Genomic DNA, 56,652 nt, shown 5'->3' on the forward strand with positions numbered 1-56,652 from the left:
GACGTCCGTACTCACCTAAGGAAAGTTTCTAAAATGATTTTTCTTCATTTTTTCTGTTGATTCGCTTGCCATAATTTTCCATAGAGGAGATAGTCAACTTCGCGGAGCTCTTTCAGGTTCTGACAACCGAGCGCACATAGGAGCAATCTGAGATCTTCTTTCCAGCCTTGGACAAGGGCGATTGCTTCTTCAATGCTCTTAGTCTCTACCATCTCAAGAAAAACGCGGGAAAGTCCTACGCCACGCGCTCCGAGGACCAAGGCCTTGACCATATCAAGAGGATGACGGATACCCCCACTTGCGAGGATCTCAACCTGATCTATCTGATCCTGTAACTGTAAGAGACACTGCGCAGTTGACTGTCCCCAGTCATCCAGATAAGCACGATTGCCACCACGACGATTCTCAATATAGGCAAAACTAGTACCACCACGACCAGAAATATCGACGGTTTTGATCCCAGCATCTAGCGCTGCCTGAACTGTTTTGGGATCCATACCAAAGCCAACTTCCTTCAGGACTACCGGCACAGGAAAGCCCTGCCCATAACTCTTGAGATGGTCTTTCCAAGTGTGGAAAATCCGCTCCCCTTCAGGCATGAGCAACTCTTGCATCAGATTCACATGGACTTGAAGAAAGAGGGGGTGTAGCTCTTCCACTGTTCGCAAGCCCAAATCTGGCTCTTTATCGATGCCAATGTTGGTTGCTAAAAGAAGATGAGGATGGTCTTTTTTGACCGCATACGATTGATCATTTGGATCCTTCAGCCCAGCGCTGTAAGAGCCCGTCACAAAGAGAATCCCACAGGCTTCGGCTACTGCTGCCAACTTTTGATTGATCTCTTTAGCCCGTTTACTCCCGCCTGTCATGGCATTGATATAAAAAGGGACCTCCCAATCACGCCCTGCGAAATGGGTTGTCAAATCAATCTCCGCTAGATCCACAAGGGGGAGGGATCGGTGAATCAGCTCGATCTCATCAAAGCTATTATAGGAGGAGCTTTGCTCCAAGGCATAGCGAATATGCTGGTCTTTTCGATTTTCGCTCACGAATCTCCCATCCTTTCTTGGTAAATGACTTCAATATTCTTTTCCTTCCAGCGCTCTATCAAGGTCTGAGTCTCAACTGGGTCAAAACTAAGGGCGATTCCACAGTCGCCTCCTCCAGCACCACTGGATTTGGCACAGACAGAAAGGCCCTCTGTCGCTTCTTGCAGCTCTTTTAGAGCTGGGGTATAGATCAAAGGGTTCAAAGACTTTAGGTTCTTATCGGCACGTTTGATACTGACCTCAATTTCCTTTTGGTTCCCTTCACGGAGACCTTTTTCAAGATTCTTCACTGCACTCTGGCTTTCCTGAAGAAAATCTTCCTTAATCGCTCCCTTGACCTGACGGATCAAATCACTTGAAATCGCTGGTTCCTTGGTCCAACCAACCAGAAAATCATAAGCGATGGCTGGCTGGATCGAGCAGATCTGGTAGTCCCAATCCAGGTCTAAAACTTGTGACAGGGGCTGAGAAGTCAAGACTTCATGCAACCAAGCCCGATCAAAGGATTGGTAATAAATCAAGTCCTCGTAGGCAATACAAGCCAAATCGCCCATGGAACCATTGTCCCCTCTTTGCACCAAGACCACTGCTGCTAGTCGAAAGAGCAGGTCCGGATGTAGGTCTAGTTCATACAGAGCGGCCACGGCCTTGATCACGAGCAAGACCACACTTCCGCTGGAACCAATCCCATACTTTTTCCTCTCTTCGCCCAACGTCCCTCTTAGGTGAAGATCAAACGGTTTAGGGGCTATCCCCTGATCTTTCAGCCACTTTTCCATGAGCTGAATGGTCTCTTGAATCAAGGCGTAGTCCTTATTTGGGGTCAAATCCACCTGGTAACCAAAGAGATCTGAGACTAGCTGATAGCTTCTAGATTCTTGGATAGTAGCTGACAGATAAATGGGAATAAACTGAATCACGGCTCCATAGCCAGGCGTTAGCACTGCGTATTCTCCAGCTAGATAGAGCTTGCCTCCAGTCTGTACCTGATACTTAGTCTTCATCTTGAGGGTCCTTTGTCTTAGATACGATGGTCCGATAGCGGGCATCAAATAAAGGTACCAGCTGATCCAAGTCTTCTTCTAAACAGAGAACCTTAACATTCGGCCCTGCATCCATAGTAAAGTAACAAGCATGGCCTGCAGCGCGAAGCTCACGGACAAAGTCCATAGCTTTATGGCTTTCTTCTGTCAAGTAGCTAAAAGCTGGAGTGGCTGTTCTAGTCGTCGCATGCATAGCAAGGGCATTGCGCTCTGTCAGATGACCGACCCGTTCAAAATCATTGGCAACTAGATAGCCCAGCATGTCCTTATAATCTTGTCGAGACTCTTCGATCCATTCTTTGAAATTAGTCGAAGTCTCCATGCAGCGTTTCATCCCTTCGCGGCTGGAAACAGGCTTTTGCTTGTCATTGAGGACCAGCATGATCATCGCGAGTTTTAGGTCTGTTTGGACCTTATAAATTTCTCCACTTTCTTTGTCCCAGGCTGCTAAAGGGCCAAAGAAAGACCGCGAAGAAGAGCCCGAAGCAAACTTGGCTTTTTGAGCTAATTCCTCCTGGGTCAAGCCCAAATCATAGTACCGATTACAAGCCTTGACGAGAGCAGAGAGCCCGCTCGAGCTAGAGGACAAGCCTGCGGCGGTTGGCATGTTGTTGCTGGTATCCACCCGAACAAATCCTGCTTCATCTGCTGGCTTCAAGCCATCAATCACAGCTCCAATTTTGGCTTGCTCAGCTGGATTTTGGAATTCCCCATCGATGTAAAATTCATGCGCAGTCGCATCTGCTGGCAAGGGAGAGAGACTGGTCTCTGTATACATATTCTCTAAGGTCAACGAAATCGAACTGGTCGAAGGGACCATCTGTTTGGCATCTTCTTTTCCCCAGTATTTGATAATCGCGATATTGGCATAGGACTTAGCCTTTACAGGTTTTCGATCCATGTATGGTGCGCTCCTTCTTTTTCTAATGCATGGGCAATGGTTTCTGCTTCACGAGAATCCTTGACGAGGGCAATCACACAGCCTCCAAGACCGCCCCCACTCATTTTAGCCCCTAAGGCCCCATTTTCAAGGGCAACGGCGACCAGGTGATCTGCTTCTTTACAGCTGACACCAACGGCTCTCAAGTGGTCATGACAAGCTGTAAGAGCCTGCCCAAGGCCAATGAGATCTTTTTCTTTCAGAGCCGCTTCTACCTGCTGGGTCAACTGACCAATCTCATGGAAATGGGACAAAACTTCCTGCCCTTTAGCTTCAACCTTTTGAATCGCCTCACGGGTATTGCCGTGAATCCCCGTATCCGCAATCACCAAACTCGCTTTTATACCCAGCTCCAGCGGGTAAAAGCCGACATTCCGGATGAATTTAATGGCTTGATCGCTCAGACAAGTCTTGGCATCCAGACCGCTTGGATTCATATGGGCAATGGTTTCTGCTCGATTGACCAGGATTTCTAAGGTCTCATCGTCCAGCTCCTCTTGATAATAGTCAAAAACTGCACGAATAGCTGCGATACTGACCGCCGCAGAGGACCCCATCCCCCGTTTTTCCGGTACCATAGACTGAATCCGACAGCGAATCCGGGCCTCACGAATCCCGAGGTGCTCAAGAGACGCAAAAACCGCCATGGACAATGTGTCATCTTCAAACAAAATCCATGGACTGTCTGCCGGGATGATCTGGCAGATCACTTCGATATGATGGAGTGGCAGGGCAATAGCCGGATAACCATAAACCACCGCATGCTCTCCAATTAAGATAATTTTACTATGCGCCTTTCCGACGCCTATCTCTTTATGCATATTCATCTCGCTCTACTAAGGTCATTACTATTTTAATATAAATCAGCCAAAAAAGCGATGCTTTTGAAGGAAATCCAACCTAAGACGGAGTCCAAAAATGAATCACCCAGAAGAGCTCCTTCTTATGGACAGACAAGAAAAGGCCGGGATCCGTCATCCCAGCCATCCATTTCTATTTTTCACATTCTTGTTTGATCAAGTCCATCAAAGAGTTGCGGTCTAAGATCCATTGGGCCCGTTCGTCCTTCTCATAGGTCCGGTTAGACAAAAAGATCACAGCTTCCTGCCTCTTTCGATTGTACATGATGAAGGTTCCAGTATAGCCCGTATGATCCAACCAGTCACCCTCTAGATTCCATCCGAGAGCGCGGGTCTTGCCCTCTTCACGCGCAAAATTCTGAGACAAGTCACGCGCAAAATCATCCTTCAGATAATGCTCTAAGAAGCGCTCTAGATCAGCAACAGTTGAAAAAAGTCCAGCACTTCCCGCATGACAGCCCAATACTCTCGCTTTGGGATCATGAACACTTCCAGAAGCAAGGCCACGGACCGTTGGCACCGCCTTTTCGACCGGTCCAAACCGTGTCTCTGTCATCTTCCAAGGTGTAAAGATCAGCTCTTCAAATAAACGATCCAAGGGCTGGTGAAACCTGTCTTCTAACCAAAAGCCCAGCAGAAGAAAATTGACGTCGGTGTAATGAAAACTCTTGTCTTCTTTCAACTGCAAATTTTCAAGAGCTGTTTTCAACTGTCTCGCATCCAATTGATCCCGGTTGGGGATAAAAGGATCCAGCCCAGAAGTATGGGTCAAGAGTTCCCGGATGGTCGTCTTCTCATGAGCAAAACGCGGGTAAAACTCTTTAAAGGGACGATCGAGCGGAAGCTCCCCTTTCGCATACAAAAAAGCACAGATGGTAGCGACTCCGACGACCTTACTGACACTGGCCAAATCATAGACCAGGTCAGCCACTACTGACTCTCCTTTTTCAGGATCCGCTAGTCCCAGATAGTGCTCACTCCACTGACCCTTGCGGTAAAGCGCAAGAGAGGCACCTGGATAGATGCCTTCTTGGATTTGTTCGGTAATTTTTTCGATGATTGCATTCACGCTCATCACTCCATTCTTATTCTTCATAAGAAATATGGACCTGATCTTGATTGGCTTCAAACCAGAGTTCAATCTGGCTTGGATCCTTGGCAATCAAGAAAGTTCCCTTACGGTGCACAAAATCGACAGTTTCTCCCAAGCGTTCTTTCACGACTTCCACATCAAAAGATGCCAATTCGACCTTGATCATGCTCAAATCCCAAGTCACCTTGTTCTCCACTTGGAGATCTTCTCCTTGAGCTTCCTGCAAATGGATAAAGTGGGCCAAAGCTGGCAAGTTGCTATAGAACTTCTCAGCCTCAGCAAAATCGGCCACATTGACCTCAAGAAAGTCCACATCAAAGCTGGTCAAACCTTTGAAATCTTCTGGCACGTCAACAAGAGGCGCTTTCTCCAACGGTTCTAGGCTTTCAAGATTTTCTTCAGCATGCACGAAAATGGTATCTCCTTGAGGAGACACAACTTCAAAGGCGCGACCATTAGCTCCTTGGTAAAGGGCGCTTGTTTCTGGCTGGCGGGCCAACAAATAATCAATTTCTTGAGCTTGTGCCACTTTCACCACGATGCGACCCAATTTCTTTGGACCTTCGACCTTACGCGAACGCATACTCGGTGACTCTTCTAAGACAATTTTCTCTACTTTTGAGGCATCTCCTAAAGATAGGAGAGCTCCTTCTTCCACTAATACTTTCATTCCCAATGTCTCTTCATAAAAGCGTTGATTGACATTTCGGTTATTCACTTTCAAGACTGGGATCACTCTTACGATCTGATTTGCTGTCATACTTTCCTCCAAGCACTTTTTATTGTAAAAGATTTTCTGGCTTTTTACAAGAAATCTTGTGCAAAAAAGACAGATTTTTCAAAAATAAAAATCTGTCTTTCTTTTTTTAGTATACTGTTCGTGTATGGACCCGCCCGTTTGGAGCTTCAAATTCGTATTCTAAGTAATCCTGATAGGTCCCTGGTGCAATCACTCCACGCACATCTAATACAGCCGTTCCTGCCTGTCCCACAATGGAATCTGCTAACAGGCAGCAATTAGTAGACAGAACAAAGTAAGATTTAAAACGCGAAGAAGTAAATTTATATAGCTCAGCCCCTAAATCATATTTCAATTTGTAAGCGTAGGTCGGCTGACCGTCTTCCAGTAACCTCCTAGGTGGATCCCAAGGTTCTAACAACTGATCAATTTCAGCTAGACGCTTCTCTACTGCCTGATTCTCTTCTTCGGTAAGGGATAGGCTGTAGCCAAACAGCGTCTTTTGACTCTCTTTTTTACATAGTTCGATGTATGGTTCCTTATCCACTTTAAACAGTACGCCATCCCCAATCGTCCCAAATAGACGCTCTGAAAAGGGATCGTAACTTCCGTAAGAAATGACCTTCCCCTGATAACAAATATCTACATGCCCAATCGCTCCAAATAAGTTGCTGTCAGAAGTATGAACCAAAATTTCTAATTCCCTTGCCTCTTCTTCTTTTTTCACCAATCGATAAGGGCCTGTGTGTCCCGCCGAGCTCCCTTTTTGAAGAAACTGGTTAAACCGTTTTAACTCCTTAGCAGGGATAAAGGCTGCAAAGATAACCGGTAGGCTAATACGAAAGCGACGTTTTAACTCTTGGCCTTGTTGGTCTTTGTCAAATAAAATACCATCTCGAATATTAGAAATCCCCAACAAGACCAGATAAGCCCCCAAGAGGATAAATTGGAAGTGCCCATCTGAACCAGGTTCCAAGACAGTTGCTAGACCAAGCCCACCGTTTAAAAGCGCATCCCATAAATAGAGCCAGCCTCCTTTTACCCGATTGGCCTTATAAAGCCAAAATGTGATCCCATAGACAATGGCACTCCCCAACTGATATGCCCCTAAACAAATCACAACTAAGTTTACGGGCAGACTACTCAGTCGATTCAACCAGATCAACGCAAGTGAAAGAAAAATAAACCAAATAGAGTGGCTATAGGAAATAGACTTGCTACGTAACAAAAAGCGAAGAAGAAAGCTTCCTAGTCCATCAACTAAAAAGTAAATGGCTAATAGATCCAAGGAAAATTTGGTGAAACCAACGCCGTTTCGAAAAATGAGAATCCCAAAAATGACGGCAAGAACCCCAAACAATAAGGTCCGTCTTCTTGCAACTTGTTCAAAAGATATTTTTTTCAATATTCCTTCTCCTTATAGACGAAAGGTCTTTAGACAAATACTATTTTATCAAGTATAATATAAGAAGTAAAGAAAAAAGAAACTGATAAAAGGAGCAGTCTATGAAATACAATCAATATAGCTATCTATCTGTTGACCAAAAAGACATTCTTAAGGAACTAAAAGAAATTGGGTTTGACCTTCCCACCCACCTCCCAGAAAAAGAACTGTTTGAATGGTTTGTCCGCAAGGTTTACTTCACCTATAAAGATACAGATTATCCCCTCTCTAACCTAGTGGTGGATTCTAAAACAGACTTTTTAACGTATATCCAATCTGACTGCGAATGGTCTCCGAACATTTTTTACACAGTAGCCCTCCAATTACTCGGTTTCCGCTATTTTATTGATTTTGAAGATACGGATAGCTTCTTGAAAGAAGTCCAATTTCCGATTGAGTATGGAAACTTGGTAGAAAACCTCTATCACCTTCTCAATACTCGAACAGTAAAAGGAAATTTACTCATCGATCAGTTGGTCAGCGATGGCTTGATTCCTGAAGATAACCAGTATCACTATTTTAACGGCAAGAGCCTCGCAACCTTTACGAGCCATGATGCCATCCGCGAGGTCGTCTATGTGGAAAGTCGGGTCGATACCGACAAAGATGGTCTGCCAGACTTGGTCAAGGTCAGCATTATCCGTCCTCGCTATGAAGGCAAGATTCCAGCTGTTATGACCGCAAGTCCTTATCACCAAGGGACCAACGATAAGGCCAGCGACAAGGCCCTCTACAATATGAATGTCGACCTCGAGGTCAAAGAACCTCATACCATTCAAGTAGAAGTACCTCAATTAGAATTGGTGGATCCTGTCGGTTCAGCTGAGCTAGTCGATGAAGCTGAAGAAACTCTCACCCATATCAATTCCAGCTATACCCTCAACGACTACCTCCTTCCACGCGGCTACGCTAATCTCTACGTATCTGGAGTGGGGACAAAAGATTCGCAAGGCTTGATGACCAATGGAAATTACCAACAAATCGAAGCCTACAAGAACGTTATCGACTGGCTCAATGGCCGTTGCCGGGCCTTTACAGATCACACACGCAAACGCCAAGTCAAAGCTGATTGGTCTAATGGAAAGGTCGCAACCACCGGGATCTCTTACCTTGGAACCATGTCTAACGGCCTTGCGACCACAGGTGTGGACGGTCTTGAAGTCATCATTGCAGAGGCTGGGATCTCTTCTTGGTACAACTACTACCGCGAAAACGGCCTCGTGACAAGTCCTGGTGGCTATCCAGGTGAAGATTTCGATTCCCTTGCCGAATTGACCTACTCGCGCAACCTTCTAGGTGGAGACTATTTGCACCATAATGCAGCCCACCAAGCCGATCTAGACATCGTGAAAAAAGAGCTGGACCGCGCTTCTGGAGACTACAATCAATTCTGGCACGACCGCAATTATCTCTTACATGCTGATCAGGTGAAGGCTGAGGTGGTCTTCACTCATGGTTCGCAAGACTGGAACGTCAAACCGCTTCACGTCTTTAATATGTTCCAGGCTCTTCCAACAAGCATCAAGAAACACCTCTTCTATCACAATGGTGCCCATGTCTATCTCAACAACTGGCAATCCATTGACTTCCGCGAAAGCATGAACGCCCTCCTCTCTAAAAAATTGCTGGGCTACGATTCAAGCTATGAATTGCCTACTGTCATCTGGCAGGACAATACAGGAGAACAAAGTTGGACTTCCTTGGATGATTTTGGCAACCAAACAAATCAGCGGACCTTCTCCCTGGGAGACGACGAAAAAGTCATCCAAAACCGCTACGAGACAAAAGATTACGAGCGCTATGGCAAGGCTTATCCGACCTTCTTAACGGACCTCTACCAGGATAAGGCGCAACAGGTGACCATTGATCTTCCAATCGAAGAAGACCTACACCTCAATGGGAAAGCTCGCCTTCACCTGCGACTTTACTCCAGCACCAATAAAGGCCTGCTTTCAGCCCAACTCTTAGAGCTTGGAAGCAAGAAATACCTCCAACCCTATCCTGCTGTCTTGTCGGTCCGTACGCTGGATAACGGTCGCTATCATATGCTAGACAATTTGACTGAGTTGCCTTTCAAAGAAGCTGGCCAACGAGTCATTTCTAAAGGTTATCTCAACCTCCAAAATCGTCATGACCTCTTAGAGGTTGAGGCTGTGACGCCAGGCGAGTGGATGGAATTTGACTTTGATCTTCAACCAACCATCTACAAGCTCGAAAAAGGAGCGACCCTTCGCCTGGTCCTTTACACAACGGACTTTGAAATCACTGTGCGCGATCAAACCGATTACCAACTGACCATTGATTTAGCACAATCCAGCCTCCATCTTCCTGAAATGACAGAGACCCGCTAATCGTGGTCTCAAGGCTTGCCCTTACTCGGCTTCATTTGACAGCTTAGCCTACTTATGTTACTATCTAATAGAGTATTTCATAGAAAAAGATATTAGAGGAAGTTATGGCGATTGAAAAAACTGTCAGCGAAATTGCTGAAATTTTAGGAGTCAGCCGCCAGGCGGTCAATAACCGTGTCAAAGCGCTGGCTCCAGAAGATACACAAAAGAACGAAAAAGGGGTTACCGTTGTAACCCGTAGTGGCTTGATCAAGCTCGAAGAAATCTACAAAAAAACTATTTTTGAAGATGAGCCCGTCAGCGATGATGTGAAACAACGCGAATTGATGGAAATTTTGGTGGATGAAAAAAATGCTGAAATCGTCCGTCTCTACGAGCAACTCAAAGCTAAAGACGAGCAACTTGCTAAGAAAGATGAACAGTTGCGCGTAAAAGACGTTCAAATTGCTGAAAAAGACAAGCAATTGGACCAACAACAACAATTGACTTTACAAGCAATGAATGACCGCGATACCTTGAAACTTGAACTCGAACAAGCCAACGAAAAAGTTCAAGAGCAAGAAAGCAAAGGTTTCTGGGCACGCGTTTTCCGTCGATAATCCGGGGCTGGATCCTACCAGTCCCTTTTCTTTTCTACCACAGGAGATTTCCCATGAAAGCATTAGAAGATTATATCGCCTTTGATCTCGAATTTAACCAATACGAAGGGGCCTATCAGATCATCCAGGTATCTGCCGTACGTTTTACGAACGGTAAAGAAGTCGATCACTACGACTCCTACGTTTACACCGATAAGCCCCTAAAAAGCTTTATTAACGGCCTGTCTGGCATTACCCAGGACAAGATCCAAAATGCCCCTCAACTCGAGCAGGTCCTCAGCGAATTCAAGGCCTTTGTAGGAGACCGGCCCTTGATCGGATACAATGCCAAAAAGAGCGACCTACCCATCCTACTTGAAAATGACTTGGATCTAGAAGACCAGTACGCTGTCGATGTCTTTGACGAGGCTTTCGAACGTCGTCCATCTGACCTCCACGGCATTAAAAATCTCCAACTCCACACCGTTGCAGAATTTTTGGGAGTCGCAGGAAAATCACACGATAGCTTAGAGGACGCCCGCATGACAGCTCTTGTCTACGAACAATTCCTCGAATTTGATCAAGGCCGCACCCTCCTTGAAGAGCAAGAGAGCTTCTCCACCAACCCCTTCGGAGGCTTGGACTTATCTGGATTTTTTGATGAATAAAAAGAGAGTGGGACAGAAATCGGTCATTCGTTAGAATTCGATTTTGTCGTCCCACCTCCGCACAGTTGAGTAGGGCTGTATAAGCTGATGAAATCAGCGTATTAGAGCCCACTCAACCACTGCGTCTTGCTCTACAATCCAAAAACAATTAAGGGGCTAGGACTTCTGTCCCAGCCTCTTTTGAGTTAATGAAAACTTCCTTAGCTTAAAATGGTAATTTCCCTGCGAAAGCACCGAGTTTTTTCTTGGTTGCCGCATCAATTTCTTCAATGGCAGCATTGATGGCTTGCACCGTCATATCAGAAAGAGTTTCTGTATCTTCTGGATCGACCACTGCAGCATTGAAATCGATGGAAACAACCTTCTTATCACCTGTAAGAGTTGCAACAACCAAGTCTTGAGCAGATCTCCCTACAAATTGAGTTGCGGCTAATTCTGCTTGGCTTTGCTCCATTTGCTTTTGCAATTTTTGAGCTTGCTTCATCATATTTTGCATATTCATCATAAAATTTTCTAGATTCCTTTCGTATCAAGGGTTTAGACCCTGTTGCTTAATTTTTACTGCCCACTTCTGCCCATTTTTTTAAAAATCGTCAAATGCGTTAGCGACTTCTTTTTGTTGTGATGGGAACAAATGTGAGTAGATATTTATTGTTGTATTGATAGAACTATGTCCTAGTCGTTTCATCAGAGTGAAAAAGATATAATCCTTTCCTTCTCCTCTCCTCAATCCCTGATTTATCAAAAAAGCTACATGTGAATGCCTAAAATCATGGTTTCGAATCAATTTGAAGTCTTCTGGCAATCGTTTCTTGAATGCTGCTCTAAAGTTAGAGACATTCGGAGCAGTCATAGGCTCCCCTGAAAATTGGAAAATCTGCAAATCATCTGTTGAATCAGTTAGCTTAGACAGTCTCTGACTTTGTACTGACTTCCAGGTTTTCAACTCATCCACAAAAGCTTTATGGATATAGATTTCTCTATTTGATTGAGTCGTCTTTACAGATCCAATATGTATTTTCCCATTGCGATAATAGGCTGACTTACGGATCTTAATATATCCCTCGTCAAGAAAAACATCTCTCCAAGTTAAGGCAAGTGCCTCCCCCATACGAATTCCCGTAAACATGAGTACACGATACAGAAGTTTAAAAGGATACTCACTTTCTTCAAAATAAGATTTAAACTCCTTGAATTGTTCAGGAGTATAATAAGACATTTCTTTATGCTTTTCTGGAAGTTTCCGAATGGCATCACATGGATTATCCTGTCTATATCCTTTCGAAATAGCAATATCAAACAACTTATGAACAAAAATCATTTGTTGGTTAATATGCATTGGTGTAAGTGTCCCACCTTTTACACTTGGCTGTTCAATTAGCCAATCTCGATATTTTTTTACATCTTGAATGGTAACTGAAGACATATCAGCGTATTCAAAGAATCGCGATACATATTGGGTATAGTATGAGTTCTGGGTATCTACTGTACCTTTTTTATTTCCACGAAGCTCATCTTCTTCTTTTAACATTACATAAAGAGAGGAAATGGTAAGTTTTTGTGTATTCTGTATCTGATTTAACTTATGGATACGGTAATAAGCCGCATATTCCTCTGCTTCTTTTTTTGTTAAAAAATTAGATTTACGATGTCGTGTACGTTTGCCAGTTAAGGAACTTTTACCATCACTAATATCAACTAGCCACAGTCCATCATCCTGTTTAATTACCGCCATGCTATTTTTCTCCTTCAGTCATGACAGCGTTTTGAAGGTTCCCCTCAATTATATCATTTTTTAATTGTATTTGAAAACCAAGAATGGATTCAACTGTGATAATTGGTACACGTCCAATGCGTTTGTTCTTATACCATTCAAATCCTTCTTGTACAAGCTGGCTCTTAGCTTTTCGTATTAATTTACTAGCTTGAGTTTCAGAATATCCAATCAATTCCATTAAATCATTTTTATCTACAACTTGAATCATCTATATCTATTCCTTTCTAATGTCCAATGACATAGGTAAATTGTTTGGCAGTTTCCGCATCAAATGTCCGGTAACTAATGATCCCCAATCCTTTAACATTACACTCTGAGACAAGAATTGAACCATCTGATTTGACCTGTTCCACAAATGAAACATGTCCGTATATTGGATCAGCTCCAGCTTGGCCAGGGCTAAATGATAGTGCAGAGTGTTCTGTTGGTGTATGGGTTGTTATGAATCCTGGCTTATTCATCCATTGTCCGCCATTTCCCATAAATGGATCAAAGTTGACTCCGACTTGTTTTCCACGGTTGAAGACATACCAGGTACATTGTCCCCAAGGATAGGTACTAGTGATATATCCTGTGGTGTCAATAGCTGTTGTCAGACTATAACCCACCGGTATATCATTTGAAGTGACTCCTCCACCATCTCTAGTTTTTCCTGTAGTTTGTTCAGGAGCTTTTGGTGTTCCTCCATGTTCATCAATGAAGGCATCCAGTTTTTGCATGGTTTCTGCACGTCTTTTTCCCGATCCTGTAGTATCTGTAAAATAGACTCCACCATCAGTTGCTGGATTGAGTGTTCCATTCGCAAACTTTTTAGCCTTGTCATCTTGAATTTTGAAGGTTTGGTTTTTATTTCCAATGATGGTTTGTTGGGTTAATCCGACAACAGCAAGCTCATCATTAAAGTTATTGGCATATTCTGGATTGGAGTCATAGGCCCCAAAACCAAACATATTGGCTCCAGGATTAGTGGCTACTCCAGCAGTTCCAAGGGAACTTTCATTCAGTGCGATCGCAACAATTCCACGGACATCAAGATTAGATTTAGCTTCCCATTCGAGAAGCTTTTTTCCATTAATTCGGTTCTTATCATAGGAGATTCCTAACGTATCTAAAAAGCCGTCTAATTGCTCTGCCGTGATACCGAAGCGATGAACAAGTAAGTTGTGAGTATAGGGATCTCCATCAGACCAGTGATCCGCATAAGTCACTCCATTTTGGGATTGTGGTGAGCCATTTGTTCCTCCACCTCCGACAGCCCCCATAAGAATAATGATAATGAGGACTGGTAGAAAGAGAGGAATGAGACCAGCTAATAGAAACCATTTTAGTTTTTTCATCGAATCTCCTTTCTAGTTAATGTCTTATATAAGCAGTGAATAGGACAGTCCCAAAACGCCATTTTGCATCTAGAACGACTGAATAGGACTTAGTTTGTAGGATGATTTGGTCTCTTTCTTGTTCCGAGACTGGAAACAAAAGAAGAAAATCGACTGAGCGTTTTCCTTCTTGGTAGGCTTGATAAAGAGTTTCTTCAAGAATTCTTGAAAAAGCAGTTCTTGAGCGTATCTTGGTATTCATATCATTCTCCTCTAAGTTGTTTTAAGCGTTCTGTTAATCGGTCTCTTCGTTCTATATTGGCTCTTAATTTATCATCTCGTGTCATGGTTTTTCTATAAGCACGAGTGAAAGCATTCGATCCTTGAGCTTTGTACATGGCTTGAGGATCTTTATATTCCTCTAATTTGTGCTCAATACTATTAATGCGGAGCTGTTTAAATGGAGAAATCCATTCTTCTTTAAGAGTTTGGAATTCCTCGTTTGAACTTGGTGTTGGCTCCGCTGTGATTGGGGATTCCATTGAAGGAGTTGGTGTTTTTTCTTCAACTGGTTTAATCCCTTCTAGCGTTGGCTTTGTTTTCGGAATGTTTGGTTCAGGAGCATCTGGACTTACTGGCGTCTCAAGTGTTTCTGTTGGGAGGACTTCATCAGGTTGGTGCTCTGATTCCTTATTAGTAAAGAAAGAACCAACATTTTGGAAGTGACTCTTGGCGTTCATCATCATCCCAGCTCCAAAACCAGCACCTGCTAAGGCAAAGTTTCCAAGGTGTTGAGCAGATGAAAGGCTTCTCGATGGTACTTGCGAAGCCACCTCTCTGGTCTTTGTGACCCCTTTTTCAACTTTATTTCCAATATCATTCGCAACCATTCGTGCTTTAGAGCCAAGAATGAATTGAATCAGTTCAGCTTTGTATTTCCATAGAAGGAAGTATACGAGTCCTTTTGATACAACTGAAATGAGTAGTTTAAAGACAAGGCCGAAGATAATCAAGGATGGAAGTGTTTTAAGGATGCCATCAAAGCCTGTAATAACGATATTTTCAATCATTTTCTCAATGTAGAAGACTAATAGAGTTAATAGACTTGTGATAGCTGGAAAAAGCAGCCCACCAAACATGACTTTCAAGACTCCAAAAATCAGATCCTGCATTCTTGGTACAAAGGACATCAATAGCACAATCGGAAAGAGCAGGATCATCATCAAGACGAGTGTTTGCGCGATGACGTTTAACATTTGAATCAAAATAACTGGTATCGCTAATACAAAGGCTTCACAAATTTTGAAGATAACATAAAACATGCGAGTAAAGATGAAATCTGGCATAGCTGAAACCCAACGGTTCTTTTCACCATCATCATTGGCTCCATTTCCTAGTTCATCCAGATATTTATTGCGATCTTTCGATTTAACTGCTTTAAAGTTTCCATTCTTATCGCCTGTTCCTAATACCTTACTATCGTCAAAAGTCTCTTGTTTCCCATCTTGGCTATTCTTATATTTCCCATTTTCTTGACCTGTATTGACAAAGACATAGGCTTTATAAGAGGTTTCTGCAATATAGCTATCTGCCATGGAATCGCCAATTTTAATAGATTTATTATTGCCATACTCCACCTTAATATTCGTGATATTTTTGGTAACATCTTGAGAGACATGGTTGATAGTATCAAGTAGATACAGACCACCTGATGTTCCAGCGATTGTGCCAAAATAACCAAAGCCAAGGATGAGAACTAGAAAGACATGAAGGAGAGTTCTTGAAAAAGCTCCCTTAGAAAAGAAAAACTGATAAAAGAGATAAAACGCTAGGATCAGAAGCAACATTGAAACGAGTGATTGTTTTGCGACTCCGCCAGAACTTGAACCAATGAATCCTTTCCAGATATTCATCGCTCCATTAAATACATAGTTCTTGTAGTTGGAGTAGAGATCAATCTTTTCAAGAATTCGAATCAGCAAAGAAAAGAAGCCCACCACCGCATTTAGAATGAAAAAGAAGAAGTTGACGAAAAGCTCATTAATCAGAACCCAAGCCCCGTTAAAGGAGGCAAACCCAGTAGGTTCCATATAGGACTTGAGAGAGAAGATATCGACTCCCCTTAATTTGTCAAAAGCTTCTTGCATGGATTCACCTCCTAACTAGCGTATTTATTTTCAAGGCTTGATGATACTGTAGCTTTCATTGGTTTTAGAAGCATATCAATATCTTCAAAGATGTTGTGTACGGAAATCATATTGAGATTGCCATACACGTCATAGTATAGGCATTGACCAGAGATCATATTGTCAATCCATTCGAGATTGCTTTCAGTGACTTCGAGATTGACATGTTTTAAGATATCTTCTCGTTCAGACTTTTCATAGAAAGCAAAGATAGTCCCAAATCCCGTTGTATCATCGTCATTTTCTGCATCATGTACAGATTGAGTAATCAGTGCCAAGGTATTGTTTTTGGAGCGTCCAATCCGACGCATATTTTTGATAACGGCTTTTCCTTCTGCGGACTTCATAAGAATCCATGCTTCATCAAAGAACTCAATGGTATCTTCATTTTCATTTCGTTCTCCAAAGTGGGTACAGAAGGCACCAAGCGCAAACATGAGAGCAATAGAGTTGCGTTCATGATCTGAAATTTTTGTGGAATCATCCTTTGGTAGTTTGAGGTTATTGACCTCTAGAATGGTCACTCGTGATTCATAGTTAAGTCCTTGAGTGGTTCCATCTGAAAAGGCTAGTTCCAAGATAGAGTTTGTGACAATTGAAGTCAGATAACGACCAACCGAAGCAATTTCAGAGGAAGTAGAGTCTCTCAGAACTTTTAGGACGTGTTTAAATCCGACCTTCTCACCAGCGACTCGTTTTTCTACAATCGCATTAATAGCTTCTGTGATCGCTGTTTTCTGATCCATCGTGACATCATCTACGGCTTGTAGTAGAAACTCAAGCATGTTTTTTGCGACCTCTACAGCTTGTTCTTTATCTAGAACGACAATAGGATCTAAAACTCCGTGGTTTGATGGTAGTGAGCTGTCTAGTGTTACAAAGTTAAAGTTCTCAATCTGTTTCTTGCGTTCGGGATAGAGAAGTGCAAATTCAGGTGAGTTGATCACTTCTTGGTAGTGATTTCTAAGTTCACGTTTAGGGTCGATATAAAGGGTTTTAACATTTTGTAAAGCCACACTTAAAAAGATGATCTGAGCGAGGAAAGATTTTCCTTGACCTGTCGCACCCGTGATGATGATATGCGGGTTCTTGGTAATCTTTCCAGCTATATCTTCTTTATTTCCCACTGTCGCATTGTAGAGGACAATGTTCTTTGAGGAATCAATAGCTTTAGCGATATTGTCCCAACGACCTGTCCAATTATCTACTCGGCCAATATACCAACCAATACGGTTCCCAGAAGAGGTATTGGTGAAGGGCATGAGCTCTGAAAATCCACGAGCTGTGACCATATGTGTCCAGGTGCGAGTTTTCTTTTGGAGGTTTTCTCCATAGAGCAGAGCTTGAAAGAGATAGGGTCCGTCTTGAGAGGCCTCACTGATTTCGACTCCCATATCGTCAAAGTAATTCAAAACAACTTGTCGTCTTTGGCGTAGTTGGTTCACACTAGAAGCAGATACGATAAGATAGGCTCCATATTCTATGATATCTTCCTTATTTCCGACTTTCTTCATTAAGTCTTTTAGGGAGATGGAACCCATGATGATCTCGTCTTGTTGGACAGTATCGGTATTTTCTGCCTCTTCCATGATGTTTCTGTAACGTGTATTTGAACGTCCCATTCTCCCCTTGATTTTACCAGTATCAATGAATTCTGCTTTGATTCGTAGTTCAACGGGAAAGTTCAAACGTTGGATAAATTCACCTAGGTGAAAGCCGTTGAATTGAACAGGAAATTTACCTACAGGAAGAATTGTCACAAAAGAAGATCCATAAGGGCTTTCTAGCTTGAGGAAGCCACCTTTTAGGACTTTGATCAAGGTGTCCGTGATATTGAATTGAGCACGATTAGCGAGTACCTCTTTCTTGTAGTGAGGGATGTAGCGGAGGTATTGCATCCGCTGGTAATAAAAGAGTTCTTCATTGGATAACCGTTTTGCCCGAAGGACAGAGAAGGCTTGAAAAATAGTGAATTCATCACTTTTGTAGTCTTCATACCAAGTGGGACTTAATTCATATTCATAGCCAAGGCCTTTTGCGATTTTTTCAGTAAACTCATTAAAGCTCTCATAGGCCAAGTCTTTGACGGTAGCTCCATGATTTTGTTTGCGTAAGGTCACTCCAACGACCCAATCAAACTGATAAGGGATTTCCATTTCATCTGTTAGACGATCCACTGTATAAAGGAGCAGTTCTTCTCCTAGTTCACGACTATCATCTGCTAGAGCATCTGAAAAGTCCCGCATTTTCTCCTCTAAGAGATAGTCTTTAGGGATCAGAGATAGTTCAAAGAACTTGTTTTTCTGGAGCTTCTTCATCATTTGAGTAACCGTAATTTTGTGTTTGCCCTTTTTTTCATCATCCGTAATGGTGATAGGAGTGTTGGGAATACGATAATAAGCAACGACTGATTGATCTTTTTTGAGAGCTAGATTTTCATGTGTTTCCCTAATAGGGTAGGTTAAAGTAATACTCATAGGTCCTCCTTTTCTATAGATTTGTTTTTTCAAAGACAATTTCTTCTACAGGCTCTATCCGATCTTCATGATAGATCGCTTTTTTATTGATCTTAAAGTCCCAAAAGTAAATCAGGTAATCTCCAATAAAGACGTGCATCTTTTTACCGTGAGGCTCGTATTCAGTATAAAATTTGGCCAATTTGTAAGGAAGATACCAATAGAGCAAGAGAGAAATGGAGTGAGTGATTTTTGCGAGTGGCACAAAGATAAATCCTCCAAAGAGTAACATGGCCACAAAAATGATGATAAAAACAATGAAAAAGGACAACTGCATCGGTGTCGCAAAGTACCATAGTCGAGTGCCCTTTTTTGTCTTAATTTCTTGGATCCAATAAGGAGCATTTAGGCCCTTACTGTAGTCATAAAGTCTTTCTTCATTCATACTTAAAGCCCTGATTCAATACCGAAGAGTCGAAGGAACCAGCCGACTGCTTTTAGGATATCTTGTCCTTTCGCAATCGAAACAATAACGGCATAGAAACCAACGACAGAGAAGAGTTGAAGCCAAGAACTGTTTCGCCAAGCTTTGATCGCTAAGAGCACGGCAATGGCTGTTAGGATCCAAATTCCGTCGCCCTGGAGGAAGGTTCGTAGATTGTCTGTATTCATAGAGTTCTCCTATTCTTTATCATTTGCATAATTCAGTGGAATGGTGTGTTCTAGTTTTGTGACATAGTAGGTCTTTTCTTTTTTTGAGAGAGTAAAGGTGAAGTTTTCTGAATGAGTGGTCCCTCCAACCTCAAAAGTTGCTTGGACATATGCGATTAGATTCTGACCGTCTTTTTTTAGATAGGTATAATCAATTGTTTTGAAGGTGGTGTTGGCTATCATATCCACATCCTTAGCAATCAGATTAAGGTTATCTTGATTGGTAGTATAGTTGGTAAAGAAGACCTTGAGAAACTTTTCAACTTTCTTACGCTGACCATCTGAAAAGTGATCGTTAGCGGTTAGTTGGAGCTGATCGTCTTCGCTAAAGTGTCCAGCTTGTGAGGATTCAATGGCTGAAAACCAAGGAAGACCAGAGATATAGTATTTCCCATCTTTTTCATCAAATGGAATATTGAAACCCGTCACAATTTCTTTTTCTTCCGTGTTATTATCCCGACGAATCGTTTCCTTGTATTTGATCTTATAGGTCGCAATCTTCCCTTCTACAGTCACTAACTGAGAATAGAGAAGCTCACTAGGGTTTCGAACTTGACCTTGAGCTTTCACATCAGGAATGAAGTTGTAAAAGCTGTTTAAGTATTCGACTTGAGCTTGTTGCTTATCCCCTTCTTGTGGGAGGGTGAAGTAAGCATAGACATAATCATTCAGGTAATATTGGAGTTTGTAGTCGTATTTTCTACTAGACTCCGTTGGCTGTGCCTTTTGTTTTTGAGTAGCCTCAACTTGAGCTTGTAGTGTTCCTACTTTATTTGATAGTGTGATAGCACGAAAGGATCCCAAGAGACCAACCAAAAGGAGGAAAGAAATTCCTCCTATGACTGCAATATTGACGGTCTTTTTATTGGTGACTTTTAGTTTTGGTGGGCCTCCTTTTTTCTCCACCTTTTTAAAGTGTGAGAGATATTCCTTTGCTTGAAGAAAGTAGCGTTTGGCTTTATCCATAGATCCTCCTTTTTAGAGAGCAGCGAGTTCAATGAGCTTTGAGCCTTTTGCATAGAGGCGCTTATTGGCTTTTTCGATCTCGCCATTAATGTAATAGTAGCCTCGCAACTCAGTTTGAAGTTGTTCGATCAAGTCAGGTTTTAGGTCTTTGGCTTCTTCTTTTTTTAGGAGACTATTTAATTCTCCAGCTTTGGTCCAAGCCTCTCTGTGATCTTTCTTTTTAAGTAATTCTCCCAGTTCATTCGTGACTTGAGAGACTTTCTTTTCAAAAATAGTTTTAGTGGCCATTTCAATTTCCTTTCTAAATGTTTCTTGGTTTTCTTTGATGGTCTTTTGAATATAAGCAATGAGTGAGGGGCGCATTTTCTTATTTACGCTCAACACTTGACCATCTAAGGTAAAACAGGCATGTTCATAGTTATAGAACCCTCTACTATCTGGAAGATCTTCTGTACATCTGCCTGCACATTCGTAGTAGAAGTCTTTGCCCTTTCGTAAGAGGATATACATACTCCAGAATTCATGTTCTGGAAGAAGCAGAAAATCTGCTTGATAAATCTTCTTTAACATCTTAAGAAGCCTCAAGCAGATCATCGTAACCTAGAGCTTGGTAGATAAAATCTGAATCAAACCAGAGCCAGTCATTGATTTGTACTTCTGTCGGTGTATTCCCAGAGAAGATATCCTCACAAATGACGGTTAGAGTATCTACTCCACCACGTTCACGGACAGTGTTCAAGGTGGTTAGTCCACCAGACCAGGCTTTAAAGTTGTCTAGTGAATTGATTTGAACTTTGTATTCCATATAGTTTTTCCTTTCTAGTGTTCATAGTGTTTATTGGCTTTGAGAAGTCGTAACATGGCTTTTCCTCGATCAGTGATCTCTCCGCTATTCTGAATCATTTTCATGTATTCTGTTTGGAGGATCTTGTCTGCTTCAGTGACTAGTGCAAGGGAGTTCGCAACTTGATAGGTCAGCCAGCGAATCGTTCTCTCAATACTGTAAGGCTGTGGGTTGGTTGAGAGCTTTAAGGGTTCGACACCTCCAAAGAGCTGTTGCCATTTCTCATCAGGTTTATAGGCTCCAAAGCGAGTAACTCCATCATAGACTTGGATTTCTTTATTGACGATGCCTCTTGCGATTTCTCCGAGATCAACACCGTTAATGTATTCTTCCACAATGCCTTGAGCTTTCTGATCTGAAAAGCGGAGTTCATAGCGATTCCAGATACCAAAAATCTCCAAGGATTCGTCCAAGGAGATGTTTTCCATTCGAGCTATTTCATAGCGCTTTTCATAAAAGTTGAAGTAGAGTTGACTTTGACGACTTCCAAAATAAATGGACAAGCCGTGATTAGCCTCCATGTCTTCGTTGTCAGTGAAGGATCCACCACCCGTAATATTCCATTTCTTGATCGTGTCTAGGATAATCTCTTTGGAATAGAGTTTATCAATCAATTTAGGAATTTGAATTTGTTCGTCCTCGTGACCATAACCCTTATAAAGTTCATCCAGAGCAATATCGAGACGCTTCACCCGAACATCTTCATAGGAATAAAGAATATTTTGAAGAAAGATCTGCCAAGTGATTCCCTTGTCTTCTAGAAGCAATTCCAACTCACGGCATCCTTGACCGGATAGTTGAAGACAAGTTTGGTAATCATTGGTCACAGACTTATCAAAGAAATCAAAAATCCAGATGTTTCCTCGTTGCCATAAGTGGGTATAATTCATGAGACGGGTTTCTTGGTCTGTAAATTCGCTAAGGTGGCAGTGAAGAAAGTTTTCACAGAAAGCATCTAAATCTTTTAATCGAGGAAAGGTCAATCGTAGATAGTCGATTTGAGCCCGAAGACTGTTTTTATCGCAGTCTTGATAGTAACCGAGTCTTTCTTTTAGTTCTCTAAACTTATCAATCGTCAGTCCTCTTTCGCCTGTTTCATAAGAGCGGTAGGTTCTTGTAGGTAGATCAACAGCTTGTGCAAATGCTTTTTGACTAAGTCCTGTTTGTTTTCTGAAATTCTTAATATGAAAAGGACTAATTTTGTCCATTCATCGCAACACCTCTTTCTAACAAAGTGACACACTTTTTTGATGAAAGTGACACACTTCATAAAATTTGAAAACCCAACTCCCATAAGGAATGAGGAGGGGTGGACTTGGCGTATTTGCCAAATGTAACCCCCCTATTAGAAAACGGGGGTTGAAGTTTCATCATGGCCTAGAAACTTCGGGCTACGGTCTGCGCCTGACCTGCGGTCAGGCTTGCCCTTGCCCTTGTCCTAGCCCATGATGAACAATCGTCGCTTCAACTGCTTTTGGATAAGACCTGCGTCCTCCCTCTTCAAATTGAGCGAGGATTTCAAGAAGAAGTTTTTCTTGAAAAGGATCCACTAGAATAGCGGATACAGTCCGTTCAAAGATGATCCCTTGTTCTGTTAAGAGATAGATAATCTTGCGTAAGGTTGGCATTTTAAGATTTTGTTCGTCCGCAAATTCCTTGAGTGGTCGTTTGTTTGATTCGTTTTCTATAGCCTCCTCTTCCTCTATAGGATCAATTGTTTCAACCGTTGGTTTATATTCTTCAAATACTGAGAATTCTTCTCCTTCAAACTCCATGATAGGAATTTTAGAATAGGCATCATAGAAGGAAAAGCCTTGATCAAGCGGTACATAAGGAGAGAAAAACTCACCAGCCAGCTCACCGTTATTTGCGATATAGCCCCGTCCTTTGACCTTGACTCCATTAATTTCATCCAGCTTTTTAAACTCTTTGGTTTTATTGGCATCTCCAAACATCATGTCATATCCTGTTGATTCTAAATGACCGACGGAGAGACGCTTCATAAAGTTATCCCGAAGAGCCGTTTTGATAAATTCTCCATCGGGCCGTTGCATAGCAAAGATGATAAAGACTCCAGCTTGACGACCTTCTAGAACTAACTGTGAGAGATATTCCATGAGTTCTGACTGTTGGCTATAGTCACGGTCAATCTTTGCCATAAGAGCTGCCCACTCGTCTACAAGAATGAATTTCGGTTTCATATCATAATGAGTAAAATTCTTTCCAGCTTGAAATTTTGGCGAAGTAGACATCATTTCATAGCGTTTTTCCATGAACTCTACATTCTCTTTAAAACAGTTAATGATATCTTCCTTGCTAGTGTAAACCTGGCTATGGAAGACTGGAATTTTCTTTAATCCAGCTAGATCTGAATTCTTTGGATCACAGATATCGATAAAGCCGATTTTAGCAAGAGCGTAGATTATGGTCATGAGAACAACAGTTTTTCCTCCACCAGTTCCACCACCGATGAGAAGATGAGGTTCTTCAATATAATCCCAAGATACATCTTTCATGAGCTGGAGTTTGGATCCCTTGACTTTTACTTCATCAATGGAGATCCGACTATCAATCCGATTAATAGCAATTTCATATTTGATAAAACGGTTATCAAAGGTTTTATTACGAAAGTCCCCGTTAAACATGACTTCAAGAGTAGCTCCAAGGTTTAAGAAGCGATCTTGAAATTTATTGCCTTCTAGAATGAAACTCACTTCAATCTTATAGCGAGACTGTTTGATATACACTTGAGGTAAGGTGATTTTTTCAATGATCTTGTTTTCACGTCTGACCTTTTTAACTAGATACAGGTTATTCTCGAGCAAAAAGCGTGAAAGAATTCGAAGGCTGTTGAGCTTTTGAAAAAAGAGCATCTTCCTGTAGCAAACCCGATTAATAAACCAAGAGAGAAGCAAAGAAAAGAGAAGCCCAGCTCCTAGAAAATATCCTTGGGGTAAGGGATGAGATTTTAATTCTTCTAAATGTAAGTAGCTGTAGTAACTAATAGCCAACAAAAAAGGAAACCACCAGATAAACCATGTGATTCCCTTTAGTTTACGATGAAAAACTCGAACTCTTTTTCCCCGATAGGTAAAGAGTTTCATCCTGCATCACCTCCTAGTTTTCCTTCTTATTTTCTACGGGTTTGTTTTCTTTAATCGGTGCGCCTCCAGTTTTTTTCTTGATTTTAGAAGCAAAGAGCTTATAGATATCATTACGATTGACGTGGGTATGAGTGATAACAATATCTTCCAATTCAACCTCTTCTCGGTATTTAATACCTAGGTCTTCAATTTCAGACTCAGACATATCTGCGATAGTGAAAAAGAGGGTTTCATGCTGGACAGAAGAATGAATTCCTACAACAATTCCACGAATCTCACCTGTATTAACTTGTACAAATGATCCATCAGGATTTCGTTGTGAACGATCCACTTCAAAGATGATATCAGGACCTTCAATGCCTCGGAAAGACAGTTTTCCAAGGACAGCTGGGACATCTAGTCCATCTGTAATGACACGATAAGTCTTGTCAGCAATTTGTAGTTTTTCTCCGTAGTTTAATCCAATTTTAGCCATGTGATTTTCTCCTTTTATTTCTTATTTTTTGAGTACCAATTTTTCCGCAAAGACATTGAGATAAGGTGCAACAGTGTTGCCATTTAGAGCAGTGTCTGGGAAGAAGATTGGGTTAACTGCTTCTACTAGAGCATCTTCTGGAAAGACCGTTGTAGAGGCTGGTGTGATAACGTGAAAGGCTCCGTGCTCTGCGCTGTTTAGAATGTGACGTTGGTATTTGCCTTCTTTCCCAAAAATGAATTTAGGAGCATTTCCCAAACGTTCGTAGTAAGCAGGGCCAATAAATTCTGGTTTCATTTTAAGTGTTTCTGAGATCATAAGATTTTCCTTTCTGAGTGTAAAATAAAAAGAGTTAAGCTAGTTGCTTGACTCTTGAGTAATAGTGGGTAAATAGTTTTCGTTTAAACATGCGACTATAGAATTGAATATCCCCATGAGCATAGCCATTTCTACGAGCATCATCTGCGAGATGGTCTAAATCAATTTGAGCTTGAGCATAAAGTTTAGCCTGAAGTTTATCAGATTCACTAAACATGCCATAGGTAAATTCGTAATTATCATAGAGTCGTTTACATTGTAATGCGAAAAAAGTTTGTCATATTATTCTCCTTTATTGTAAAATGTAAAAAAGCTACTAAGTGAAAAAAGGAAAGAACTTAGTAGCTTGAGAGTAGGTCTATCTAATTAGATAGACAGCAGTAAAGAAAAGTTATTTGGTTGAAGGATCCCTCCTTCACGGTGGCAACGTTTAGCAAGGTGCTTTGCGTCAATTACCATCGCTTTCCCAGCCAATCTCTTTAGGTAGTCATGATCATACCCAAGGGATTCTCTTACGCCCTTTGGCGAAGCCAGTTCACTTTACTATTCGGAAAAGTGCGAAAGTCCGAAATGCGTGGAAGCCCACAAAAATGTTTTCTATCTTCACTTCAACCATAAAACGGACTTGACTTTTCTTTCCAAAACATTTACAATAAAGGTACGAAGTTTAGTGTAGTTTTGGCAATCAGTCCTCTGGTTGTCAGACGCACTTTTTATTTAATTATCAATGATCATAATGCCGATAGTTAGGTGTTATTATTTTTAAAGCCTATATAACCATCAGCTATATTTATATTATATAACCGTTGGTTATATTTGTCAAGGGGTTATTTAAAAAAAGTTAAAAATATTTTTAGAGGTCAAAAATGGAGTTTTCGGAACGCTTAAAAAAACTTAGGAAAGACGCTGGTTTGACTCAAGTTGATGTAGCAGAAAAATTAGGAATTTCGCAGCCAGCATATGCATCATGGGAACGGGGAGTCAAAAAACCTACCCAAGAAAATCTTGTTAAAATTGCACAAATTTTAAACGTATCAATTGATTATTTAGTTGGAAATTCAGAAGAAAAATTAGATGAATTAGATAATATTGAATTGCTTTTCCGTATGAACTCAAAAGGATTGACTGATGAGGAAAAAGAAATTTTTAAAAAAGAGTTGATTGTATTCATGAAAGAGCGAAAGAAAGCCTTTAAAAAAGGTGGCTTGCTTTAAATGAAGCTTCGACGATTTATGAGGTTTAAAATATGATAGATTTTTTTAAAAAATATCCTTTTAGACGTAAGACGTGGAAGAAAGACTTTCCACTATCTTATGAAGAACTTTGTTCTCTAAGAGATGGGATTTATTATGCTTTTGATCATTGGAACGATTATGGCTATAGAACATTGTATGCAATGATAGCAAAAATTGATGGTGATATTTACGATTGTGGTAGACTTAAAATATCATTCATTCCTTACCGGCATGAAGAGGAAATAGACTTACAATCGATTCTTGTTCAAGAAGAAGGATATAATCTAATTTCACTCGGAAATAAAGAGTATTATGAATTTTTAAATAATTTTCTATCCTTACCTGAAAAAGATGAGTATTTCAAAAAAATGGGGGATATTGCTTATGATTTAAATAGACTAGATGAGTCAATTAAGAATGATTCGATTTATCATCCTATAGAAGAATATTATTTATTGAAGAATTCTTTTTTACGGGATGTTTCTTTAAGTGAAATCAGAAATCAGTTGCATAGATTGAGTATAGGTGGAAAATATATCGATGAATATCAAATTAGTATTATCGATAAAAATGGCAACAATGTTTTAGAATTTAGAAAAAATCCACATTCATTAGAGTATTTTCCAGATACTTTATATGCAATTGTAGGGAATAATGGAGCTGGGAAAACCTATTTTATAAAAAATTTGATTGATCTTTATATTAAAAAAAATAGTGATTTATTTAATAATATTACTTCTAATATAAATCAATTTGAGTCAATTGTATTAATTTCATATAGTCCTTTTGATACTGGAATTATAAAGAAAGATAGCGAAAATTATAAATTCATTGGAATCGATTTCAATAAGACGACTAGTTTAGAGGATTATATTACTAAGGAAATAAAAACACTTTTTACGGAGGCAACAACTCCCAAAAATGAAAGTAGAACTAAAAAAATTATAGATAAATTTTCCTTTGATCCTTTGTTTATTCGAATTCTTCCATTGATTGAAAAAAGAGAATTATCAGAAGATATAATAAATGAATTAAGTTCTGGTCAGAAAATAGTTTTACTTAGTCTATTGAATTTGATTATCAAGGTCTTTGAAAAAACACTTGTAATTATTGATGAGCCTGAATTGTTCTTGCATCCTCCTCTTTTAAAAGCATATATTAGAGGAGTAGAAGAAATTGTTGAGGAAGGAAATGGTATTTGTTTATTAGCAACTCACTCTGCAATCGTACTTCAGGAAGTACCTAATACAAATATTAGGAAGTTAAAATATGATTTTGAAAGCCATGAGGGTAGTATAGTGAAACTATCAAGTAAAACTTATGGAGAGAGTATTAGCTTCATTAATGATACTATTTTTGGTACCGACTTAAGAAACACAGGGTTCTACAAAGTATTACAAGATAAAATAGGCGAAGAACAAATTTCAGATAATTTTGAAGCCGTTTTGGGTAGTGAAGCAAGAATTATATTACGGCTATCGAAGGAATTAAAAACAAATGAAGAAGATTGACGAACCGGATTTTAAAGTTTCTGATGTATGTGATACTGCAATCACTGATTCTTCAAATAAGGAAGATAAGAACATCAAGGATGTTTTCACACAAGTAGATTCAGCAGGGTGGAAAGCACAACTAGAGTTTCATGAGAGAATCTATCTTGACAATAGACATCAATTGTATACTATGGAAGAGATGGACGATGCATATGGTATAACTGTTAAACAAATGGAAGGTATATTCACATACTGCATGACTGGTAGTCGTACTTATAAGGATAGACTATATTCTCTGGCTCCAGATAGATGTCCTATTTGTGATAAGCGGTGGGGATTTAATGATAAAAATTTAGATCATGTTCTACCAAAATCTAAATTTCCTCAATTTGCTATAACTCCCCATAATCTTGTTACAACTTGCGATACTTGTAATAAGCGAAAACATGATGGACATGGCAAGGATGAATCGACAGGTGTTTTTAATGCGTATTTTCATGAAGTTTCTTTAGCAAAGTATATAAAATGTTATATATATGCCTCTAGAGGGGATATAGTGGTAAATGTTCATTTAATATCTTTTGATGAATCTGAAATACAAGATGAGAATCAATATCAAAGATTAAAGTATTGGTTTGAAAAATTATATGACCTAGACCAGATGTATAATATTAATGTCAGAAATAATATTTTAAAGTTAGTTGATGAATTTGCCAGGAGTGATATACCAGAAGGTTTAATTTCAGAAGAATTCCTACGTAAGGAATTTCAAACGAATTATGATGAATATAATAAATTTGATTTTTCAGATGGTTTGATATCAGATGAATTTTTGATTTTTATAATGTATGATTCTCTAGCAAATAAATCTCCAAATGAATTGATAGCCTTAATTAAGGAAAATATTCTTGCTAGAAAATCAGAGATAGCTTTGGCTAAGTGTGAGGATATATTTTAGAATTTTCAGTAGACAATCGTCTACTTTTTTATGCAACAAAACTAAACTATTTTGGTTTAGTTTTGTAAATTTTGCTTAAAGGAGGTACCATTCTTTGGATGAATTGTATACAAGAATAAGTAAGTCTACAAAACATGTGTTATACCAATACATTAAGGATCATGATATTTCATTACTAAATTATAATTTCAACTACTTCTTTCAATATTGTATTCAAAAATATCAAATTCAAGTAATTAGTCACCACTTCTCAAATCACAAGATTGAAGGATTAACTGTTATCGATGAATTAGGAATTAGTTTTTCCTATGAAAAGGATAATCCAATTGTAAAGCAAAATTTTACTCTGTGTCATGAATTGGGACATTTTATACTAGAGCATGACGGCAATTATTTTGCAGAATCTATTGATAATCAGGAAAACCTACTAGAGCGAGAAGCGAATATTTTCTCTGCTGTAGTATTAATGCCTGACATTGTTTTATTGTCAAAGATTTATTATAGTTGCGACACCTTTCAACATATTCAAAATAGTCTGGATGTTTCAAAACAGGCATTGTTCTTTCGACTTTTAGATCTTCTTAGAGAATATTATCCTGGAAAAGAAAGTACCATTAAGCAGGCTATTGATGCTTATATCGATGGACAGAATGCTCCATTGCTTCTTTTGTTTCACAGTATTAGAGAACGGATTATTAAAGAATTTCACAATTACCAAACTTCACTAATCAAGAAGATTGAACAATCTGTGAGTAAAATAGGCTTCGTTACTAGTCAAGAGTTTCCTGAACTTCTAAACCAAGAGAATTGGAAAACAATAAAGACTTACTGTGACAATTTAAGAGTATGGCTCATTTATGATCGAGGAAAATCAATAGCTTATGTTTGGGATAAAAATAAGTTAACAGACAAAGAGGCAAAACAAAAAGCTGAATTGAAATTACTATTAATGTGAGGTAAGTAATGTATCAACCAGAAAAACTAAAAGCTCGTAGGAAAGAATTGAAATTAACACAAAAGTATATATCTGATCAATTAGGTGTTAGCTACCAAGCTTATTCCGCATGGGAACGTGGAGTAAAAAAACCATCTAAAGAAAAAGTAAAGCAGTTGGAGCAGATTCTAAATGCTCCAAAAGGTTATTTTACAGAGCTTGAAATCGTCCGACTATATAATAGTTTATCAGATGAAGGGAAGGATCAAGCACTTGGTTATGTTAGAAACTTAGTTCAACAAGAACAATGCAAGAATGTTGTTTCGATGTCAGAAAAACTATACGAATACCATATTTACGAAAAAATGTCTGCTGGTATCGGTTCATCGGTTTATAACGATCAGAACTATGATACAGTCTATTATGATGAAGAACTAGCCCACGATTTCGCCTCATGGATTTCTGGTGACTCAATGGAACCCAAATATCAAAATGGTTCTGTGGCTCTCATTCGTGAAACAGGGTTTGATTATGATGGTGCAGTATATGCAGTAGTCTGTAATAATCAGACATACATTAAAAGAGTTTACCAGGAAGAACAGGGTTTACGATTAGTTTCTATCAATCCAAAATATCGAGATATTTTTCTTTCGTATGATGAAGATCCTAGAATTGTAGGGATTATTGTAGGGAATTTCTTACCTGTTGAACAGTGATATTGTTAATGTAAAATAATAATAGTGTATTATTTTTTTGTTTATGGAGATTGAAAATGGGAAAAGAAAATAATGAAATAAAAAAGGCATATGATGAATTACTGAAAACTAAAAATAAATGTGGGAAATATAGTAAAACATTGTTTCACATCCATACCCCAGTATCCCATGATTACAGATTATTTAAAGTTTGGAACGATTTATCAGAGAAAGAATGGAATAAACTATCTGTAGAAGATTATCTTTTAGAAGTAAAAAATAATAAGCTTTTTCCAGAGGAATATTTTAAAACAAAAGATGGTGATAGTATTATTTATAATAACTATCAAAAAAATGGTTTTGAAAATGAAAAAGAGCAAATATCATTTTTGGTAGTTGCTCAGAGTTTATATCGAGAAAATATTTCAACAATAGTGGTTTCTGATCATAATACAATTTCAGGAATTAAGAAAATGGAAAAAGCTATAAAAATTGTATCTGAATTGAATATCAATAAAGGTAAGGAATATATTGAGGTAATAAATGGGGTGGAAATTTCATGTGCTGATAGAATACATGTTCTTGTAGCTTTTCCAAATGAGAAAAGTGAAATTATCAAAAAATGGCTAGAAGAAAACCTTATGGGTATTAAAGAGGGTTCATATAAAGCTAGTTTAGATGTTATTGATACTTTTAATAAGGAAGAATTCATCACTTATATTGCTCATATAAATAGTTCGGATATATTTAAAGATGGAAAACTCTTTACTAATGCTTATAAGAAAAAATTATTTTCAAAAGAATATTTGAAGTATATTGGAGTTTCAAATAAGGACAGTATTTCAAATGTAAGAAACTACATTTCCAAAATAAATAAAGGCGTGAATCCATTTTTTATTCTGGATAATGATTCACATTATATTGAAAATCATTCTATTAATCCCATGTGGATAAAATTCAGTAAGAGAAGTTATAAACAATTGAAAGAATCTTTATCAGAGTATGATGTTACAGTAAAATTAGACAAACCAAATAAAAAAATAAAAAAAGTTATACGAGGTATATATTTACCTACGAATAAAGAGGCTTTTTTGTCAAGTAATAAGAAATTTAAAATTTTGTTTTCCGACTCATTAAATAGCATTATAGGAGGAAGAGGGACCGGGAAAAGTACTATTTTAGAATTAATTCAATTTGTTCTTTCACAAAAAGCTGACTCAAAACAGAAGTTAGAATTTTTATCTAAACATTCAAAAGTCTATTTATGGTATGAAATGTTTGAAAAACAATACATAATTGAGTTGAATCTTCCTAAACAAAAGGAGAATGAAAACATCTATGATTTATATCAAGTTAGAACAAAAAGTACTGATAAATATTGGTTTCATGAAAATAGAATAAAATCAATGATAATAGAAAATCATTTATTAATTTATGAAATTCTAGATGATGAAAAAATTATTAAAGTGCCAAAAAGAAAGAAAGAATCATTACTTAATGAAATGTTTGATAGTAGATATTCTGTTAACGAATTAGTTAATTCTGCGAGTAGTGGCAAAATAGATGATTTTCTACGTGGTACACTTTTCAAGGATAGAAAGAACAAAAAATATATCTTCTCCGAAAAAATTGATAAAATAGAAAAGATAATTCCAGCAATTGAATCTGCTGATGAGAAATTAAGTAAACAATATAATTTTATAAATTCAATTATTGATAATTTTAATAACCAACAAACGGGGAATTTACAAATTGTTTATAAGCAGGAACTTAAGTATCTTTTACCGGACCACTTTGAAACATGGTTTTTCCCACCAGGAAAAAATTTAAAAAGGCCTTTCAAAGGGTACATGCTGTCCTGTGAAGATATTATTGACTACTTATCATTTGTTTTTGATAAGATAGGATTTACAAATTTTGTAAAAATGATGAATGATAGGGAAATTCTTTATGAGAATCAACTAATTCAAATTGCAAATCAGGGGAACTCTAATTCAATTTATCCCGACTTGTCTTTAATAACGGTTGAAAAATCAAATGTACATGATGTTTTTGATGAAGTTTTCAACATTTGGGACAAAGTAGATCTATTTAGCATAGAAGACTACTTGAAGGATACATACAATAATTGTGAAAAGCTCTCTTTAGAATTCAATATTAACTCGAAGGTTACAGATAAAAATAAGAAAGCAATTTTTAAAGATGTTACTAACTTAAGTTTAGGTCAAAAAGTGGTTGCAATGCTTGATTTTATTCTTGCATATTCTGAATTAACTGATGATAATCGTCCATTGCTAATTGATCAACCAGAGGATAACTTAGATTCCAGATACATTTTTAATAATTTGGTCAAAATATTACGAGATGTAAAATCAAATCGTCAAATTATTATTGCAACACATAATGCTACAATTGTGACAAATGCATTGTCAGATTTAGTTATATTAATGAAATCTAATGGTGAACATGGGTGGATTGAAAACTCCGGATATCCAAGTGAAGATAAAATAAAAAAATATATTGTTGATTATCTTGAAGGTGGAATAGAATCTTTTAAACATAAAGTTAAAATATATAAAAGTATTATTTAATTAAAATAGTTGAACCATAGTTTTTTGATTTAAAGAAATTCTTTCTACAATAGTTGTTAATAAGAAGAATTATTTTCCTTTAAATTATAGTAATAAAAAGGGATATTTGCTATCCATTTCATCAATTTTATTGATATTTAAACATGCTAAAGTAAGCCCAACTTTATCTCTATTATATGACTTTACACAAAGAAAAGCCTTTAGAAGCTTGGGTTCTAAGGGCTTTGTCTTCAATCTCTTTTTTGGATAAAGAAAATAATAATGGTGCTAATTAGGATTAATACCTAAATAAGTTTTAATTTTCTTTTCAAGAAAATCAATATGTTGGTTAATTTCAGTTTGTTGCTTATGAAGTTCATCAAGTTGAAAAAATAGTAGTCTAAGTCGTTGAGGAATTGTGGAGTCTCCTTTATATCTTAGGTCAGCGTATTCTTGCATATTTTTAATAGACATTCCCGTCTTTTTTAATCTAATAATGAATTGAGTCCACGCTATATCAGAGTCATCATAGTATCTACGATTATTTTCTTCTCTATGTGAGTAAATCAATTTTTCTTGCTCATAGTATCGAAGTGTGGGAATAGAAAGTCCAGTTTTTTTAGCAAATTCTCCAATAGAATAGTGAGCCATAATATTTCCCCCTTTTTTTTAATATTTTAACATAATTTTAAAAAAATCGAAAAATTTTCAGTTTTCTCTTGACATAAAGTGCACTTTACTATGTAAAATACATAGCATCAAAGGAATTTGATATAAAGTACTCTAATTTATGAGTTGATTGAAAACAAAGGAAATTATGGAATCGCTTCTCTGTGTAGGTGGCGGAATGGGAGCAGCGACTCTTATAAAAAATGCAAATAGCAATCTGTAAAGGAGAAAATAGTATGGAACAAACGAAGAATTATACTTGTATTACTGGAGCCAGTGCTGGTATAGGAGCGGAGACTGCAAGACAATTTGCAAAATTAGGAACGAATCTTATTTTAATTGCTCGGCGTCAAGAACGACTAGAAAAATTGAAGCAAGAGATTTTGAACCATTATCCGGATTTAGATGTTGTTATTAAAGTTGTTGATTTATCGAAGTCCAGTAATGTTTTTGCTCTTTATGAAAGCTTGAAAAAATATCACATTACTACTCTAATAAATAATGCTGGTTTTGGAAATTATGATAAGGTTGAATCTCAAGATTTAGAAAAGATAATAACATTAATCCATCTAAACATTGAAGCTTTAACAATTCTATCAACTCTATATGTGAGAGATTATAAAGATTGTAAAGGCGCTCAATTGATTAACTTATCATCTAGAGGCGGATACATGATGGTTCCAAATGCAGTTACATACTGTGCAAGTAAATTTTATGTCAGTGCTTTTACAGAAGGCTTGGCATTGGAACTAGAGGCAAATCAACATCAATTAAAAGCTAAGGTTTTAGCTCCAGCTGCCACAAAAACGGAATTCGGTCAAGTTGCTACAGATTCTAAAGAATATGATTATGATAAGCATTTTGCTAAATATCACACAAGTGAAGAGATGGCACAATTTTTGATGGAATTATATCAAAGTGACAAAGTTGTTGGTTTAGTTGATGTTACAAATTTTGAATTTCATCTTAGCGGACCACTACTTAAACATTAATTATTTTAATAAATATAGATAATGTGGTATCGATTAATAGTTGCAGTCGTTTTATGATAAGAAGAAAGCTTCTGAAACGTTAGATTTCAGAAGCTTTTTGTCTTTAAGTTTTGAGTAAGTTATAATTTTCTGTGATATTTAGGATATTTAAAAATATAGAAGTATTTTTGTAGACTAATTTACAATTTTTCCAGTATTTTACCAAGTAGTTCTTCTAACTTTCCTAAATCTCCATAGACTGTCCCATCCATATAAAGATTGTAAACTTCATCATCTTGTTCCACGCGTATTTGTGCAGAGTATCCTTTTGATAATGCTAAGGAACGAATGACTTCTCGTTGAGTTCGTCCATTCCCTTCTCGAAAGGGATGGAAATAATTAAGATTATCAAGAATTTTTGCTAATTGTTTAATAATCTCATCTTTTGAATTAGCAGTTTGATAGTAGGTATGAATAATGCGGTTTATATATGCTTGGGCTGTACTGAAAGATTGTATTGACATAAAAGGATTCCCATTTTTTGAGATATTCACCTTGCGAAATTGTCCCGCCCAAGCATAGACATCTTGAAATAAATATTTATGAATGGCTAAAATATCACTAATGGAGTAGACTTCTATGGTTTTCAAGCGCAAGTCTGCAAGCCTTCTAGTAACGAATAAATGCTCATTCCGGTAGGCTTCTTCAATATTTGTAATATTTTGTTTGTTGATTAAGACTGTAGAATTTGGATAGGTATATTGGTGATTGGGGTCAATGTACTCATAGCCTTCGTATTGATTTTTAACCAATATTCAATTCCTTTCGTTTGTTGATAACATAAGTTTTTAAATCAATCACATCTTGAACAGTAGGTTCATAATTTTCAATCATTGATGACCCAATAGCATACCAGACGGTATCGAAATCTGAAAAGTTATCAAAGGGAATCCCTAAAATTGTTAATTCTTCTTTATTTACATCAAGAGTCATGGCACACTTCCTTGTATAACGTTATCTTTATTATACCATAAAATCGGTATTTTTACCTAAAGGGATAGAGAACCTATCTGGGATGGTCGTATCTATTTTTATCATTTAAAAAACATACTTTTTTTTAATACTAAATTTTATAATATAATAGATACAATGACTTTTAAAACACTTCTTCCCTATCCATAGGTGGATAGGGTTTTTCGTTGTTCATTACACGTTCTAAACATTCAATACTAGATCTTAGGTGAAACATTTCATGTTTCCTATATTTTTCATCCTGTGAGTTTAATAGTTCGTTTAGGTGACGTCTAATATGCCAAATGACTTTTCTAATATTCGCTTCTTTTAAATTATTCATGACTCCATTGTATAATAAAATATAATCCAATCTCTTTGATTAAACTAATTTGCATAAAATATAAACTATTCGGTTAAGAATAAGCTTAAAAATTTTTTGAAGTAATCTATTCAGCACAAAAAAACACCTATTCGGTAAAATAGGTGTGAATGATGTTATTTATATCCATATTGTTTTAGAGCCTTTTTATACGCTTCGCTACCTTTAAGATAGTAGTCATGCTTAACTCCACTAATATCAACAGAAAAGACCCCATCTTTAAATGAATATTCTTCTGTTCGACTTGCAATATTTTGTCCAGTTAATTCGATCGTATTCTTTTGTTTGTTAATGGTAAAGCCGTCGGCTTCTCCATGCTCAATGGAAGCATTATTTCCTTTAATAGTAAACGCTAACTCGTTTCTTTCACTTGAGATCCAATAATACTCACCATCTAAAGATTGGTAGTTGTTTTTAGAGCAAGCAATTAACGTAATTATTGATAATGAAAGTAGTAATATACCTATTAATTTTCTCATAATCTGTGCCTCCTTCTATAATTTTAATTATACCAAAATAATATTACAAGAGTATGTCAGTGTCTGTTATAACGGAAAAATGAAGAAATGTCTATTATAATAGCAAATAATAACTTTCGGGAAATCTGATGAATTCAAAAATGAAATTGATACAAATTTGGTTATTTTTAATAAATCTAAATACCCGTTTATAGTTCACTTGTTGTCCAGGTAAAACTAAAAGGATTTAGTCATGTGAAATACAGAACTAAATCCTTTGGATAGCCTATTTGTCTATCTTTTTGGGGTCAGTATAAAATCCTCCCCTAACAATAAATTATTATTTTACAACTTTTATTACAAATATTGTGTTTTTAATCATTAAATATAAGCCAACTATCTATTTTATCTTTCGGTTTTTCCCAACTTGCAATAACACGTATTCCTTTCATTTCTGTACTGGAAATACCTAATTTTCCTCCTTTTCCTAATAAATATAATGTATATTGCGAATCAGTATTTGCTTCATAAGAACCCTTGATAAATTTTTCATCTGTACTAACTTTCCAAGCATCTAATCTAGGAATACTAATTTTTATATCTGTTTTTTGAGCAGCTATATCCAATGATATTTCTCCTTCTTTAATTTCCCTTATGCTTACTTCTTTATTTTCTTTTAAATCTATTTCCCCTGACTTTGCTATGATTCCATCTTTAGATACTACAAAAACAATAGCTTTGTCTTGTTTTTCTTTGACTAGATCTTTTGGAAAATAAAATTTTTCTCCATTTGTTCTATTCAAAATACATTTTTTCCCCATCGCAATACCCACTGTATCTATTTTTTCTTTTGTTTCATTTTTTACTGTAAATGCAACATCAATATCATCACTATTTCTGTTCATGTAAAAGAATAAACCACAAATGCACAGTGCTATAACCGGTACTAATAAAGCAATCTTCCTTTTCATCTTAACACCTCCCTTATAGCTGACTTTTCAATAATATAATTCTTATGTGCTACTTTTTCAAAGTCCTTATCATGACTTACAACTACGATCGTCTTACCTTCATCATTTAATCTAATAAGTGTATCGATTACAATTTTTTTATTCTCATAATCAAGAGAACCTGTCGGTTCATCCGCCAACATAATTTCAAACGGTTTTATCATATTTCTTGCAAGGGCTACCCTTTGCTGTTCTCCACCTGAAAGTTCATAAACCTTCGATTTTAATTTGTCTGAAATGCCCATTTTATTCAAGGCAGCTTCTATAAGATTTTTCTTATTTTTTTCTTGATTGTATTTGGCAGCAAGCATCATATTTTCCTCAACCGTCATTTTTTCCACCAAAGCAAAATTTTGAAATAAATAAGCAATTTTTTCTCTGCGTAATAGCTCTCCTACTTTAGGATCTTTTATAGGATCTCGATTTGAAAAACAGGTTACACTACCACTATCATAATTTTCTAATGTCCCAATTATATTCAAAAGTGTTGTTTTTCCTCCTCCACTTTTCCCAAAGATACAAACAAAATCTCCTTTATAAATATCCAAACTAATATTTTCCAAAATACTGTGTTCCCCATATTTCTTAGAGACATTTCTTAAGGTTATTTGCAATTCCTTTTCTTTTTGCATTTAATACCCCTCCTTTAACCTAAGTACAATGCTTCTTTCACTTTTCTTTAGTTGTAAAATTTCTATGCCAAAACATATAAGGCTTCCACAAATACCTATTATTAAACTAATCAAAAGTTTAGACATACTCCAACCATCTCTTGGTATAAACAGTCCAACATCACTTATTACTCCTGTTACCATAATAACCATAAATAAAATAATAATACTTATGATATAACCAACGATATTTTCAATAATTTTCTTATGATGTATATCAAAAAATCCATATCCCAACAACCTAGAAACATCTATTCGTTGTCCATGATTATAAAAATATGTTTCTTTATCTATTTTTAATAACGTTGCTAAAATAACAATAGATAAGACAAGACCAATAACATATATACTTGCCTCCATCTTATATTCGTCTATTCTTGAAACTATATCATCGTAGACTGAGCTGATATAGAGTATAAACGGCTCAGATTCTGTTTCTTCAATTATGTCCTTCAAACTCTCGTATCCTCTACTAGGCTCTTTGACATATGGATGTAGCTGCCCATTTACTAAAGATGATAGTTTGATTCCATAATCTGGGAGTAATTCTTTCCCATTTACTGCTACCAAAACATAATTTTTCAAGTTTGCTTCATCAATTCTTTTGCCACTATCAAAAGAAAATACACTTTGATTATCTTTCAGCCTTACATATGTTTCTGTAATTGTACCTTGTTTTTTTATATTTTGAAAAATATGATCTTCATGAATTTTTTCTTTGTCAAATTCAGTAATTTTAACATCTTCTGGAACAAAAACAATCCACTCATTTTCATGTATTTTATATTGTTCTATTTTATTCGTATCTTTATCTAAGAGATTAGCAATATGTAAATAATTTTTATTTACATAGGCATAATTGCCTTGAAACGGTTGTTGATTTAGATACTCCTCATCATCATTCATTCCCTCTTTTCTAACGTTTGGGGCATTAAATAATATTGCTCCACTATCGTCCAAACTATTCCATAAATTATTCATCTTTGGAATAACAATCTCATGGAACTTATCATCATCTTTTTCATAACTCCAAGACCATGCACAAGCCATATTTGCATAATATTTTGAGCTTTCCCAAGTTGGAATGTATTGTTTCATACTCGAGTAATCAGCGAGTCCTAAAATACTTACAATTGCTAAATAAAGAACCATAACAATCGACCCTGTTTTTATAAGAAAAGAACTTCTATGATAACTTCTTCTATAACCTTTCAATAAGGTAATAACATTAATTCCTTTTAATTTGAGATAAATCAATATAAACTCTATTGATATTAGCCCCCCTATTATAAAAGCAACTAAAATAAGTATTGTTTTCATTGATATCATAAATCCTAAAATATCACTAGGAGCAACTAAATATTCTATAATTCCAATCGTCAGTACAAGTCCCACTATTGCTGGTATTGCAAGAATATTTAAAACCTTAGAAATAGCTAAAGTTAATTTGTCGTATCCTAGTAAAATTGATATCGATAATTCCTTTGAAAGCATCCCATTATAAATAATTAGACAAAAGACAGTAGCTACAAATATAATAAAAACCGTAAGCATATATAGATATGCTTGTTTCTGTGTGAATTCACTAGAAACAGTATAATCCGGATTAACCACGACCTCTGTTTTTAATTTTTCATTTTGATTTATTTCTTCAATAAACTTATTAATATTTACTTCCGTACCTCTTACATGATAATCCCCATTAACTTTTTCCTTGCTGACGTTTTCAAAAGGAATTAAGCTTATATCTTTTGACGTGAGTAAACTCATTGATTTTACATTCTCAAAATCATTCAATTTGTCTTTGCTATCAGCAATAGATATATCTCTAAAAGATTTCTTGAACCATTCAGAATCATTTAGATGAATGTAAATCTTTATTTTCTGTTTATCAAATCTACTATTCTTAGGAATATATTCTTCCTTTATGAAGCTTAAATCATTTTTATTGGCGATTTTCTGCAATTCAATTATTGTTTTATCAGCTATTTCTGGCTTTGTTACAATGTTTACAGTAGTATTAAACTCTTTTAAGAATATATTTAAAAACATACCGTCTGAATAGAAAAACTTTCCTATACCAATCACTATAATTAGTAAAATTGCCAGTATACCCACTGTTTTTTTCATTCTGCATCATCTCCAACTTTATAAAAATAACGAGTATGAGTAATGCCACAATACTAAAATAACAACGTGGCACCGCTCAAACTCGTTCAACTATTTTTATTTATTGTTATTTAACATCAGCCCAAGCTCTATTACCACTTGAAGCTTTTTCCCAAGAAGCTTCTGCTCTACTTCCAGCTCTTGTCCAACCCGAATAAGAGAATTGACCACCAGCGCCTTGTACTGTAGTTTTATGTGTTTTATTATTGTGATCGTATTTAGACCAAACATAGACACTACCTACACCATGTCTCCATTTTCCACCTAAAAAACTTTTCCATCCGCTATCATAACTGAACAACCTTGGCAGAGTATAATCTTCTTCAAATACTTCCACCTCATAACCAAGACCTTCAACATATGGTAAGTTTGTTTTTTCTGCTGCAAATGCTGGTACGAATGATACTAACATAAAACCTGTTAATAATACTAATGACAATGATTTTTTCATGATAAAATTCTCCTCTCTCAAATACTTAAACTTTTTGTAAAATTTTTCTTCCGAATAAAGTTTTCAAAAACTCTACTCAATCTCCGTTCCTATACCTATGAGAATTATTATAATTCATAAAACTCCACCTCCATTTTATATATTTATAATCACAGATGATGATTCAAATTAATAATTCCATTCAAATATAAAAGAGCTATCCTTATTTATATTATAGAATAGCTCTTTGCTTTATACTTAACGGTATCTTTAAATAATTCTTGCGTTTTCTTTGCGATTTAATTTAATATATATGGAAGTATTACTTTAGCACAAACTCTTTTATTCTCCTCTCCAATTTCAAAATTTCCACCCAAGTGTTTTACAATGTCACTTACAATTGTAAGTCCAAGTCCCGATCCATTATTGCTTATTCGTCTTGATAAATTTCCCCTATAAAACTTTGAAGTAACCATATTCCAATTCACATTTAAATTTGGAGAAACATCGTTTATAACACTTATTTTTAACATTCCATTAATTTCCTCAACCTTTATATTTATGCTTGTTCCTTTCACAGAATAATTAACTGCATTTGTAATCAGATTCTCCATTATTCTAAGTAAAAGTTGTGGTTCCGTTTTAATCTTACTGTTTTCCAAATTTAAAAACTCCAAAATTAAAAGATGATCTTTTATAGATAAACTTTTTTCTTCTTCCCACTGGCTAAAAAAAATTTTTATATCTACATCCGTTAAATTTAGTGGAATTTCATTTAAATTGAATTTTAAATATGAAAAAAAATCTTCACTTAAACGATTTAAATATTTTATGTTCTCATATATAACATCAACAAACTTATTTTTTTGTTCTTCAGAAAGATTTTTTTCGTCTTTTAATAGTGTTATATAACCTATCATATTCGCAAGAGGAGTTTTTATATCATGAGCTAAATACGTTAGCAGATCTGTTTTTTCTTTATATACCAGTTCATACTCCTTTTCAAGTTCTTTATTGTAATTATGAAGTTCTATAAACAAATCTCGTTCCTTTGATAATGACTCATGAAATGGTATTAAATCTTTATCTTCACTTTTAAGATAATTCAGTCCAGACTCAAAATATTGATTATATACATAAAACCTTTTTTCCTGTATTATAAATGTCCCTATCAATATAGCAACAGCCCCTAGTAAAAGTATTATATATTTACCTATTTCAAAATAAAAGGAAGCAAATTTATCTAATGGCAATTCTGGATCTACACTGTCAACAAAAGAATTATCCATTATTTTGTAAATAATGAAAAATAGGATTGTACTTAAAAATATCCATAGTATTTGATAAATAATACCTTCCACAAAAAAACGGTTTTTCTTACCCATTGATTTTATACCCCACTCCCCAAACAGTTAATATGACTGATTTTAACCCAATCTTTTCAAACTTACTTCTAATTCTTCTTACATGAACCATAACTGGATTAACTTCATTTTCTAGCACCTTATCACCCCATATTTTATAGTGTATATCATCCATATTATACACTTTACCAGGTTCTTCCATAAGCAACCACAAAATATCAAATTCTTTTGGTGTTAGTTCAATCTCTATATTACCATAGTAAACTTTATGTGTTTTAATGCTAATCTTTAAATTATTAACTTCTCTATCACAATTAATTGTATTTACAATATTTTTTGTAAATACATAATTTCTTCTAAAATGAGAATTAATTCTCGCAATCAATTCAGATGGTTCAAACGGTTTTACGATATAGTCATCTGCACCTATATTCAATCCTTGCACTCTATGAATAGGATCTTCTAAGGCAGTAAGCATAATGATTGGCATAGTGGACGTTTCTCTTATCTTTTTGCATATTTCAAATCCATTTATATCAGGAAGTAAAATATCCAATAATATCAAGTCATATTTATTTTTTTCAAATTCCTCTAACGCCTCTTTTCCAGTATGAAAAATGCTGATTTCCCAATTCTCTGATATTAAATACATCCTTATAAGCTCTGCTAAGTTAGTATCATCTTCTACAAGCATTATTTTCATTTCAGTCATTCATTTCCACCCTCCTTAAAACTACATACATCATTTGGAGTACATTCCAATGCATTACATATTTTTGCCAAATTTTTAAATGTGATTGGCTTATTTTTTCCCATCTGTGCCATGACATTAGTTGTAATCTGTGTAATAACAATAACTTCTGTTTTCTTTAATCCCTTTTTGGCGAGTTGTATCCACAAGGGTTTATAATTTAATGCTATGCCGTTTCCTCTTTTCTTTAGATATAATTTTTATGTGTATTATACCATAACCATTGGGTACACTCAATTTTTATTTGAGGATTAATTTTGTTCTGAAATTTTAATTATACCGTCATATATTCATTTTGATAATTAAATAGTAAATATTATATGATTAGTATCCATTTAGTCTGAACCATCTCTTCTGATAAAATTAACATATCTACTGTATTTGATAAATATATTCAATACATCAATCTACGTGATTATAAAATTCATTTTATGATCTCGTAGAAGTGCACCAACAACCAAAGGGCGCTAGCCTTCAAATTTTCCTCACAAAATGTGTCCAAAATATTGACAGAATTCCAATATCGAGCATTTTTTAGATCTATCCAATCCAACAGTCACGAAACTATTAAAATCGATGGAAAAAGAAAGATGGATACTTCGGAAATTCGACCAATCTGATTTGAGAAAAAAATTGATTGGATTAACAGAAAAATCATTTATGCTACTATCAACCGAAAATAAGTAATTCCAAGCAAGTTCGAATAAAAGCCTAGTCAATTTAAAATACCAAATAACACCCTATATATTAGTGTCTTTTTAGAGGCTACTAGATTATTTATTTATCAAAGTGATATCATTTAAAAAATACATAGCTTGTATAACTGTTACATATTATCTATATATTCTATCTACTTCTAGTCCACAAACATATAAAAAAGAGGCATTTAAGCCTCTTTTGTTCTCCTTCAAACACTCTGTCACTGTCCATTTACTGTCCAATATAATGTAATATTATTGAATATCGTTATTTTTTTTGAACTCTAAAGCCTTTAAAATCAAGATTTCTAATGATATCAAGACCTAAAGAATCTTAAATTAAGTCTTGCATATTCATCATAGTAATGACATTCCTTCCAACTTCTGAAATTTACAGTTCATTATACCATTTTTTAGACACTTGGAAAAGCTTTGGATAGTAATCATGAAAAGCTTCTTTCACTCTAGATTGATTTTTAAGCTTTCACTACAAAATGAAAGAGACCCTTCTTGAGCCTCTCTCAGAAAATAATAAAATGTATTAGGATAAAATCATCGAAGCCACAATTGGACTAATGAATACATACAAAATTCCTGTGATCCCTATTGCCAATCCTGCCATAGCACCGGCCACATGACCATACTTAAACGCTGTCCCTGTTCCTACTGCATGTCCAGTTCCTCCAAGGGCTAAACCAATAGCTACTGGATCTTTTATTTTTAACAGTTTCAATATCGTTGGACCCAAGACACTTGTTAATAATCCAGTTGCTACAACTACCACAAGAGTGATGGTCGTAATTCCTTGCATTTTTTCAGTAATCCCAACTGCCATTGCAGTCGTAACCGATTTTGGAAAGAGCGAAATGGCTAGAAAGTACTTCATTCCAAATGCTTTCGCGATCAAGGCTGTAAAAATCGTATTCACAATAACCGCTACTGTTGAGCCGATCAAAATACTCCGTGCATGATGCTTCATCAAATGGAAACTTTTATAGAGAGGAATCCCCAAGGCGACTGTCGATGGTCCAATCAACTGATTTAAAAGGGAACCACCGACATAGTAATCTTTATAAGAAATTCCTGTAATCATTAAGAATAAGATAACGATTACTGTAGCCACTAAAAGTGGCGTTGTTATTGGATGGGGATATCTGCGGAAAATTAACATCCCAATCAAATAAGCCCAAATAGATAAGACAATCCCAAATAAAGGATTACTCGCAAAATTAGCCATGCTTGCGTCCCCCTTCTGGATAATCACCTTCAAAACGATTTTTTATAAAACTAACCACGATTGCAATTAAAGCCACATTGATGACCAAGGCTCCAACTAGAATCAAAATAATCGGAAACAGATAAGGTGCAATCACATGAAACTTATCCATAATACCGACAGCAGGGGGAAGAAACAGAATCGTCATGTTTGCTAATAAAAAATTTCCTACCATATTGACGTGGCGCATGCGTAGTAACTTAAACTGTAATAATAAAAATAGGATCAACAGCCCGATCATACTTCCAGGAATTGGTAAGTGCAACCCATCCGAAATGATTTCACCAATTAATGAAATCGTGAATATAATCGTCAGTTGTACATATAATTTCATCTTCATCTCCCTTTTTATGGATCATTTCCAATAAGGATTCGTATCCTCGCTTCTGCTTACTTAGAAGTAAACATCCATTTATCCCTATCAGTTTACTCCTTTTCAGAAAATTTGCAAGCTTTTTTCTAAAAAAATAAAACAAATTACCAAAAATTGAAGCTACTATTTTGATTCATGACATCCATTTTATGATACAATGAAACCAAAAACGGTTAAGTTACCATGAAAGGATCTACATGACTCATTTTCACACCATTGTCATCGGTGGTGGCCCAGCAGGTATGATGGCGACCATTGCCAGCGCCTCTTATGGCCAACCTACACTACTGATCGAAAAAAATAAAAGGCTCGGTAAGAAACTTGCTGGTACCGGAGGAGGTCGCTGTAATGTCACGAACAACGGAACCTTAGACGATTTGATGGCCGGTATCCCTGGAAATGGGCGCTTCCTTTACAGTGTGTTTTCCCAATTTGATAATCATGATATCATCCAATTTTTCACCGATAATGGCGTCAAGCTAAAAGTCGAAGACCATGGCCGGGTCTTTCCTGCTAGTGATCAATCTCGCACCATTATTCAAGCTTTAGAGAATAAGATCCTTGAGCTAGGTGCTAGTATTGCCACCAACTGTGAAGTGGTCTCTGTCACCAAGCCAGAAGACATCTTCATCGTCAAATCATCTGAAAACACTTGGACAGCTGATAAGCTGATCGTCACAACCGGAGGCAAATCCTACCCTTCTACCGGCTCTACCGGCTACGGACACGAAATTGCCCGCCACTTCAAACATAGCATTACGGATCTCGAAGCGGCAGAAAGTCCTCTTTTGACAGATTTTCCACACAAGGCCCTCCAAGGGATCTCTCTGACAGATGTGACCCTCAGCTACGGCAAACACATCATCACACACGACCTGCTCTTTACCCATTTTGGACTTTCTGGCCCTGCAGCCCTTCGGATGTCCAGCTTTGTTAAAGGCGGGGAAATCTTATCACTGGACCTCCTTCCGACAACCTCTTCTCAAGAGTTAAAAGACTTTCTAGAAGAGCATCGAGAAAAGACCATTAAAAATAGCCTCAAAACCCTGCTTCCTGAACGGTTAGCTGATTTCTTGGCGCAAGGATTCCCTGAAAAAGCCAAGCAACTCACTCCTCCTCAGACAGAAGAGCTCATTCAAAAGATCAAAGAGCTGCCCATCCCCGTCACTGGGAAGATGTCACTAGCCAAGTCCTTTGTCACCAAGGGTGGTGTCAGCCTCAAAGAAATCAATCCTAAAACCCTAGAAAGTAAGCTCGTTCCTGGACTCCACTTTGCAGGAGAAGTCCTCGATATCAATGCCCATACAGGCGGTTTTAATATCACATCCGCCCTCTGCACCGGTTGGGTAGCAGGGAGCCCTCATTACTGATAGGAATTCACTAACTTTATTCTTCATCTATTGAAATAAAATTTTTAAAAATTCTTTACAAGTTAGTATTTACTTGATAGAATGGATTGGTATAAAATTTATAAAGGAGATTATTAGAATCATGGATTTTGATTTTAGTGTTAAACTCTTTTCAGAGTTTATTGGAACGGCTTTGCTACTTATCCTCGGAAATGGTGCAGTTGCAAACGTCGAATTAAAAGGAACAAAAGGTCATCAAAGCGGTTGGCTTGTCATTGCGATCGGATATGGGATGGGAGTAATGATTCCAGCCTTGATGTTCGGTAATGTTTCAGGAAATCACATTAACCCAGCTTTTACCCTTGGACTTGCAGTTAGCGGACTCTTCCCTTGGGCAAATGTTTTACCATACATCGTTGCTCAACTTCTTGGAGCTATGTTTGGACAATTGGTTGTCGTTGCGACTCACCGTCCATACTACATCCAAACTGAAAATCCTAACAACATCTTAGGAACATTTTCAACGATTTCTAGTTTGGATAAAGGAACTCCTGAATCACGCAAGGCTGCTACAATTAATGGCTTCATCAACGAGTTTGCCGGATCATTCGTCCTTTTCTTTGGTGCCCTCGGCTTGACGAAACATTTCTTTGGTGCAGAAGTTGCAGGTCTTGCTCAAAAAGCTGCTGCTGAACAAGGAGGCGTCTTTGATGCTACCACATCAGCAGCAAAATTGGCTTTATCACAAGCACACGCTTCAGGTTTAGGAATTGCTCACTTGGCTCTTGGTTTCCTTGTTATGGCTCTTGTTACGTCACTTGGAGGTCCTACTGGACCTGGTTTGAACCCTGCACGTGACTTTGGTCCTCGTTTGGTCCATGCCTTCCTTCCAAAGTCTATCTTGGGAGAACACAAAGGGGATTCTAAATGGTGGTATGCTTGGGTACCAGTTGTAGCCCCAATTCTTGCTGCTATCTTAGCTGTATTATTGTTCAAAGTTATCTATCTTCGTTAATCTATCTAAAAAAACGAACTCGATTTTCCATCGAGTTCGTCTTTTTATTGTTCTTTGGTTAATGAAAAACGGAAATCATTGTATTTGGTATAGTCAAATTCTGTATTGGTGGCCGTTGTGAAAACAATCGGTGTATAGTGTCCTTCTTCCAAGATAAAACCAGGTTCGAGTCGGAAGTCAGCGACACCTAGACCTGTGATCCCAGGAAGCAAGGCATCAGCTCCATCAAGACCTTCAGCATCCCAATAGTAGATATTTCCAGTTGCTTTGACAGCTCTAGCCGTATAGGTCGCTGTACGAGTCGGTTCGCTATCATTTTTGAAGCTAACCACTGTTGTCACATCTCCATTGGCATCCACTGTCATTTTAATCGCATCCGCTTGTGGGCTAGATCCTACCCAAGTTCCCACCAATTCTGCAGGGACAGTAGCTTGCGTCGTAGTAGACGCATTCTCGGTCTTACCAGAGTCTTTTGAAGTTGTCGCGCTACTTGCTTGAGTCGAAGAGCTAGCTGTATCGTTTGCCTGAGAGGAAGATGCTGCACTCTTTTTGCTATTACTTTTGGCTTTTTTCTCTACCTTGCTGGTAGATGCTTTTGCGGATGAGGTAGCTGTCTTTTTATCCTTTGCACCACAACCACCGAGAGCTAGACCAAGTGACGCAGCCACCAGAACAGCGGCACTCCAACGGAAGATTGATTTTTTCATAAGATCACCTCTTTATCTTTCTGACTCCCATTATACTCCAATTGTTACAAAAATCAAGTTTTTTTGTAACAATTGTAATTTTTTTGTAACATATTTTTACATTTAAAACACCAATCGTAATAGGGCGATCAAGACAATTCCAAACAAGACGGTTCCCATAAGGTTTTTGTAACGAAAGGCTACAAAGAGACTGGGAATGGTCACCACTAGGTCCAACCAGTGGAGCTGCGGGGGGCTTCCAATTTTCCCATCTACTAAGCTTGATAAAACCAAGGCAAAGATAATGGAAATGGGCAGGTATTTGAGAAAGCGGGTTACAGGAGCCGGCAGTCCCTTGTATTTGACTAAGAGGAAGGGCAAGATCCGAGGAATCCAGGTAACGAGGGCTGAGGCCAGAATGGCCATGAAGATATAACTATTCACGCGCATCACAGACCACCCCCACAAAACAGCCGATCAAGGTCGCAGCTAGCACAGCTAGCGGTTGCGAAACAAAAAAGAGTAAGAGAAAGAAACTCACTGCTACTGCTAACAGCACCATGAGCATGGTCTTGGTCTTTTCTGTCAGTTGCATTCCTTGAAACTGGGCTGCAAAAATCCCAATAAACATAGCCACCAAAGCAAAATCAAGCCCAAAAGCCTTTGGATCAGGTAGGAGAGATCCTAGAGCTGTTCCGATAACCGTCGCACTGATCCAGGCCACATAGCCTACTAGATTGTTCCCATGCATCCAAGGAACTGTAATGGTATCCGTCTTTAACTTCTCACTCAAGTAGACCCCATAACTCTCATCGGTCAGGAGGCTTCCAATCCCGATGGTATGAGCGAGACTAGCATCCTTAAAGTCAGACGACGTATGCAGACTCATCAACATATTACGGAGATTGATCAAACACACCGTCAAGGCCATATTCAATATCGAAGAATGGGCCGCAATCAGAGAGATCATCGCAAACTGGGCCGCCCCGGCATAGACCAATACACTCATCAAGGCCATCTCCAAAGGAGAAAGATAGGGAGACGCCACCACACCACAAGCCAGGCCAATACTGATATAGCCCAAAGCCGTCGGTAGCGCGTCCCTCACCCCCTGCCAAAAATCTTTTTCCACTCTCTCACTCCTTTCTGGATCATTGACTTCTATTATAACACAAGAAAAAAGGTTGAAAAAGGAGATCTGGTATAGAAAGGATAACCCCTCATTATACTCCTATCTTTCCCCTACTGATTCACTTTTAAATCCGACATCTCTAATGACATCTTTTCTTCTTGTGTCATGGTCTCAACAATTTGTTTTTGCTTGCTAGATATTGGCAGGATCAAAATCGTAGCAGATTGATCCGGCAATACTCCACTGTCACTAATTTTATAGCCAATCCGTTGATGTTGATAAATGAATTGCCCATCATATTTCCAACTCAATGAAAACTCAAAATCCTTATCAATTTGAAATCCAGCTTTGTTAATCAATAGAAAAACAGCATATTCTTGTTGATTGGATGAGAAAGTTGCGCCCGTATAGTTGATCGATAGGCTTCCTTGATTTCCAAGTTCTGGATGTTCCTTGGTTAATTTCTTCCCTAGTTCAATTAAGTTTGATTCTTTTCCTTCATACTGTAGTCCCACCACAAACTGCAAGCCTTTTTCATTTTTAACAGTCGAGGACTCTTTTGAAGTCTGCTCCGTTTTACTCGGCGAAGAATCTTTTGATTCCTGTCGAGACTGGGCGCATGCTGTTAATGATAGAAGCGCTATGAACAAAATGATCGTTTTGTTCATGATTTCTACTCCTTTATTCTTATCCATTTCATTCTAGTTACTTTTTTCGATGACTATCTCTTCTACACTATCAAGCCTTAAATTCCCTGTTTTCGCTCCTAAAAGAACTGGAACTTTACCAAATTCGAAGGTCAATAGAAAAGCCATAAGAATACCGCCTATCACTAAAAAGATCCCTTCTTGACCATTATTATTAAATAAATACATAGCTAAACAGGCCAGTAAGACAACATTTAATAGATGGGCATCAAAAATTTACTTTCTTTCTGGTATCGGCTTGAAAGTCACCCTGTATCTCTTCCTAGCTGTAGGAAATAGATTCTTAACCTTTTTACGAGCCTTTTCTATAGAAAATCGAAAGAGCACAAAAGATATAAGCATGGCAACCACAAATAAGACTATCTTTAGAAAAATTTGCTGACTAATGGCATACTCACTGAATCGATTTTTTAAGAGACTATAAACCGCTCCAACAAATGGCTGGACTATGATAGGCTGCTGTCCCCCCATTTATTTTATTGATGGGCGTGCCTGGAATTTCAACTTTTTATCTACTCCCATCATCTCAACAGTGATAACTTCCGTTGGCAACCCCCAATAATAGAGCTTAGGCTTCATTGTATTAGCATCTAACAGAAATTTTTTGCCATTGTACTCTACCAGTTGGTGACAGAAAATACTTGTTTCTTTATATTCTAACATCCTATTTACTTCCTACATGCTTTCAACATAGCATCCTAGACGGTACCAACCTGATCAAATCCAGCTTTCTTCTCCCAATCTTCCAGATAAGGCTTTACTCACTCAATTCACCACCTTTTCCATTGTAGTATTGTTTAAACTCATCATAAGAACGTATTTCATGTTCTTGACCATCTATTGAGTACCGAGCTTCAATTTTTACACCAGGTAAGGTGTCCTGTCCTTTAGGTGCAAACCAATGAAGAAGAGTATCAAACCATTCCTTACTACTTAATAACTGTAATCTAGGATAAATCTCGTACTCGCCACTCAACATTTTCTCTTTGAATTCCGGATAAATTGCAAATAAATTGATATCTGTCTTTACATTCTTAGCCTGTTTCTGAAATTTAAATCCTGATTGAAGTTCAAAACCGGTATTTTTATCGATTAATTCCATTAAATTTGTATAGTCTATAATTTTTTCCTTAACTGCACTGCCCTCTGAGATGGCATACTTGCTATAGTATTTCTGTTCATCCAACTTGTAATAAATATTTTTCCCATTTCCAATACTACGTTCCATTGCACTACGAGAATCAAAATAGATTAGATCTACAACACTTACTCCACTATTAACATTTATTTGATAATCATAAATAAAGGCTTTTGGTGCTGTCTTTCGAATCTCATCTAAAACATTTACGGTTGTTTCTTTAAATTGATTGTCAATATCGTAATATCGGAATCCGATATACTCCCATTTTATTCTGTCATCGGTTTTTACATAGTCAAAACCAACCAGATACTTCCCATCAACCAAGGTCAGATCCTTACTCAAAACAAATTGATTTTTCTCACCAAATAGCTGAACATCCTTGAGATTCCCTTCATGGATGACTTTGGTTGAGCTAGGTCTTTTTTCAACAGAATTTTTTTTAGTCTCTGAAGGTTTAAAATAGAGTACTAAACCAACTACAATGATTGCTAGGAAAACCAGTTTCAAACTTAAAAATTTTTTCAACATCTCCACCTACTTTTTATAGAACTATACTTGTTCCACCAATCTTTTATTCTCTCTATCATACCGAATTTTCTTTCGACTCGCAAATCCGCTACTAGTTGGTGAGATCCCAGCAAAAAAGCCATTGGACCTTGCACATCCAATTGGCTCCTTTTTCTTATTCAATTCCTTCAAAGGCCAGGCTTGGTTTGGCATTGAGGTCCCAGCCTGCAAAGTTTTCTTTGTTCCATTCACTAACACTGGCATAGGCAATCATCCCTGCATTATCCCCGCAGAGACGCAGAGGCGGAATGATGACCTTAACATCTGTGATCTCAGAAGCCAGACGTTCACGGAGACCTTGGTTGGCTGCGACCCCACCAGCGACGACTAGAGTCTTGACTGGATATTTCTCCAAAGCCTTCTTGGTCTTGGCCATGAGAATGTCTAATACGGCTGCTTGGAAACTCGCTGACAAGTCTGCATTGGAGAGACTTTCACCTTTTTGCTGTGCGTTATGGTGCAGATTGATAAAGGCCGATTTGAGTCCTGAAAAGGAGAATTCCAGATTGTCTTCCTTGATCATGGCCCGTGGGAAATCATAGATATCATCCCCTTGGTGGGCCAGCTGATCAATTTCACGTCCTGCTGGATAGGTCAAGCCCATCACGCGCCCAACCTTGTCATAAGCTTCTCCGACAGCATCATCACGGGTCTCTCCGACGATCTTATAATCACCCGCTTCACTGACGTAGACTAGCTCGGTATGTCCTCCACTCACCAGCAAGGCCAAAAGCGGAAACTCTAAGGGCTCCACGCTTTGAGCAGCCATCAAGTGTCCTGCCATATGATTGACAGGAATCAAAGGGAGTCCATGCGCCCAAGCAAAGGCCTTGGCTGCAGCTAAGCCGACCAAGAGAGCCCCAACCAGACCTGGACCGTAGGTGACAGCCACAGCTGTGACATCGGCTTCTGTAATGCCGGCTTCTTCTAAGGCTTCTTCAATACAAGCGGTGATGACTTCCACATGGTGACGAGAGGCTACCTCAGGTACCACCCCACCAAAACGCTTGTGACTTTCGATTTGACTGGCAATGACATTGGACAAGAGTTGGTCGTCATTTTTCAAGACAGCCACGCTGGTCTCATCGCAAGATGTCTCAAAAGCCAAAATATATCTATCTTTCATTTGGGTTCCTCTTCATGATCACAGCATCCTCTATGGGATCGTGATAGTAGTTTTTCCTCCGTGCAATTTCTTCAAAATGCATTTTTTTGTATAGGCTTTGGGCCGGTTGATTGGACACGCGCACTTCTAAGAAAATCTCTTTTTGGTCCGGCAACTGCGCGAGTAACTGCTGAGCTAGGCCTTGGCCTTGAAAGACGCGCTTGACCGCAATCTGTAAGACCTCTGCTTCATAGAGAGACTCTTGAATGGCGACAAATCCAAGGACTTGCCCCTCATCCACAGCTAGGAAATAGGAGGTCGATTCCTGCTCTAAATCAGCTTCAATCTGCTCCAACTTCCAGGGACTTGCTTCATAGACATCTTCCAGCACAGCGAGAATAGCGGCTGCATCCCGGCTACTCCCTTTCCTGATTGTTCCTTCCATCATAGGCGCTTGATGTAAGAGGTCGTTGTTTCCGTGTGGTCTTTGAGCCAATTTTCCTCTGCTTCGACCCGTTTGAGATAATGAGGGACAAAATCATGGAGGCCAGCAGGCGCTTGTTTGAGACCGAGACGTCCGATTTTCACTGCATCTGGCAAGGTTTCATAGTAAGTAGCCCTTGGCAGGTTAGAGGTAATCTGCTCCTTAAAGGCCGTGACTTCTCCGACAAAGGTGACCTGCTCACTCGTCGCTGCACGCTCTAGGACTTCCTCAAATGGAAAATGCCCTTCTGGTGTGACCAGCTGATCATTTTGGTAAAAACCTGCATAAACGTTGTTCCGACGGGCATCCATGACAGGCACTACCAAACCTTCTAGATCATCTGGCACTAGGGCTAAGAGGCTCGAAACCCCGACCAATTCAATCCCTAAAGTATGAGCCAAGGTCTTTGCGGTTGCGACCGCAATGCGCAGTCCAGTGTAGCTCCCAGGACCTTCTGCCACCACAATGCGATCCAAGTCCTTGGGTGTCAAGTCAATTTGTTGCATCAAAAAATCGATGACCGGCATCAAGGTAATACTATGATTCTTTTTAATGGTTAATGTTGTTTCTGCAAGTAGAGTCTCATCTTCTAAAATCGCTACAGAAAGAGCCTTACTCGAGGTATCAAATGCTAATAATTTCATTTCCTACTCCTCTTGAACTGGATTATATTATACTACAAATTCCCTTCAAATCCCAGCGAAACTCTCCCTTAGAGCGCAGGATTTTCATATCCAAAACCGCTCAAAAGCTTCTCTATTATAGCCCTTTGCCTCTCTGACTTTTCCAGTCTATCTTTTACTTACAGGCAAATTTATGATATAATGATAATTAATTGTATCGAATCAGGTCCACTAGTTGCGAGTAGGAAACTCTAGTGATTGCACTCCTTCGTAGCTAACAAATAGACCGAAATAATGAAAGGAAAATTACTTCATGATTTACAAAGTTTTTTATCAGGAAACAAAAGACCGCAACCCTCGTCGTGAAACCACGCATGCACTTTATCTCGATATTGATGCACCAAATGAACGCGAAGGACGCATCCAAGCTCGTCAATTGGTTGAAGCAAACACAGATTTCAACATTGAATTTATCACACCACTTTCTGAGCAACACCTTGCTTACGAGAAAGAGTCAGGTGCTTTTGAACTAACGGAGTACTAATCCATGGCTTATACCTTAAAACCTGAAGAAGTTGGTGTATTTGCTATTGGTGGACTTGGAGAAATCGGAAAAAATACCTACGGGATCGAATACCAAGATGAAATCATCATTGTCGATGCCGGGATCAAATTTCCAGAAGATGACCTCCTTGGGATCGACTATGTAATCCCAGATTACTCTTATATCGTTGACAATATCGATCGCGTCAAAGCGGTCCTCATTACCCACGGACACGAAGACCACATCGGTGGGATTCCTTTCCTTTTGAAGCAAGCCAATGTCCCTATCTACGCTGGACCTTTGGCGCTTGCCTTAATCCGTGGAAAATTAGAAGAGCACGGTCTTCTTCGTGATGCCAAACTCTACGAAATCAACCAAAACACTGAGCTTCAATTTAAAAATCTTAAAGCAACCTTCTTCCGTACGACTCACTCGATTCCAGAACCGTTAGGGATTGTGATTCACACCCCTCAAGGAAAGATTGTCTGTACCGGAGACTTCAAATTTGACTTCACACCTGTTGGAGAACCGGCTGACCTCCATCGTATGGCGGCCCTTGGGGAAGAAGGCGTTCTCTGTCTGCTTTCAGACTCAACCAACGCGGAAATCCCAACCTTTACTAACTCTGAAAAAGTGGTTGGCCAATCCATCATGAAGATCATCGAAGGCATCCATGGGCGCATCATTTTTGCCTCCTTTGCTTCGAATATCTTCCGTCTCCAACAAGCTGCTGAGGCCGCTGTTAAGACCGGTCGTAAGATCGTCGTCTTTGGACGCTCGATGGAAAAAGCCATCGTCAATGGAATCGAGCTTGGCTACATCAAGGTCCCTGCTGGAACCATTATCGAGCCAAATGAGATCAAAGACTATGCAGCTAATGAAATCCTGATCATGTGTACAGGAAGCCAAGGAGAGCCAATGGCAGCCCTCTCTCGGATTGCCAACGGAACGCACCGCCAAGTGCAACTCCAACCAGGAGATACCGTGATCTTCTCTTCTAGTCCGATTCCTGGAAATACAACCAGTGTGAATAAATTGATCAATACGATTTCCGAAGCGGGTGTCGATGTCATCCACGGGAAGATCAACAATATCCATACTTCTGGACACGGGGGGCAACAAGAACAAAAACTTATGCTCCGCTTGATCAAACCAAAATATTTCATGCCTGTCCATGGTGAATACCGGATGCAGAAGATCCACGCAGGACTTGCGCGTGATTGCGGAGTGGAAAAAGACAATATCTTCATCATGAGTAATGGTGATGTCCTCGCTCTAACAGCCAACTCTGCTCGTATCGCAGGAAGCTTCAATGCTCAAGATATCTATGTCGATGGAAACCGCATCGGTGAAATCGGGGCTGCTGTCCTTCGTGACCGGAGAGACCTTTCCGAAGACGGTGTCGTGCTTGCTGTTGCGACTGTTGACTTCAAATCGAAGATGATCTTGGCTGGACCAGACATCTTGAGCCGTGGTTTTATCTACATGCGTGAATCAGGAGATCTGATCCGTGAAAGCCAACGCATCCTCTTCAATGCAATTCGCATCGCCTTGAAGAACAAAGATGCCAATATCCAAACCGTCAATGGTGCAATTGTCAATGCCCTTCGCCCATTCTTATACGAGAGCACGGAACGTGAACCTATCATTATCCCAATGATTCTCACACCAGATGACGAAAATTAAAAAACAACCAGTTGAGACCACTGTTTCAACTGGTTTTATGATGACTTTTTGAGGATCAAAAAGAGAGTGGGACAGAAATCGGTAATTCGTTAGAATTCGATTTCGTCGTCCCACCTCCTCACAGTTGAGTAGGGCTGTAAAAGCTGATGAAATCAGCGTATTAGAGCCCACTCAACCACTGCGTCTTGCTCTACAATCCAAAAATAATTGAGAGGCTAGGACTTTTGTCCTAGCCTCTTTACTCTTGTTTCTTAATAAAGATCTAAATAGTTGTCTACTTCCCATTGGGATACGAAGGTCGCATAGCTTGCCCATTCGATTCGTTTGGCTTCAAGGAAGCTGGTGTAGATGTGTTCACCCAAGGCAGCTTTCACCACTTCGTCTTCTGTCAAGGCTTTCAAGGCATTGTGAAGGGTAGAAGGTAGATCTGTGATTCCAGCTGCTCTACGTTCTTCCGGTGTCATCACATAGATATTTTCTTCGATCGGAGCAGGTGCTTCGATTTTATTTTCAATACCATGAAGGCCGACTTCAAGCAAGACTGCCAAGGCTACATAAGGATTGGCCATTGGGTCTA

At 38.0% G+C, this 56,652-nt stretch carries 61 protein-coding genes and 1 pseudogene (1 of these 62 cut by a window edge); 15 read left to right on the forward strand and 47 right to left on the reverse strand.

Annotation, left to right across the window (positions count from 1 at the left end):
- Window positions 1–44: 44 nt before the first annotated feature.
- The 7 genes from fni to HMPREF2917_RS07995 all read right to left on the reverse strand — a co-directional run bounded on the left by fni (window position 45) and on the right by HMPREF2917_RS07995 (window position 7,129).
- Window positions 45–1,049 carry a type 2 isopentenyl-diphosphate Delta-isomerase gene (gene fni, locus HMPREF2917_RS07965; RefSeq protein ID WP_070590098.1) on the reverse strand — a complete coding sequence of 335 codons (1,005 nt, stop codon included), beginning with the start codon at window positions 1,047–1,049 and terminating at the stop codon, window positions 45–47.
- A complete protein-coding gene (locus tag HMPREF2917_RS07970; RefSeq protein WP_070590101.1) occupies window positions 1,046–2,053 on the reverse strand; it encodes a phosphomevalonate kinase in 1,008 nt (335 codons plus the stop codon). The genes fni and HMPREF2917_RS07970 overlap by 4 nt, the downstream gene beginning before the upstream one ends.
- Complete coding sequence (mvaD, locus tag HMPREF2917_RS07975) at window positions 2,043–2,993, reverse strand: diphosphomevalonate decarboxylase (RefSeq protein ID WP_023919167.1); 951 nt, start codon at window positions 2,991–2,993, stop codon at window positions 2,043–2,045. The genes HMPREF2917_RS07970 and mvaD overlap by 11 nt, the downstream gene beginning before the upstream one ends.
- Window positions 2,975–3,853, reverse strand: coding sequence for a mevalonate kinase (gene mvk / locus HMPREF2917_RS07980; RefSeq protein ID WP_009731693.1), 879 nt, complete (start codon window positions 3,851–3,853; stop codon window positions 2,975–2,977). The genes mvaD and mvk overlap by 19 nt, the downstream gene beginning before the upstream one ends.
- Before the next feature lie 172 nt (window positions 3,854–4,025).
- Window positions 4,026–4,967, reverse strand: a complete 942-nt coding sequence (locus tag HMPREF2917_RS07985; RefSeq protein ID WP_037613944.1) for a serine hydrolase domain-containing protein — start codon at window positions 4,965–4,967, stop codon at window positions 4,026–4,028.
- Window positions 4,968–4,977: 10 nt separating this feature from the next.
- Window positions 4,978–5,745, reverse strand: a complete 768-nt coding sequence (locus tag HMPREF2917_RS07990) for a CppA N-terminal domain-containing protein (protein ID WP_024055030.1) — start codon at window positions 5,743–5,745, stop codon at window positions 4,978–4,980.
- A 106-nt stretch (window positions 5,746–5,851) separates the two neighbouring features.
- The gene (locus tag HMPREF2917_RS07995; RefSeq protein WP_023919173.1) at window positions 5,852–7,129 is read right to left on the reverse strand and encodes an HdeD family acid-resistance protein; all 1,278 of its coding nucleotides are present in this window, start codon (window positions 7,127–7,129) and stop codon (window positions 5,852–5,854) included.
- 101 nt (window positions 7,130–7,230) lie between these two features.
- Here HMPREF2917_RS07995 and HMPREF2917_RS08000 point away from each other — a divergent pair, with 101 nt between their 5' ends.
- The 3 genes from HMPREF2917_RS08000 to HMPREF2917_RS08010 all read left to right on the forward strand — a co-directional run bounded on the left by HMPREF2917_RS08000 (window position 7,231) and on the right by HMPREF2917_RS08010 (window position 10,765).
- Window positions 7,231–9,519 (forward strand): Xaa-Pro dipeptidyl-peptidase, encoded by a 2,289-nt coding sequence (locus tag HMPREF2917_RS08000; RefSeq protein WP_049488257.1) that lies wholly within the window; start codon window positions 7,231–7,233, stop codon window positions 9,517–9,519.
- A gap of 104 nt (window positions 9,520–9,623) precedes the next feature.
- Window positions 9,624–10,118, forward strand: a complete 495-nt coding sequence (locus HMPREF2917_RS08005) for a DUF536 domain-containing protein (RefSeq protein ID WP_003008835.1) — start codon at window positions 9,624–9,626, stop codon at window positions 10,116–10,118.
- A gap of 53 nt (window positions 10,119–10,171) precedes the next feature.
- Window positions 10,172–10,765 (forward strand): 3'-5' exonuclease, encoded by a 594-nt coding sequence (locus tag HMPREF2917_RS08010; RefSeq protein WP_070590103.1) that lies wholly within the window; start codon window positions 10,172–10,174, stop codon window positions 10,763–10,765.
- A 205-nt stretch (window positions 10,766–10,970) separates the two neighbouring features.
- Here HMPREF2917_RS08010 and HMPREF2917_RS08015 read toward each other — a convergent pair whose 3' ends face one another.
- From HMPREF2917_RS08015 to HMPREF2917_RS08095, 17 genes are all read right to left on the reverse strand, one after another.
- The gene (locus HMPREF2917_RS08015; protein WP_070590106.1) at window positions 10,971–11,270 is read right to left on the reverse strand and encodes a YbaB/EbfC family nucleoid-associated protein; all 300 of its coding nucleotides are present in this window, start codon (window positions 11,268–11,270) and stop codon (window positions 10,971–10,973) included.
- 78 nt (window positions 11,271–11,348) lie between these two features.
- A complete protein-coding gene (locus tag HMPREF2917_RS08020; RefSeq protein WP_070590108.1) occupies window positions 11,349–12,500 on the reverse strand; it encodes a site-specific integrase in 1,152 nt (383 codons plus the stop codon).
- 1 nt (window position 12,501) lies between these two features.
- Window positions 12,502–12,750: a DUF3173 family protein gene (locus tag HMPREF2917_RS08025; RefSeq protein ID WP_049486003.1), complete on the reverse strand. Its 249-nt coding sequence runs from the start codon at window positions 12,748–12,750 to the stop codon at window positions 12,502–12,504.
- A 16-nt stretch (window positions 12,751–12,766) separates the two neighbouring features.
- Window positions 12,767–13,879, reverse strand: a complete 1,113-nt coding sequence (locus HMPREF2917_RS08030; protein ID WP_070590110.1) for a CHAP domain-containing protein — start codon at window positions 13,877–13,879, stop codon at window positions 12,767–12,769.
- A 16-nt stretch (window positions 13,880–13,895) separates the two neighbouring features.
- Window positions 13,896–14,120, reverse strand: a complete 225-nt coding sequence (locus tag HMPREF2917_RS08035; RefSeq protein WP_070590113.1) for a hypothetical protein — start codon at window positions 14,118–14,120, stop codon at window positions 13,896–13,898.
- A gap of 1 nt (window position 14,121) precedes the next feature.
- Complete coding sequence (locus HMPREF2917_RS08040; protein ID WP_070590116.1) at window positions 14,122–16,005, reverse strand: phage tail family protein; 1,884 nt, start codon at window positions 16,003–16,005, stop codon at window positions 14,122–14,124.
- An 11-nt stretch (window positions 16,006–16,016) separates the two neighbouring features.
- Window positions 16,017–18,521 carry an ATP-binding protein gene (locus HMPREF2917_RS08045; protein ID WP_070590118.1) on the reverse strand — a complete coding sequence of 835 codons (2,505 nt, stop codon included), beginning with the start codon at window positions 18,519–18,521 and terminating at the stop codon, window positions 16,017–16,019.
- Between the two features lie 13 nt (window positions 18,522–18,534).
- Window positions 18,535–18,945, reverse strand: coding sequence for a conjugal transfer protein (locus HMPREF2917_RS08050; RefSeq protein WP_003005516.1), 411 nt, complete (start codon window positions 18,943–18,945; stop codon window positions 18,535–18,537).
- Window positions 18,946–18,947: 2 nt separating this feature from the next.
- Window positions 18,948–19,172, reverse strand: a complete 225-nt coding sequence (locus HMPREF2917_RS08055; RefSeq protein WP_003005585.1) for a TcpD family membrane protein — start codon at window positions 19,170–19,172, stop codon at window positions 18,948–18,950.
- A 9-nt stretch (window positions 19,173–19,181) separates the two neighbouring features.
- Complete coding sequence (locus tag HMPREF2917_RS08060; RefSeq protein WP_070590121.1) at window positions 19,182–20,177, reverse strand: conjugal transfer protein; 996 nt, start codon at window positions 20,175–20,177, stop codon at window positions 19,182–19,184.
- A gap of 12 nt (window positions 20,178–20,189) precedes the next feature.
- Window positions 20,190–20,747, reverse strand: coding sequence for a conjugal transfer protein (locus HMPREF2917_RS08065; RefSeq protein WP_070590123.1), 558 nt, complete (start codon window positions 20,745–20,747; stop codon window positions 20,190–20,192).
- 1 nt (window position 20,748) lies between these two features.
- Window positions 20,749–20,982 carry a hypothetical protein gene (locus HMPREF2917_RS08070; protein ID WP_049488277.1) on the reverse strand — a complete coding sequence of 78 codons (234 nt, stop codon included), beginning with the start codon at window positions 20,980–20,982 and terminating at the stop codon, window positions 20,749–20,751.
- 14 nt (window positions 20,983–20,996) lie between these two features.
- On the reverse strand, window positions 20,997–22,229 hold the full coding sequence (locus tag HMPREF2917_RS08075; protein WP_070590124.1) for a replication initiation factor domain-containing protein: 1,233 nt from the start codon (window positions 22,227–22,229) through the stop codon (window positions 20,997–20,999).
- 207 nt (window positions 22,230–22,436) lie between these two features.
- Window positions 22,437–24,125 (reverse strand): FtsK/SpoIIIE domain-containing protein, encoded by a 1,689-nt coding sequence (locus HMPREF2917_RS08080; RefSeq protein ID WP_070590126.1) that lies wholly within the window; start codon window positions 24,123–24,125, stop codon window positions 22,437–22,439.
- Window positions 24,126–24,138: 13 nt separating this feature from the next.
- On the reverse strand, window positions 24,139–24,600 hold the full coding sequence (locus HMPREF2917_RS08085) for a hypothetical protein (protein ID WP_013904644.1): 462 nt from the start codon (window positions 24,598–24,600) through the stop codon (window positions 24,139–24,141).
- A 21-nt stretch (window positions 24,601–24,621) separates the two neighbouring features.
- The gene (locus HMPREF2917_RS08090) at window positions 24,622–24,918 is read right to left on the reverse strand and encodes a hypothetical protein (RefSeq protein WP_049526014.1); all 297 of its coding nucleotides are present in this window, start codon (window positions 24,916–24,918) and stop codon (window positions 24,622–24,624) included.
- Window positions 24,919–24,952: 34 nt separating this feature from the next.
- Complete coding sequence (locus HMPREF2917_RS08095) at window positions 24,953–25,135, reverse strand: hypothetical protein (RefSeq protein WP_000490640.1); 183 nt, start codon at window positions 25,133–25,135, stop codon at window positions 24,953–24,955.
- 649 nt (window positions 25,136–25,784) lie between these two features.
- On the opposite strand from HMPREF2917_RS08095, the gene HMPREF2917_RS08100 reads away from it, so the two are divergent.
- The 6 genes from HMPREF2917_RS08100 to HMPREF2917_RS11725 all read left to right on the forward strand — a co-directional run bounded on the left by HMPREF2917_RS08100 (window position 25,785) and on the right by HMPREF2917_RS11725 (window position 32,824).
- The gene (locus tag HMPREF2917_RS08100; RefSeq protein ID WP_070590127.1) at window positions 25,785–26,132 is read left to right on the forward strand and encodes a helix-turn-helix domain-containing protein; all 348 of its coding nucleotides are present in this window, start codon (window positions 25,785–25,787) and stop codon (window positions 26,130–26,132) included.
- A 32-nt stretch (window positions 26,133–26,164) separates the two neighbouring features.
- Window positions 26,165–27,664, forward strand: coding sequence for an AAA family ATPase (locus HMPREF2917_RS08105; RefSeq protein WP_070590128.1), 1,500 nt, complete (start codon window positions 26,165–26,167; stop codon window positions 27,662–27,664).
- Window positions 27,651–28,604 carry an HNH endonuclease gene (locus tag HMPREF2917_RS08110; protein ID WP_070590130.1) on the forward strand — a complete coding sequence of 318 codons (954 nt, stop codon included), beginning with the start codon at window positions 27,651–27,653 and terminating at the stop codon, window positions 28,602–28,604. Before HMPREF2917_RS08105 ends, HMPREF2917_RS08110 begins: the two co-directional genes overlap by 14 nt.
- A 94-nt stretch (window positions 28,605–28,698) precedes the next feature.
- Complete coding sequence (locus HMPREF2917_RS08115) at window positions 28,699–29,559, forward strand: ImmA/IrrE family metallo-endopeptidase (protein ID WP_070590132.1); 861 nt, start codon at window positions 28,699–28,701, stop codon at window positions 29,557–29,559.
- An 8-nt stretch (window positions 29,560–29,567) separates the two neighbouring features.
- Entirely contained in the window at window positions 29,568–30,254 is a 687-nt protein-coding gene (locus tag HMPREF2917_RS08120) for an XRE family transcriptional regulator (protein ID WP_070590135.1), read from the forward strand.
- Window positions 30,255–30,310: 56 nt separating this feature from the next.
- A complete protein-coding gene (locus tag HMPREF2917_RS11725) occupies window positions 30,311–32,824 on the forward strand; it encodes a Spaf_1101 family AAA-like ATPase (protein WP_070590138.1) in 2,514 nt (837 codons plus the stop codon).
- Between the two features lie 267 nt (window positions 32,825–33,091).
- On the opposite strand, the gene HMPREF2917_RS08130 is transcribed toward HMPREF2917_RS11725, so the two are convergent.
- Window positions 33,092–33,454 carry a MerR family transcriptional regulator gene (locus HMPREF2917_RS08130; RefSeq protein WP_024382774.1) on the reverse strand — a complete coding sequence of 121 codons (363 nt, stop codon included), beginning with the start codon at window positions 33,452–33,454 and terminating at the stop codon, window positions 33,092–33,094.
- Window positions 33,455–33,708: 254 nt separating this feature from the next.
- Between HMPREF2917_RS08130 and HMPREF2917_RS08135 the strand changes: the two genes are divergently transcribed.
- A complete protein-coding gene (locus HMPREF2917_RS08135; protein ID WP_070590139.1) occupies window positions 33,709–34,464 on the forward strand; it encodes an SDR family NAD(P)-dependent oxidoreductase in 756 nt (251 codons plus the stop codon).
- 179 nt (window positions 34,465–34,643) lie between these two features.
- Here HMPREF2917_RS08135 and HMPREF2917_RS08140 read toward each other — a convergent pair whose 3' ends face one another.
- The 10 genes from HMPREF2917_RS08140 to HMPREF2917_RS08190 all read right to left on the reverse strand — a co-directional run bounded on the left by HMPREF2917_RS08140 (window position 34,644) and on the right by HMPREF2917_RS08190 (window position 42,859).
- Window positions 34,644–35,255: a Fic/DOC family protein gene (locus HMPREF2917_RS08140; protein WP_070590141.1), complete on the reverse strand. Its 612-nt coding sequence runs from the start codon at window positions 35,253–35,255 to the stop codon at window positions 34,644–34,646.
- A complete protein-coding gene (locus tag HMPREF2917_RS08145) occupies window positions 35,248–35,436 on the reverse strand; it encodes a hypothetical protein (RefSeq protein WP_000171299.1) in 189 nt (62 codons plus the stop codon). The genes HMPREF2917_RS08140 and HMPREF2917_RS08145 overlap by 8 nt, the downstream gene beginning before the upstream one ends.
- Before the next feature lie 516 nt (window positions 35,437–35,952).
- Complete coding sequence (locus HMPREF2917_RS08155; RefSeq protein ID WP_070590144.1) at window positions 35,953–36,315, reverse strand: hypothetical protein; 363 nt, start codon at window positions 36,313–36,315, stop codon at window positions 35,953–35,955.
- A 353-nt stretch (window positions 36,316–36,668) separates the two neighbouring features.
- Entirely contained in the window at window positions 36,669–37,265 is a 597-nt protein-coding gene (locus HMPREF2917_RS08160) for a hypothetical protein (RefSeq protein WP_049489286.1), read from the reverse strand.
- Complete coding sequence (locus HMPREF2917_RS08165; protein ID WP_045613439.1) at window positions 37,262–37,936, reverse strand: ATP-binding cassette domain-containing protein; 675 nt, start codon at window positions 37,934–37,936, stop codon at window positions 37,262–37,264. Before HMPREF2917_RS08165 ends, HMPREF2917_RS08160 begins: the two co-directional genes overlap by 4 nt.
- Complete coding sequence (locus tag HMPREF2917_RS08170; protein ID WP_049489287.1) at window positions 37,937–40,105, reverse strand: membrane protein; 2,169 nt, start codon at window positions 40,103–40,105, stop codon at window positions 37,937–37,939.
- A gap of 106 nt (window positions 40,106–40,211) precedes the next feature.
- Window positions 40,212–40,595: a lactococcin 972 family bacteriocin gene (locus HMPREF2917_RS08175; RefSeq protein ID WP_070586690.1), complete on the reverse strand. Its 384-nt coding sequence runs from the start codon at window positions 40,593–40,595 to the stop codon at window positions 40,212–40,214.
- A 278-nt stretch (window positions 40,596–40,873) separates the two neighbouring features.
- On the reverse strand, window positions 40,874–41,959 hold the full coding sequence (locus HMPREF2917_RS08180) for a sensor histidine kinase (protein ID WP_070586693.1): 1,086 nt from the start codon (window positions 41,957–41,959) through the stop codon (window positions 40,874–40,876).
- A complete protein-coding gene (locus HMPREF2917_RS08185; RefSeq protein WP_065426928.1) occupies window positions 41,952–42,650 on the reverse strand; it encodes a response regulator transcription factor in 699 nt (232 codons plus the stop codon). The genes HMPREF2917_RS08180 and HMPREF2917_RS08185 overlap by 8 nt, the downstream gene beginning before the upstream one ends.
- Window positions 42,647–42,859, reverse strand: coding sequence for a helix-turn-helix domain-containing protein (locus HMPREF2917_RS08190; protein WP_049489289.1), 213 nt, complete (start codon window positions 42,857–42,859; stop codon window positions 42,647–42,649). The genes HMPREF2917_RS08185 and HMPREF2917_RS08190 overlap by 4 nt, the downstream gene beginning before the upstream one ends.
- A gap of 352 nt (window positions 42,860–43,211) precedes the next feature.
- On the opposite strand from HMPREF2917_RS08190, the gene HMPREF2917_RS11885 reads away from it, so the two are divergent.
- Complete coding sequence (locus HMPREF2917_RS11885; protein ID WP_141751547.1) at window positions 43,212–43,376, forward strand: MarR family transcriptional regulator; 165 nt, start codon at window positions 43,212–43,214, stop codon at window positions 43,374–43,376.
- A gap of 552 nt (window positions 43,377–43,928) precedes the next feature.
- On the opposite strand, the gene HMPREF2917_RS08195 is transcribed toward HMPREF2917_RS11885, so the two are convergent.
- Together HMPREF2917_RS08195 and HMPREF2917_RS08200 are read right to left on the reverse strand one after the other, a co-directional pair.
- Window positions 43,929–44,624 carry an LrgB family protein gene (locus HMPREF2917_RS08195; protein ID WP_003008843.1) on the reverse strand — a complete coding sequence of 232 codons (696 nt, stop codon included), beginning with the start codon at window positions 44,622–44,624 and terminating at the stop codon, window positions 43,929–43,931.
- Window positions 44,617–44,997 carry a CidA/LrgA family protein gene (locus tag HMPREF2917_RS08200; protein ID WP_070590147.1) on the reverse strand — a complete coding sequence of 127 codons (381 nt, stop codon included), beginning with the start codon at window positions 44,995–44,997 and terminating at the stop codon, window positions 44,617–44,619. The genes HMPREF2917_RS08195 and HMPREF2917_RS08200 overlap by 8 nt, the downstream gene beginning before the upstream one ends.
- A gap of 236 nt (window positions 44,998–45,233) precedes the next feature.
- On the opposite strand from HMPREF2917_RS08200, the gene HMPREF2917_RS08205 reads away from it, so the two are divergent.
- Together HMPREF2917_RS08205 and gla are read left to right on the forward strand one after the other, a co-directional pair.
- Window positions 45,234–46,406 carry an aminoacetone oxidase gene (locus HMPREF2917_RS08205; RefSeq protein WP_070590150.1) on the forward strand — a complete coding sequence of 391 codons (1,173 nt, stop codon included), beginning with the start codon at window positions 45,234–45,236 and terminating at the stop codon, window positions 46,404–46,406.
- Between the two features lie 121 nt (window positions 46,407–46,527).
- A complete protein-coding gene (gene gla, locus HMPREF2917_RS08210) occupies window positions 46,528–47,400 on the forward strand; it encodes an aquaglyceroporin Gla (RefSeq protein ID WP_003003137.1) in 873 nt (290 codons plus the stop codon).
- 44 nt (window positions 47,401–47,444) lie between these two features.
- Here the strand turns inward: gla and HMPREF2917_RS08215 are convergent, their stop codons facing one another.
- The 9 genes and pseudogenes from HMPREF2917_RS08215 to tsaB all read right to left on the reverse strand — a co-directional run bounded on the left by HMPREF2917_RS08215 (window position 47,445) and on the right by tsaB (window position 53,866).
- Window positions 47,445–48,107: a hypothetical protein gene (locus tag HMPREF2917_RS08215; protein ID WP_070590153.1), complete on the reverse strand. Its 663-nt coding sequence runs from the start codon at window positions 48,105–48,107 to the stop codon at window positions 47,445–47,447.
- A 102-nt stretch (window positions 48,108–48,209) separates the two neighbouring features.
- Window positions 48,210–48,536 (reverse strand): AzlD domain-containing protein, encoded by a 327-nt coding sequence (locus tag HMPREF2917_RS08220; RefSeq protein ID WP_176745960.1) that lies wholly within the window; start codon window positions 48,534–48,536, stop codon window positions 48,210–48,212.
- Window positions 48,523–49,218, reverse strand: a complete 696-nt coding sequence (locus tag HMPREF2917_RS08225) for an AzlC family ABC transporter permease (protein WP_003003018.1) — start codon at window positions 49,216–49,218, stop codon at window positions 48,523–48,525. Before HMPREF2917_RS08225 ends, HMPREF2917_RS08220 begins: the two co-directional genes overlap by 14 nt.
- Window positions 49,219–49,328: 110 nt before the next feature.
- Window positions 49,329–49,913 (reverse strand): hypothetical protein, encoded by a 585-nt coding sequence (locus HMPREF2917_RS08230; protein WP_070590156.1) that lies wholly within the window; start codon window positions 49,911–49,913, stop codon window positions 49,329–49,331.
- Between the two features lie 228 nt (window positions 49,914–50,141).
- Window positions 50,142–50,588, reverse strand: a pseudogene (locus tag HMPREF2917_RS08235) (hypothetical protein).
- A gap of 94 nt (window positions 50,589–50,682) precedes the next feature.
- Entirely contained in the window at window positions 50,683–51,594 is a 912-nt protein-coding gene (locus HMPREF2917_RS08240) for a hypothetical protein (protein ID WP_229040398.1), read from the reverse strand.
- A 154-nt stretch (window positions 51,595–51,748) separates the two neighbouring features.
- Window positions 51,749–52,759 (reverse strand): tRNA (adenosine(37)-N6)-threonylcarbamoyltransferase complex transferase subunit TsaD, encoded by a 1,011-nt coding sequence (tsaD, locus tag HMPREF2917_RS08245; RefSeq protein ID WP_014713962.1) that lies wholly within the window; start codon window positions 52,757–52,759, stop codon window positions 51,749–51,751.
- On the reverse strand, window positions 52,749–53,186 hold the full coding sequence (gene rimI, locus HMPREF2917_RS08250; RefSeq protein WP_049503909.1) for a ribosomal protein S18-alanine N-acetyltransferase: 438 nt from the start codon (window positions 53,184–53,186) through the stop codon (window positions 52,749–52,751). The genes tsaD and rimI overlap by 11 nt, the downstream gene beginning before the upstream one ends.
- Entirely contained in the window at window positions 53,183–53,866 is a 684-nt protein-coding gene (gene tsaB / locus HMPREF2917_RS08255) for a tRNA (adenosine(37)-N6)-threonylcarbamoyltransferase complex dimerization subunit type 1 TsaB (protein ID WP_049503911.1), read from the reverse strand. The genes rimI and tsaB overlap by 4 nt, the downstream gene beginning before the upstream one ends.
- A 292-nt stretch (window positions 53,867–54,158) precedes the next feature.
- On the opposite strand from tsaB, the gene HMPREF2917_RS08260 reads away from it, so the two are divergent.
- Window positions 54,159–54,389 carry a DNA-directed RNA polymerase subunit epsilon gene (locus HMPREF2917_RS08260; RefSeq protein WP_003008866.1) on the forward strand — a complete coding sequence of 77 codons (231 nt, stop codon included), beginning with the start codon at window positions 54,159–54,161 and terminating at the stop codon, window positions 54,387–54,389.
- A 3-nt stretch (window positions 54,390–54,392) separates the two neighbouring features.
- Window positions 54,393–56,075: a ribonuclease J1 gene (gene rnjA / locus HMPREF2917_RS08265; protein WP_003015245.1), complete on the forward strand. Its 1,683-nt coding sequence runs from the start codon at window positions 54,393–54,395 to the stop codon at window positions 56,073–56,075.
- 251 nt (window positions 56,076–56,326) lie between these two features.
- Here rnjA and glnA read toward each other — a convergent pair whose 3' ends face one another.
- On the reverse strand, window positions 56,327–56,652 hold the end of the coding sequence (gene glnA / locus HMPREF2917_RS08270) for a type I glutamate--ammonia ligase (protein WP_041818373.1). It continues 1,021 nt past the right edge of the window; 326 of the gene's 1,347 nt are visible here — the last part of the coding sequence; the start codon falls outside the window, past its right edge; the stop codon is at window positions 56,327–56,329.

Source organism: Streptococcus sp. HMSC061E03, from assembly GCF_001813505.1.
Lineage (GTDB): Bacteria > Bacillota > Bacilli > Lactobacillales > Streptococcaceae > Streptococcus.

What these genes read in the sequence shown, in the direction of transcription:
- HMPREF2917_RS07970 (WP_070590101.1), bottom strand. Translation starts at nt 2,053, where the DNA reads ATGAAGACTAAGTATCAGGTACAGACTGGAGGCAAGCTCTATCTAGCT.
- mvaD (WP_023919167.1), bottom strand. Translation starts at nt 2,993, where the DNA reads ATGGATCGAAAACCTGTAAAGGCTAAGTCCTATGCCAATATCGCGATT.
- mvk (WP_009731693.1), bottom strand. Translation starts at nt 3,853, where the DNA reads ATGCATAAAGAGATAGGCGTCGGAAAGGCGCATAGTAAAATTATCTTA.
- HMPREF2917_RS07985 (WP_037613944.1), bottom strand. Translation starts at nt 4,967, where the DNA reads ATGAGCGTGAATGCAATCATCGAAAAAATTACCGAACAAATCCAAGAA.
- HMPREF2917_RS07990 (WP_024055030.1), bottom strand. Translation starts at nt 5,745, where the DNA reads ATGACAGCAAATCAGATCGTAAGAGTGATCCCAGTCTTGAAAGTGAAT.
- HMPREF2917_RS08000 (WP_049488257.1), top strand. Translation starts at nt 7,231, where the DNA reads ATGAAATACAATCAATATAGCTATCTATCTGTTGACCAAAAAGACATT.
- HMPREF2917_RS08005 (WP_003008835.1), top strand. Translation starts at nt 9,624, where the DNA reads ATGGCGATTGAAAAAACTGTCAGCGAAATTGCTGAAATTTTAGGAGTC.
- HMPREF2917_RS08010 (WP_070590103.1), top strand. Translation starts at nt 10,172, where the DNA reads ATGAAAGCATTAGAAGATTATATCGCCTTTGATCTCGAATTTAACCAA.
- HMPREF2917_RS08015 (WP_070590106.1), bottom strand. Translation starts at nt 11,270, where the DNA reads ATGATGAATATGCAAAATATGATGAAGCAAGCTCAAAAATTGCAAAAG.
- HMPREF2917_RS08020 (WP_070590108.1), bottom strand. Translation starts at nt 12,500, where the DNA reads ATGGCGGTAATTAAACAGGATGATGGACTGTGGCTAGTTGATATTAGT.
- HMPREF2917_RS08025 (WP_049486003.1), bottom strand. Translation starts at nt 12,750, where the DNA reads ATGATTCAAGTTGTAGATAAAAATGATTTAATGGAATTGATTGGATAT.
- HMPREF2917_RS08030 (WP_070590110.1), bottom strand. Translation starts at nt 13,879, where the DNA reads ATGAAAAAACTAAAATGGTTTCTATTAGCTGGTCTCATTCCTCTCTTT.
- HMPREF2917_RS08035 (WP_070590113.1), bottom strand. Translation starts at nt 14,120, where the DNA reads ATGAATACCAAGATACGCTCAAGAACTGCTTTTTCAAGAATTCTTGAA.
- HMPREF2917_RS08040 (WP_070590116.1), bottom strand. Translation starts at nt 16,005, where the DNA reads ATGCAAGAAGCTTTTGACAAATTAAGGGGAGTCGATATCTTCTCTCTC.
- HMPREF2917_RS08045 (WP_070590118.1), bottom strand. Translation starts at nt 18,521, where the DNA reads ATGAGTATTACTTTAACCTACCCTATTAGGGAAACACATGAAAATCTA.
- HMPREF2917_RS08050 (WP_003005516.1), bottom strand. Translation starts at nt 18,945, where the DNA reads ATGAATGAAGAAAGACTTTATGACTACAGTAAGGGCCTAAATGCTCCT.
- HMPREF2917_RS08055 (WP_003005585.1), bottom strand. Translation starts at nt 19,172, where the DNA reads ATGAATACAGACAATCTACGAACCTTCCTCCAGGGCGACGGAATTTGG.
- HMPREF2917_RS08060 (WP_070590121.1), bottom strand. Translation starts at nt 20,177, where the DNA reads ATGGATAAAGCCAAACGCTACTTTCTTCAAGCAAAGGAATATCTCTCA.
- HMPREF2917_RS08065 (WP_070590123.1), bottom strand. Translation starts at nt 20,747, where the DNA reads ATGTTAAAGAAGATTTATCAAGCAGATTTTCTGCTTCTTCCAGAACAT.
- HMPREF2917_RS08070 (WP_049488277.1), bottom strand. Translation starts at nt 20,982, where the DNA reads ATGGAATACAAAGTTCAAATCAATTCACTAGACAACTTTAAAGCCTGG.
- HMPREF2917_RS08075 (WP_070590124.1), bottom strand. Translation starts at nt 22,229, where the DNA reads ATGGACAAAATTAGTCCTTTTCATATTAAGAATTTCAGAAAACAAACA.
- HMPREF2917_RS08080 (WP_070590126.1), bottom strand. Translation starts at nt 24,125, where the DNA reads ATGAAACTCTTTACCTATCGGGGAAAAAGAGTTCGAGTTTTTCATCGT.
- HMPREF2917_RS08085 (WP_013904644.1), bottom strand. Translation starts at nt 24,600, where the DNA reads ATGGCTAAAATTGGATTAAACTACGGAGAAAAACTACAAATTGCTGAC.
- HMPREF2917_RS08090 (WP_049526014.1), bottom strand. Translation starts at nt 24,918, where the DNA reads ATGATCTCAGAAACACTTAAAATGAAACCAGAATTTATTGGCCCTGCT.
- HMPREF2917_RS08095 (WP_000490640.1), bottom strand. Translation starts at nt 25,135, where the DNA reads ATGTTTAGTGAATCTGATAAACTTCAGGCTAAACTTTATGCTCAAGCT.
- HMPREF2917_RS08100 (WP_070590127.1), top strand. Translation starts at nt 25,785, where the DNA reads ATGGAGTTTTCGGAACGCTTAAAAAAACTTAGGAAAGACGCTGGTTTG.
- HMPREF2917_RS08105 (WP_070590128.1), top strand. Translation starts at nt 26,165, where the DNA reads ATGATAGATTTTTTTAAAAAATATCCTTTTAGACGTAAGACGTGGAAG.
- HMPREF2917_RS08110 (WP_070590130.1), top strand. Translation starts at nt 27,651, where the DNA reads ATGAAGAAGATTGACGAACCGGATTTTAAAGTTTCTGATGTATGTGAT.
- HMPREF2917_RS08120 (WP_070590135.1), top strand. Translation starts at nt 29,568, where the DNA reads ATGTATCAACCAGAAAAACTAAAAGCTCGTAGGAAAGAATTGAAATTA.
- HMPREF2917_RS11725 (WP_070590138.1), top strand. Translation starts at nt 30,311, where the DNA reads ATGGGAAAAGAAAATAATGAAATAAAAAAGGCATATGATGAATTACTG.
- HMPREF2917_RS08130 (WP_024382774.1), bottom strand. Translation starts at nt 33,454, where the DNA reads ATGGCTCACTATTCTATTGGAGAATTTGCTAAAAAAACTGGACTTTCT.
- HMPREF2917_RS08135 (WP_070590139.1), top strand. Translation starts at nt 33,709, where the DNA reads ATGGAACAAACGAAGAATTATACTTGTATTACTGGAGCCAGTGCTGGT.
- HMPREF2917_RS08145 (WP_000171299.1), bottom strand. Translation starts at nt 35,436, where the DNA reads ATGACTCTTGATGTAAATAAAGAAGAATTAACAATTTTAGGGATTCCC.
- HMPREF2917_RS08155 (WP_070590144.1), bottom strand. Translation starts at nt 36,315, where the DNA reads ATGAGAAAATTAATAGGTATATTACTACTTTCATTATCAATAATTACG.
- HMPREF2917_RS08160 (WP_049489286.1), bottom strand. Translation starts at nt 37,265, where the DNA reads ATGAAAAGGAAGATTGCTTTATTAGTACCGGTTATAGCACTGTGCATT.
- HMPREF2917_RS08165 (WP_045613439.1), bottom strand. Translation starts at nt 37,936, where the DNA reads ATGCAAAAAGAAAAGGAATTGCAAATAACCTTAAGAAATGTCTCTAAG.
- HMPREF2917_RS08170 (WP_049489287.1), bottom strand. Translation starts at nt 40,105, where the DNA reads ATGAAAAAAACAGTGGGTATACTGGCAATTTTACTAATTATAGTGATT.
- HMPREF2917_RS08175 (WP_070586690.1), bottom strand. Translation starts at nt 40,595, where the DNA reads ATGAAAAAATCATTGTCATTAGTATTATTAACAGGTTTTATGTTAGTA.
- HMPREF2917_RS08180 (WP_070586693.1), bottom strand. Translation starts at nt 41,959, where the DNA reads ATGGGTAAGAAAAACCGTTTTTTTGTGGAAGGTATTATTTATCAAATA.
- HMPREF2917_RS08185 (WP_065426928.1), bottom strand. Translation starts at nt 42,650, where the DNA reads ATGACTGAAATGAAAATAATGCTTGTAGAAGATGATACTAACTTAGCA.
- HMPREF2917_RS08195 (WP_003008843.1), bottom strand. Translation starts at nt 44,624, where the DNA reads ATGGCTAATTTTGCGAGTAATCCTTTATTTGGGATTGTCTTATCTATT.
- HMPREF2917_RS08200 (WP_070590147.1), bottom strand. Translation starts at nt 44,997, where the DNA reads ATGAAATTATATGTACAACTGACGATTATATTCACGATTTCATTAATT.
- HMPREF2917_RS08205 (WP_070590150.1), top strand. Translation starts at nt 45,234, where the DNA reads ATGACTCATTTTCACACCATTGTCATCGGTGGTGGCCCAGCAGGTATG.
- gla (WP_003003137.1), top strand. Translation starts at nt 46,528, where the DNA reads ATGGATTTTGATTTTAGTGTTAAACTCTTTTCAGAGTTTATTGGAACG.
- HMPREF2917_RS08215 (WP_070590153.1), bottom strand. Translation starts at nt 48,107, where the DNA reads ATGAAAAAATCAATCTTCCGTTGGAGTGCCGCTGTTCTGGTGGCTGCG.
- HMPREF2917_RS08220 (WP_176745960.1), bottom strand. Translation starts at nt 48,536, where the DNA reads ATGCGCGTGAATAGTTATATCTTCATGGCCATTCTGGCCTCAGCCCTC.
- HMPREF2917_RS08230 (WP_070590156.1), bottom strand. Translation starts at nt 49,913, where the DNA reads ATGGATAAGAATAAAGGAGTAGAAATCATGAACAAAACGATCATTTTG.
- HMPREF2917_RS08240 (WP_229040398.1), bottom strand. Translation starts at nt 51,594, where the DNA reads ATGTTGAAAAAATTTTTAAGTTTGAAACTGGTTTTCCTAGCAATCATT.
- tsaD (WP_014713962.1), bottom strand. Translation starts at nt 52,759, where the DNA reads ATGAAAGATAGATATATTTTGGCTTTTGAGACATCTTGCGATGAGACC.
- rimI (WP_049503909.1), bottom strand. Translation starts at nt 53,186, where the DNA reads ATGATGGAAGGAACAATCAGGAAAGGGAGTAGCCGGGATGCAGCCGCT.
- tsaB (WP_049503911.1), bottom strand. Translation starts at nt 53,866, where the DNA reads ATGAAATTATTAGCATTTGATACCTCGAGTAAGGCTCTTTCTGTAGCG.
- HMPREF2917_RS08260 (WP_003008866.1), top strand. Translation starts at nt 54,159, where the DNA reads ATGATTTACAAAGTTTTTTATCAGGAAACAAAAGACCGCAACCCTCGT.
- rnjA (WP_003015245.1), top strand. Translation starts at nt 54,393, where the DNA reads ATGGCTTATACCTTAAAACCTGAAGAAGTTGGTGTATTTGCTATTGGT.